We start from the raw sequence: 57,671 nt of genomic DNA, 5'->3' as shown, positions 1-57,671 counted from the left end.
TAGGATCAAAACACGAACCGTCATGAACGGCTAAAAATGAAATTCCTGCTTTTGAATCGCGGCGTGTACGGATCCAGCCTTTAATTGTTACTTGGCTGTCTACCGCAACCTTGCCTTTTAATAGCTCTGAAATCGCTAAGTGGCTCATCTTCACTCCAATGATATAAGTTGCCTACATTAATATGTGCGCTATTGCACTTGAACGGTGTATCTTACCTTTGAATGTAAAATAAAAAAACATTCAAAAGTAACTCTTTGCTTATTCTTTTGCATTTTTGTGGTTTTTTGTCGTTTAAAACCTAGAACTTTAATTTTTTGTGATAAGAAACAACTTAGATCAAAATTTAAAGGCGATTTTCACTGCGATAAAAACGGGTTTTGTGGCATTATATGCAATTACGATATTTAAACTAACTTGCTAAACATATAGGTATTATGAAACAAGTCTTTATTTTACGTGGTTTACCAGGGTGTGGTAAGTCTTATTATGCGCAAAACCTAGCCGATGAAATGGTAGCGGGCGATCAAAGCCAATACTTAATCTGTTCGACCGATGATTATTTTTATAATGAGCAAGGGGAGTATCAGTTTGATAAGTTCAAACTGTCGCAATACCACAATTTAAATTTAGCTCGTTTTATAAATGCGTTAGCGCAAGAAATCCCACTTATTATTGTTGATAATACTAACATCAAGAAATGGGAATTTATTGCTTATAGCCAAGCCGCTGTTGCACTAGGCTACCAAGTTAAAGAAGTGATTGTGGGTGAAGTAAAAGACAAATCAATGCAACACCTGTACGCCAAACGTAATAGCCATAACATTCCACTGAAAATGATCAGCAAAATGGCTTACATGTTTGAGTGGTAATAATTACCCAAATTACGATTAGATTGGGTAATTATTTAGGGTCTTGATGATATGCTAATAATGTTTTCCGGCAATTGCGGCGTAAATAGCGTCAGCTAATGTGGTGATATCGCCTGAACAACTAATATACGGTGGCATTAAATAGATAAGCTTACCAAAAGGGCGGATCCATACATTTTTACTAACAAAGAAAGCTTGTATCTTTGCTACATCGATAACAGTATCGAGTTCAACCACACCAATTGCTCCTAACGTTCTTACATCAACAACATGCTCAAGATCATTACAACGGTGTAATGCTTGCAGCGCATCGTTTAGGTGGGCTATTTGTGTTTGCCAGTCTTGCTCAAGTAATAAATCAATACTCGCACAAGCCACAGCGCAGGCCAATGGATTGCCCATAAATGTTGGGCCATGCATTAATACTCCAGCTTCACCTTCGCTGATACCAATGGCAATTTTATCTGTGGTTAATGTGGCAGATAACGTCATCATGCCACCTGTGAGTGCTTTACCTATGCATAAAATATCTGGCTCAATATCAGCATGTTCTACGGCAAATAGCTTACCTGTGCGGCCAAACCCTGTGGCTATTTCATCACAAATTAATAATACACCGTAACGATCGCATAGTTCACGCACGGTTCTTAAATACTCAGGATGATAGAAGTTCATTCCCCCTGCATTTTGTACAATTGGCTCGATGATAAAAGCTGCAACATGCTGATGATGTTCTTCGAAATACTGTGCAAGGTGGTGTGCTTCTTGTTTATCGAACTGTTGTCCAAACTGAGTCTTTGGTGCAGGCACAAATACATGCTCTGGTAAAAAGCCTTGGTATAAAGAGTGCATTGAATTAATAGGATCACATACGCTCATCGCAGCGAAGGTATCGCCATGATAGCCTTTATAAGGCGTCATCAGTTTTTGTTTGCTGGTTACTCCTTGGCTAAGCCAATATTGCAAAGCCATTTTTATCGCCACTTCAACACTTACCGAGCCGCTGTCGGCTAAAAATACTTTTTGCAACTTACTCGGGGTTATTGCAACCAGCTTTTTACAGAGCTCTACTGCTGGCTGGTGGGTTATGCCACCAAACATTACATGGCTCATTTTATCTACTTGCTCAACCACTGCATTTTTCAATACCGGATGACCATAACCATGAATAGCACTCCACCAAGAGGCCATTCCATCTATTAGCACTTCGCCAGTGGCAAGGAAAATTCGATTATCGCGAGTGTGGCTAACAGGGTATACAGGCAACGGCTGGATCATTGATGTGTATGGATGCCAAATATGTTGACGATCAAAATCAAGGTCAATCGATTGTTTTTCGTTCATTCGTAAACTCAAATCTATTTAGGTTCGTTGACAATGGTACGGCAATACGTATTCTAAGCCAATAACACCAAGAGCAAAAAATAAAAGAGAGTATTATGGAGCTTGCAACTGTTCGACACGATTGGACCCACAGTGAGGTGAAAGCCTTATTTGAAATGCCATTTAACGATTTATTGTTTAAAGCCGCCTCTGTGCATCGCGCTAATTTTAATCCAAACGAAGTACAAATTTCTACGTTGTTATCTATTAAAACCGGTGCCTGCCCAGAAGACTGTAAATATTGCCCGCAATCGGGTCATTACAAAACTGATTTAGAACGCGAACGCCTGCTAGAAGTAGAAAAAGTGGTAGAGCAAGCTCGCCTTGCAAAACAAAAAGGCGCCACCCGTTTTTGTATGGGGGCTGCATGGTCAGATCCAAAAGACAGAGACATGCCATACATTTCGCAAATGGTAAAAGAAGTAAAAGCCCTTGGCCTTGAAACCTGTATGACTTTAGGCATGTTAAATAACGAAAAAGCCCATGAACTGCGCAGTGCAGGGCTTGATTACTATAACCACAACCTAGACACCTCACCTGAATACTATGAGCAAATTATATCAACTCGCACCTTTCAAGACCGTCTTGATACTATAGGTAATGTACGAGACGCTGGTATGAAAGTCTGCTCGGGCGGTATTGTGGGTATGGGGGAGCAAGCAAGCGATCGTTATGGCTTATTAATGCAGTTAGCTAATTTACCCCAGCAGCCCGAAAGCGTGCCAATTAATATGCTAGTAAAGGTAAAAGGGACACCGCTTGAAAATGTTGATGACTTAGATCAGTTTGAGTTTATTCGTACCATTGCCACAGCACGTATTATGATGCCACACAGTTATGTACGTTTATCAGCAGGACGTAATGCGATGAATGAGCAAATGCAATCAATGTGCTTTTTTGCAGGCGCAAACTCTATATTTTATGGCGATAAACTATTAACAACAGAAAATCCAGAAGCCGATGCCGACATGCAATTAATTAAAAAGCTTGGGATGAACCCAGAAACACGCCACGATTATTCAGATGAAGCCGTTGCTGCGTCTTTGTCATCGCAAGTGGCCGATAAAGCAACCGCAGAATTGTTTTACGAAGCGTAAAGTGCTCAGTACTATGGTAATGGTTTAAAGTATCGCGTTGAAGGTTAAAGCATTTATGTCATTTGAATTTATAAACACCCATTTAGATGAACGCAAAGCGCAGCAGCTCTTGCGTAAACGCTATGTAGTACAAAGCGCAACGGCGCGTACTATTACGGTTAATGATAAAACCTACCTTAACTTTGCGAGTAACGATTATTTAGGGTTTGGCGATTCGCCGGTGGAGTTAACCAGCGCGCCATTACTAGGTAGCCACAGCTCAGCATTAGTAACGGGTTATCAACAACCACAGCAAGCGCTTGAGCAAGCTTTATGTAGTGCTTTGGGTTATGAGGCAGGCATGTTGTTTAATTCGGGCTTTAGCGCAAATAGCAGTGTTATTAAAGCCTTGTTTCAAGATAAAGCGACAGCGCAACACAGTGCGATTTTTCAAGATAAACTCAATCATGCCAGTTTAATTGATGGCGCATTACACGCTAACGCCGCGTTAGTACGCTTTAACCATAACGATATAAACCATTTACGCTCACGGCTAGAAAAATCAAAAGCGCGCAACAAGCTCATCGTGTCTGAAGGTGTGTTCTCAATGGATGGTGATACCGCGCCAATTAAAGCGCTATTTACCTTAGCAAAGCAGCATAACGCCTGGTTAATGATAGACGACGCCCATGGTTTTGGTGTTTTAGGAAAATCGGGGCTTGGCAGTTGTGAAGCCTTAATTGCAGCCGACACCTTGCCCGATATTTTAGTGATCACCTTTGGTAAAGCGGTTGCGAGTAGTGGGGCGTGCGTATTAGGTTCGCAGCATTTTATAGATTACATGCTGCAGTTTAATCGTGATTATACCTACTCAACCGCTATGTCACCGTTTATTGCCTCACATACTTTGGCACGTATTAAAAGCATAAGAGACGCCAACGACAGGCGAGCCAAATTAAACGCTAATATTGCGCTATTTAAACGCCTAGCAAAAGAGCAGCACATTCCGCTAATGGACTCCAACACCGCGATTCAACCGATTGTTTTAGGCTGCGCCGAGCAAACGTTAAAAGCCAGTGAGCAACTAAAGCAGCAGGGCATTTGGCTAACGGCTATTCGCCCGCCAACTGTTTTACACAATACCTCGCGTTTGCGTATTACCTTAAGTGCAGCCCACACCCATGACGATATAAAACAACTCGTTGGTAGCTTACAAAAGGTCATTTCATGATAAGCCCGCAGGTAATTAAAACTAAGCCACTTAGCCCCACTACAGTGTATTTAGCTACTCAGGCTTTAAAAAAAACCACAGCGCATAACTTTTCAAAGGCAGCAAACAGTTACAGCCAGCATGCTAATGTGCAAAAACAAGCGGCGAATGATTTATTTAAACTTATTACAGCGAACCCTAAAAAGCTCTGTGTTGACCTAGGCGCAGGGCCGCTTGTTAATACTCAGGCTTTAAAGACATTATTTGGCCAAGTTGTTGCCATAGATTTAAGTTTTAACATGCTAAAAAGCAGTGCCTTAAACACCCCTAAACTGTGCGCCGATATGGATAACTTACCGCTGCAAGCTAATAGTATTGATGTGCTATTTAGTAATTTTGCGCTGCAGTGGTCTGCTAATTTTGAAACCTTAATGCACTCGCTTTACCAAGCATTAAAACCAGGCGGGCAAGCTTACATTAGTACGGTTGTTGCAGGGTCATTAAACGAGATAAAAACCGCCTTTGCAGCGCTTGATTCACATAATCATATTAATCAGTTTGCAAGCCATAATAATATAAACCAATCGGTCGAAAAGGCAGGGTTTAAGATCAACGCCTCAAAAAAAGTCATTTATACCGATCAACACAGCAGTGCATTAGCGGCTATAAAATCGATTAAAGCCATTGGTGCCACCACACAAAATCATGCAACAAGTCGTCGTGGTTTATTAACTAAATCAGCACTAAAAAAAGTCTGTGATGCCTATCCGCTTGTAAACAATAAAGCCCATGTATCTTACCATGTAGTATTGTTATCATTAGAAAAAGCCCAGTAAAAATAATAAGGCCATGCCATGAACCAGTTTTTTATTACCGGTACCGATACCGACGCCGGTAAAACTCATGTAACCAGTTTGCTTTTAAAGTTACTCGCACAACATAAAAAGCGCGCAATAGGTTTTAAGCCGATTGCCTCTGGGTGTGAAATGGCGTTTGAGCAGCTCGTAAACGCCGATGCGCTAATGCTAATGGAAAGTGCCACAGTCAGCGCTAAATACGACATAATTAACCCATTTGCATTTGCGCCGCCAATAGCTCCCCACATAGCTGCAGAGCAAGCGGGTATAAACATAACAGTAGAAAAGCTGAGCATGGCTTATCAACATGTTAAGCAACAAGGCGCAGATTACCTGTTAACAGAAGGCGCGGGTGGTTGGGCTTTACCTATTAATAATAACGAGTATTTATACGACTGGGTAAAAGCAGAGCAACTGCCAGTAATATTAGTGGTCGGGATGAAACTAGGCTGTATAAATCATGCATTACTCACGGCAGCACATATGCAAAGTATGGGTGTTAATTGCATTGGCTGGATTGCTAACCAAGTTGATGCCACTATGGATGAATACCAAGCAAACCTAGATTCACTGAAAACACGTTTACCATTTCCACTGCTTGCCATTAGCCCATACACAGAGCAAACCCCTAAATTACAAATTTATAAAACCCTGCTTGAAAAATTATCCATAAATCCATAAATAACCCTTGTGTTGTGACATAGTTTGTCACAGAATAGCGCTGACGTTATGACATAGTGTGTCATAACGCAGTGATTGCTCAAAGCCGATCAAACATAGTAAATCGCTCAGCAATAAATGTTATTTTTGGAGAACTCGTATGAAACGTGTATTTTTGTTTTTATTAACTAACCTCGCGGTTATGTTGGTATTAGGTGTGGTGCTTTCAATCATAATGAGTGCGCTGGGCTTAAGCCATCGTAGCCTTGGCGGAATTTTACTAATTGCGACTGTATTTGGTTTTGGTGGATCGTTTATTTCGTTATTTATGTCGAAATGGATCGCCAAAAAATCAACCGGTGCGCAAGTGATCACCCAACCTCGTACCGAAACCGAACAATGGCTGGTAAGCACTGTGGCTGCTCAAGCTAAAAAAGCCGGTATTAACATGCCAGAAGTGGCTATTTACGACAGCCCAGAAATGAACGCGTTTGCAACGGGCCCGAGTAAAAATAATTCGCTGGTGGCGGTAAGCACGGGTTTATTACAGCATATGAGCCAAGATCAAGCCGAAGCCGTACTAGCGCACGAAGTATCGCACGTGGCTAATGGCGACATGGTAACGCTAACGCTTATTCAAGGTGTGGTTAATACCTTTGTTATTTTTGCCGCAAAAATACTGGCTGGCATTGTAGATAACTTTATCAATAGCGATGAAGAAGAGGGCGGCAGCAGCTGGACTTACTTCTTATTCGATATGTTATTCCAAGTATTATTTGGCGTATTGGCAAGCATAGTGGTTGCCCATTACAGCCGTAAACGCGAATTTGCAGCCGATAACGGCGCAGCTCAATTGGTTGGCGCTGACAAAATGCGTTCAGCCCTTGAGCGATTAAAGCAAAATCACCCATCGCAATTAGAAGGCTCAATGATGGCCTTTGGTATTGCCAGTGGTAAAGGCATGGCTGAGTTGTTTTCATCTCACCCACCGCTTGATGCACGTATAGACGCACTACGTCGTTAAAAAATTCAAGTTTTTCACAGTACTTGTAAACAAAAAGCCTGCATTTGCAGGCTTTTTTATTTTTAATGTTTTTTATTGCGATTGAATAATCTCAGTAATGCCCTCCGGCGAGAGTATTTCAATCCAGTAACCGTCTGGGTCTTTAATAAAGGCAAGCCCCTTCATTGAGCCGCCATCTGGTTTTTTTACAAACTCAACATCGTATTTAGCAAAGCGCTCACAGGCTGCGTATACATCGGGTACGCTTATACCAATATGGCCAAAGCCTTTTGGTTCTTCATTTCCACTGTGATAACCGCTAAAGCTGTCGTCGTTTTCAGTGCCCCAGTTATGGGTAAGCTCAATCAGCGCAGGGCGGCGAAACACCCACTGTGTTTTTTCTTTATCATCGCCTTTAGGCATGTCTTGTTCGTAGCCTAAAAAGTACAAGGTAAACTCCATACCAGGAAAGTCGTACTTTCCTAACAACTTCATGCCCAATACGTTTTCATAAAATGCCAGCGACGGTTTTGGATCTTTAATACGCAACATAGTTTGCTGCATTACATAGCCCTCGGTGGCCTGTGCAATTTGCTCTGGAGATTCGTTATAGCTAGACATGAGATAATCCTTAATAAAATGACTGAAAAAACCTTAATGGATTTAAAAAGGCAGGTTATACGCTCATCATAATAAACAGCAGCAAAAATTAAAACCACCGAGCTAAATTACCAGGCAGTGAGCTGAATGTTTTATAAGCGAAAAATGGCATATTTAGCGATACTGTTTATTTATACAGTATTTGTGTTTTGTCTAATATTACTGATCACCACCATTTTGGGGTATTTCTGCATTTATGAAGTATGACCTGAAGTTAACTAGCTGTTTACAGGTGTTTATTTGAGGGCTAAGATAAATGCAATGTATATATGGACATTTGTCGGTTTATAAAACGACAAATGTCGTAGACAAAGTTGTTAAATGCCTATGAAGAAAATCATCGCTAATATTTTTACCAGCGCCATTTATTCCTCGTTCTTGGGTAGCGTGGTGGTCTTTATTGGTATGGTTGCATCGTTCTTGGCTGGTGGCTGGGATTTTATAGGTGGCGCAATTGGTGGAGCTATACTGTTTTACTTTATTACAGCTATTTTTTCATGCGTTATAGCAACAGTTGTTGCTGGGCCAATTTACGTTGTACTCACTAAATATAAGCTTGCCAACTATTACACGGCATTTTTGCTAGGTCTTACTGTTACATTCTTTTGCTCTGGGTTTTCCACCTCGCTAGAGAATCTATATTGGAATTTGGCCGGTGGTATTACTGGTTTGCTGTTCCACTACCACTATATTAATAAGCCTAGTTGGGTGGGGAGTCCGCATTTAACAAAGCCATCAAATTGACGTCTTTTCCGTCGCTTTTTTGGTGGTTTAACGCTACGCTACCACAAAAAAAATCAACTACAAAGCCGCAATTTATGGCGGCGTTATGAGCCATATGAATAACTTACTAATTTGTAGCCTGATAATTCTGTTGGTTAGTTGCACAACCATAAAAAATGTTTCAGATAGTTCTCAATTTGAAGGTGACATAGGCATAAAGTATTTAGAAAAGAACGCTTTCATTTGCACTGTTGATAATAATGCAATTTTTACGAAAGGCTTACCCGTTAACGAGCTATATGAAAACCATGGTTTCAAATCCTGTCCTCGCGGAATGGATGTTGCGTCCCTTCTAAAGGGGGCTGAAATTAAAGTTTCAGAGGCTTCTCATAGCTCACACTTCGGTTTAGTGTCTTATACAGATCATTGGTATTTTGTTGGTTCCGCCGACATTGGCGGTAAAATGGTGAGTTTCTATTACTACTTAGGGTTAACTACTGATGGAAAACCTCCTGTGAACTATAAGAATAATTTGTTGTGGCACTAGCAAAAGCTCATAACAAGGCCAGCCAGCATCGCTCCCTACGGTCGCTGGACCTCGTTTCACTCGGCCGCTGCTGGCGGCGTTATATGTATTTTTGAGGTTGTACTATATGTCGTCGATTATAAGTAAAAAACTTCAAGAAGCATTAAAAGCTCAATTCAAAGCTTTTGGATTTAAAAAGAAAGGGGCTTCTTGGGCTTGTGCTGAGGGTGAATTAGCAAAGTGGTTCAACATCCAATGTTCTCGGAACAGCGGTTGTGTTTACTTTAATGTTGGTATCTATTTTCAAGCAACAAAAGAAGTAGACTACCCAAAAGAACTAGATTGCCATTTACGCTTTCGATTTGAGCAGCTGTTAAGTTCTGATGAAGAAATTAGAGATTTTTATAGGCTGTCTGATTTTGAGTCAGGCCTAAATACAGAAGCTAAAATTACAAGATTAACAAATCTTATAGCCTCTAAACTTATTCCATTTTTTAATCAGTATAATAGCGTTACTGATATTTTAAATTCTGACAAAATTAGGCCTCATATGTACTGGAATAACGGTAAAGAGATAGCAATTAAGCTTTGTGCTTAATACATATAACTACAAGGGCTTTAAATTTGACTCCAAAAGCGCTCATATTTTTTGCGGAGCAAAAACCAAAGCCAGCTTTTTACGCAATTTAAGCGGGCGTTATATGCAAAATGAATGAATCTAGCATTTATGCCAAATTAGAGTTTTTAAGAGATCAATTTATCAATGGTAAATTGATGCCTTGCGTTGACATTAAATTAGAAATAGATGGTCAAATATTTACCCAAAATGTTTGGCTAGAGCCACATGAATTAGGTAATGTGGTAGTCGTTATGTTGGCAACTAACAAGCTCTTTATTTCTAATAAATATTGTTTAGGTTTAATCCAAGCAAATGACGGGACAAATGAGCTTTTAAGTAATGAACAACTATGGGAAATTGGCATCCCGTAAATTGCATATAACTATAAGCCAATCAAGCGGGACTAAAAATAGTTTGCTCGGTTTCGCTTCGCTACACATTTTAGCCAACCATTTTTTGCCTGTTAATTAGGTGTTATGTTTACAAGGAAAGTTATGTATAAATTATCTATTTTAGTATTTTGTCTAGCTATGGTCGGATGTGCTTCAACTTCATCCTCATATGATGGGATTGAAGGTAGCTCGTTTGAAAATGCAGTTGTTTTTCCTAATGCTAAAAGTAGCTTTGATGGTATACCAATGGAGAATCAATGGCTGCAAGAGAAGTATCCAAACTTTAAAAAAGTAAGTCAATCTATGCTCTCCAACGGCAATGATGTATACGATGCTATAACCATTGAAACATCAAATGGCGAAACTAAAGTGGTCTATTTCAAAATGACTAGTTGGTTTGGTATGTAAACATAACAATCCAATAAAGTCGGGACTGCTAACAGTTTGCTCGGTTCCACTTCGTTTCACATTTTAGCAAGCTATTATCAGCCCCTTATTGGGGCTTTAGGCATTAAGGAGTTGTCGTTGAATTCGAATATACCCAATTCGATTATTGGTGCAGTGTCTTCAGTTCTAGCTGCACATTATTATAGTCATTCAAAATTAGATGCTTTATTTATGGAGTCAGGTGCCCCTGGCGAAATACCTGAAGTTAATTGCGAAAAAAAATGCAGTTCATGGTTATAAAACCAAAGGGATCAAATCTTGACTTCAGACATCAAATTCATGCGGCAATTTTATAAGCTGTTTTTAAAATAAAATGCTGGTGGTTCACTGGCTAATTAATTACTGAGTTAAATTAAGGAAAAGGATTTTTTATGGAAGGTATTAATTATAAAAGGCATTAAACGTATTTGGTTTTGGTTTACGCTAGTTGTATGTCCATTTTTGATTATTTTAGGCATGGCTACCTTTGTACAGTTATTAGGGCAGTACATGTATTCTCTGCAATTTAGTTTTTCTTCGCTATCTAGCTTTCAAATAGCATTTATGTGTGGCGGAATTTGTGCTTTTTCTGTCTCTGATAAAACGGCTGTAAAATTAAAAATAATGAAATGGACGGAGATAGAGATGGCGAGCCCTGTGAGCGGCAGTTTGGAAATAAGTAGTTTTATATTGGGGTTATTGATAAATCAAAAAGTTAGTTGAAACCTGTTAGGTGGAATACGATTTTTGATAATACAGCTATAAATAGCTGGTGGAAAAAAGGCACGATAAGGTGCTTTAAGTTAAGCTATATTGAATTAACTGTTAAACACCATGGAGGATGTTATGTTTAAAATAATAATTGGTTGTGCTGTCATATTTTCGTTTGTTTGCATGTTACTCGCCGCTGCACCTTTTACGCCTGCGATATCAGGATCATTTATTATGCTGTTGTTTGCAGGAGCTATTGGTTACAAGGGCTACCTGCAATCAAGTTTAATACTGCTGTTAATTAATACGCTGGCGGTTATTGGTAGCCCAGCTACAGATATAGACAACACTGATGCATTACTGTTTTTACCAATATTATTTTTAATCTCATTTGGTGGTGTTTTATTAGGCGTAAGAAAGTTAACTTTAAAACACGTTTTGTAGACGAATGGCTTGCTGAGGTTTGAAGTAAAGCGTTTGTTATTAACCTATAAGGTGTAGCAGCGCTTTGCTCCCTTTGTGAAAAAAGCCTTTAAAGAGCTATTTGCACAAAGAAAAATGAAAGAGGAGCAAACGAGAAGAAAAATAGCCTTTCACATTGTTTGTTTCCTCTAACAGCAAAGCGTCTCTTAGTTCTCCTTGTGAATAAAGCTCTTATGTTTAAACCTAATGTGGTATCAAATAGTTGTTACAAACTTAGAATCAAAGCGCTTCAAAAATGGCTGCAATGCCTTGCCCACCGCCAATACACATTGTGACTAGCCCATATTTGCCATTAATTCGTTTGAGTTCGTACAAGCATTTAGTTGATAAAATTGCGCCCGTTGCGCCAACAGGGTGGCCTAAGGCAATTGCACCGCCATTCGGGTTTACCTTATGCGCTGGGAAATTTAACTCGTTGGCAACGCACAGAGCTTGTACTGCAAAGGCTTCGTTAGACTCAATTACATCCATATCATCAATGGTTAAGCCTGTTTTTTCAAATACGTGTTTTACCGCAGGAATTGGGCCGGTGCCCATTAACGAGGGATCAACGCCCGCTCTGGCATAACCTATTAATCGACCAAGAGGTTTTAAGCCTTGCTCATTCGCTTTTTGCTCAGACATGAGTACCAACATGGCTGCGCCATCGTTTATACCTGATGAGTTTGCTGCGGTAACGGTTCCATCTTTTTTAAAGTAGGGCTTTAAGGTAGCGAGCTTCTCGGTTGTGGTATCGGCTCGCACGTGTTCGTCAGTATCAAAAATATGGCTGCCACTTTTTGATTTGATTTCAATAGGGAGTATTTGCTGTTTAAAATGGCCTGCAGCAATCGCTTTTGCGGCTTTTTGGTGGCTTTTTGCTGCGTAAGCGTCTTGCTGCTCGCGGCTAATAGTGTATTTATCTGCAATGTTTTCAGCGGTTATTCCCATTGGGTTATTATCCCATGGGTCTTGTAATGTGGAGGTGAGTTCATCTTGCATGATGCTATTACCTATTTTTTGCCCCCAGCGATTACTTTCGAGGGTATAAGCTGAGCTACTCATGCTTTCAGCTCCGCCAGCAAGGGCTGCATCTACATCACCTAATTGAATTTGTTGTGCGGCTTGTATAATGGCTTCAAGGCCAGAGCCACATAATCGGTTGAGAGTTACTGCGTGACTACTAATAGGTAACCCCGCATCTAGCCCAATGACTCTTGAAAGGTATGCGTCTTTAGGACCGTTATGAATTACTTTACCAACTACAGTTGAGCCAACTTGGTTGGGTGATAGCTTGGCTCTGGCTAGTGCTTCTTTCGCACATAGAGTGCCTAGCTCGGCGGGCGTGAAATTTTTAAGGCTACCACCAAAGCTGCCGATAGCGGTACGAACTGCGCTTAATATAACTACGCTATTGTTATTAAGTTTTGTCATTATTTTCTCTTCTTATTTTTAAACTTTATTCGCTTTGTTATAAATGAAGCTACTTAAGAACCAAAGGGATCTAAATTTTAGGTAATTCATCAAAACACAATTAAGCAATAAACAAAAGTAACAGCCGTATCCTGTTTGTTAATAAAGCCTATCAATTTATTTGAACATATAGATAAGTAATATGGCTTTTTCTAGATTTTGAAATAATTTATTTAGTTGGGCTCTCATTTTAACGATAACCCAATGTTTAATTTATAAATAATAAATAAGTAAGACAGCCACCTTAATTTTTGCATTTTACAAAGCTAAATACTAAGTTTTAATTAGTGTGAAAAATAATCATGGTGCCGCTACAAAGTATTATCACTGTATTTCACGTTGTGTTCGCCGAGCATTTTTATGTGGTGAAGACTGCTTTACAGGAAAGTCTTATGAACATCGCAGAGGGGGGAAAGGCAAGTTACTTGCTTTAGTCGCAAAGACATTTTGTATTTATATATGTGCTAACGCCGTAATGAATAACCAGCAAAATGTAGCAACGTTAACAACAGCGAAAAACTACTGGCCAGTACTTATACCCAGCTAAAACGTCAAATATTGCCCCAAGGCAAGGGCTTGCATGTCAGTAATTTTGGATTTGTAGAATAAAAGCTTCCCAAGATAATTGTAAATGTAATTTTGAATGAGTTTTAGGCGGTAAATTGATTTGATCTGAACTTATTTGATGCTATTTTTAGGTGATTTTAAAATGGGTGTGTCATTTTTACTTGTTACACCGCTTCGCGGCATCAAAATTGTCGTAAAACTCAGCGTTAGTTCTCAAGGATGAAAATTTTGAAAATAATTGTAGTTTGCATTTTACTCGTATTGTTCGTGTTCTATTGGATTCGTCCACTGGCTAACCCTGACATTACAGAATATTATCCTCCAATCATATATTCTGATGAGACCTATTTTTCAATTACGATCCCTGTGGAAATTGATTTAAAGGATGATAAGCGATCATTCACAGAGTTGTTTAATGCCTACGGTTTTAGCGGCAATGGCCCATCTATATAGCAAGTTGTGAGAGCCAATACACATTTTGCATCTGTTCAATTTGATAGCGAAGGTGATGCATTTGTTATGTATACGTCAAATGAAGAGCAGTATTTGTCGGTTTTAAATGAACTACGCTGTATGGAAGAAATTGCCTGTTTAAAAAAGTGGGTTAAAACCGCGCGATGGGTGTTGATTAAAGAGTGAGAGCAAATCGGATAGCCGGGGGTCTCTAACATCAAGCCCCAGACCGCTCATCATGCGCTTTTTATTAATAGCAAGTGCAATGGGCGGATCATCTCCCATCATGAATATTGATCCAAATATCTCTCAATGACACTAAACCTTGTGACGCTAAATAGTCATTGCCTAGCGCAATGTTAATGCCTTTTGTTTTTGAGCTTTGACAAGAGCTTTCGCTTCCAAGCGCCTACTTTTGGTACTGGTGATACCACACTATATGGATATGGCGAGTCGATCACTAACCTTCAACTTGATTAAACTGCGTATCTAATTAGTGCGTACTATTTTTATAAAAAGCACCACTGTCGCCTGTAACACATTATTAATAAACGGGGGATCTTGTGTTCTAAACCCACGGTTAGTCGATAAGCGTTGGAAGACTGCAAGTAAGTTACATCGACAAAATGAAGCTCAAAAAGACAGCTCAATAGGGCTATGACAGCTTTTTATTTAAGAAATGGTAAAAGGTTAGGCTGTATTGAGCCTGTTTGCTTGTAAGTAAACTGTGCAATATTACAGTTTAAAATGCATGAATAAATTGACCTTACACGGAAAAACGAAAGTAATGCTTTCATTGCATTATGAGGCAACTTTATTGTCTTGCTCATAATATAGAAAAGCTACTTGCTTAAAACGTCAACCAAACAAAAAGCTGCGCATTGCAATAATGCACTTTTTAGTGTGTTTGTTATTTAGGTTTTTTATCATGAGTTGTTTATTTGCATGATAAATTGAGAGCATGTTAGGGGACACAGTAAAATTACCAGATAAAAATCATGTTTAGTCTGAGATTATTAAAAGTGGGTGTCTATTTTATTGTTATGGTGGGTATTGCTAGTGGTTAATACTAGTCGTGTTAAGTTACTGACCATTTATAGCGACAGATAAATACAGTGATAACAAGGCAGGAATTTTGACATGTAGTTGTTCTCGGCAATTGCTCCTGCATTGCTCTACCTCCTGCATCCATGCAGTCGTACATAAAAAATCACTAACGCAGTCAGCACTTTATTTAGCCCGCTAGAATGGTTAAATATTTAAGTCGATTGGTATAAGGTATGGCTGAGTTATTCTCTTCACCCCCACCACTTTATGGTCGAATTAACGCGTTACGTTAATTTTCAATTTACCCCACAAAAAAAGCCAGCGATGCTGGCTTTTTTTGTGGGGTAAATTTGATAATGATAAACAGGAAAGTTATGAATTACCTGAACCTTGGGTAAGGGATTTATTATCCTAAGTTCAGATTAATTACAGCCTTTTTGAATTGGTTGTGTTGTGACATTTACGACGAAGTCATTGTAGTCTCTGTCGTTTTGATCTTCCCAATATTGCTTAGTACCACTGGCTTTATAGGCTGTTTTAAGATTGTTTGCATTACCGTTCACGGAAAGTACGTAAACGATTGAATCACTGGCTTTAACGTCGTAATAACCTGATGCTCCATGCTCATCTAACAATTTAATATATTGGTTATTAACCTTAATACCCCAATCATTATTATAACCAGAATTTTCAGAGATAAAAGAGTAACTGATCCGTGTGTAATTCTCGGCAATACACTGAGCATCATCATTTAAGATAGACGCTGGTAGAGAACTTGAACCAGTTACATTAAGCTGAGCAACGGCATTGACGGTAAAGGTTTTAGTTTCACTATAGTCATCGTTATCAATTGTTGGGATTGTAAATGAAGCAGTTGTTTCACCTGCCGCAATAGTAATGACTTGATCAGAGAAACTGTAGTCGCTACTTGTTGCTGTTCCTGCTGAAGTCGATACATAAATATCACTATCTTGTTCATAACTATTGCTTAGCTCTAGTTTATAAGATAACGCGCTACCTTCGTCTACTGAATCAACAATCGGTACAATAGTAAAGCTTGGAATATCTGACACGGTGCAAACTGGTGCATCGTAGCATGCAACTGATTCGTTAAAATTAGTTGCTAAATCATTTAAACGTACTGGAAAATCTGCAACATGGCAGGTATTACCAGTGTTTTTATTTACTTTGTACAACTCAGATTTATTAGAATGGCCTAGATCAGTTAAAATAGTTCGGCTTAATACAATATCACCTTGCTGGTTAAGTGCAGCGCCTGTGACAGTCGTTAAGTTGTGAGCAGATAATTTTGTTGCCGTAAGTTCCTGCACATTCACAGTATATAAACTTGTACTGGTGACTAAGATTAATTCACCATTTTTAAATACCATGTCACCACGCCAGATACCTTGGTCATTTTCAAGGCCTGTAATATTTCCAAGTAAAGTTGTTTCGCTAGTTTCAGGATCAATCGCGTATAGCTTATCTTTATATGATCCAAGTAAGCGATTATTCTGTTGGTCATACACTAAACGATACATGTTACTTGTTCTGCCAACTTCAACATGTTCGTTTGTATCTAAATCAACATAGGCCAATTTGATGTACTTAAACTTACTGCCACTAATAGGTAGAGATTTGAGCTCTGTTGAATTAAAACCTAAGTGCTCAACATCTACTTGATATTCAATAGGGCGAGGTGCTGAGATGTAATACAAGCGATTTGTTTCCGGAATATGAGCAAGCGCTGAAGAGCTGTATTTAGCTCTAGAATGTGCTTGAGTTTGTTGTGTATATTCGTCTAGTTTAAATATAATACCGGTGTCACCTCGTCCAGCATTAATACCATAAAGTTGACCGTTACATTGGTTTGCATGCGCAACTTGCAAAGATGAAAGGATAGCAACAGACAGGGTTGTAATTTTTAGTGTTGTTTTCATTTAGAGTAGGCCTTTTAACGAGGATCCATTGTTACAGCTATAGTTAGTCTGAGGTAATTACAATTTGGTTTATAGCTGCCTATCCTTGTTCCCAAAATTGTATTGCTTAATTCCTATAAGCCGAGCGCATCCGTTATTAACCTCAAAATATTGTACAATTATCCTAATGGTTGATTACAAAAGCAACATATCTTAACGAACGGTTGGCATTTATACACGAAATGCTGGCTAAATTGAGGTGTTTTATAATACTAAAGGCTTTATTTTGTATCTTTAACGGGGAATTTTAAGTTGTGGCTATTTTTGTTCACGAGCAAGCTGGTTAGGTAATAACTGTTCAATGATTTCACGTGCAGGTAACGTATAACGCACACCATCAAACATAACCGATGTAAATTCATTAATGCTAGTAATACCTGTAAGGGTCCAACCTTCACCGCGCTTTGGGCAATAAACTGTGGTTGTAGGTTGTATTACTTTAAATTCGTCATTCATAATTAGCTCAGTTATTAACTTGTATGGCAGGTATCTTAAGGGAATAATAGCGGGCTTTAAAGCCGTAATTTAATTTTATTTATGAACAATGAGTTTGCACTAAGTCGAATCACATTAAAGCCAATTAAGCATAGGGACTGTAGCGCGTTGTGGGCTATTTTGTCTGAGCCGCTAGTTGCTCAGTTTAATGACTATGCAGTGCCACTAACACGTGATGACGTAAAACAACTGATCCAAGATGATATTACTGGCATGTATGAAGGAAATACGCTGCGCTTTGGAATGTACTTATTAAATACGTCGACCTTGATTGGCTGTATTGGTTTATATGATATTGAAGAAGATACTGCTTGGTTAGGTTTTGAGTTGTCTCCAAATTATTGGGGGAATGGGTATATGTCTGAAGCATTAGCATTCTTGCTAACAAATATAAAAGCCGTTGTTAAGCTGTTAGGCAATGAGTTGAACATTACTAATTTAAAGGCTAAAGTGGCGGTAGAAAACACCCAAAGCCAGCAATTACTTCGCCGTTTTAAATTCACTCATGTAGCGAGTGAACAATGGGCGTATCAACTGTAAATCATACTTTGTTACATAACGGTAGTTTAATTAAAATACAGAAAGGGTATTGTTTTTAAAACAATCTTTACCTGAAAGCTATGCTTCTATTAAAAAAACTTAATCGCACTGCAATCATAATTCTATTGAGTATAGCCGCCTTCATTGCATGCACTATTGTCATTTATAAATACAACGCGCATTACACGTCAAATTTTAAAGACATCACAATTTATTCGCAGGTATTGGATGAAAATAGGAAAGTGTTTATTCGTTTACCTAGCAATTTTGAGCCAAATAAACGCTACTCCTTGATCATTAGAACCGACGGTAACTTCAATCTTACGCAGTGGGATTCAGTGATGGCTGAGCTACCAGCGCAGCAGGATACAATTTTGGTATCGATCCCCAATCAATTTTGGACCTTTACTAGAAATCGTGATTTAGTCCCACCGTATGCACGCCAAGATGTGAATACCCAAGCAAGACCAGCAAGTGAAAATTCACCAGAATTATTTGGTCAAGCAGATCAATTTTTGGCTTTTATTGAAGGTGAGTTATTACCGTATTTAGAATCACATTATAAGCTAGATAATAATCGTGTTTTGTCGGGCTATTCAGCAGGAGGGAGTTTTGTTTTATACACTATGAGTACAAAGCCTTGGCTGTTTAACGGTTATTTTGCATTTAGTCCGGCTGCTTGGTACGACGATATGACCGTTGTAAAAGAGTTTGATCGATTCTTATCGCAACGATGCCTCAATACAGACGATAACATACCGCTGTCGCTCTATATAACAGTAGGAGGCGCCGAGCATCCTTTAATGTTAAGTGCCTTTGCTGGTCTTAATAATAGCCTTAACATATATGCTAATGATATTATTTGGAATAGCAGAATTAATGAAGGTTTAGAGCACAGGGAAAACCCGGTGCATAGTGTTAAGCAGGCACTCGATTTCTATAATTCATCAATAAACTAATATGCTTAACTAAATAATAAGACAGTAATAAACCACAAAAGAACACATCATACTATATTTGTTAATTAAGATAACTCTGCATAAAAAGTTATTTTCAACTAAAAGCTATCAAGAAGAATCATGAGCTTGATAAATCAAAGTTAGTAATTCGATTAAACGTATCACAAGAGTTATGCTTATTTGGCTATGGAGGGATCTTCATTGATACAACGACAACGTCTTAAATCAAAAAATATCAGTAAACAGTCGGTAATTGCAGCGAATTAGTAGGGGTTCAGAAGGTGAGTTTTATTTACACACTAACGACGTTTAATTTATCAATAGATAAGTTACAGAGTTTGCACTTAACCATAGAAAATCGCTATTACTTTAAGTTAAAAGCTTAAATTTAATGCCCAAAGTGAAACACACCATGAAATAAGTTGTCGCTAAAGAATAGATATTTTGCTGGTGAGTTGGCGTAGCATTTTTTCAGGTTCTGGCGCAGGTTCATTTAACCCTGAAATAATGGTCATAAAATAACAATCTAACATCACATTTGCTTTTATATCGTCAAACTCTTGCTGTTCATCGAACAGCCGTTTTTTAAACTCACTCATTTGCTGTTCAAAAAAATCGGCTTGCCAAATCATATCGCTTATCAATATTTTACTAAATTCAATGTTATTACAATAAAATTCAAATAACGGTAGGGCATAGTGACGTAACTTAAGCCTTGGTGCATGTTGGCGATCAGTTAAACTAGCCTGATGAATGATCGTATCTATTTGTTGCTGCATTCCTGCTTTTAGTAAGTCGATTTTATTTTCGAAATGACTAAACACTGTACCAACGGCCACATTAGCCGCTTTTGCGATTTCTCGTGTAGATGTATGAGCATAACCTTGCTCTAAGAATAACAGCCAAGCCGAGGTAAGAATTTTATTATAGGTTTGCGTTTTTTTATTCATTGTATATCAATTGATTATATTTAACTTGTGATAGTAAAGATGAAGCCACTTGAAAAAGTGACTGCGCTCAATTATATTTATGAGCGCGCTCATTTAAACAAGGAACTTATATGAACTTTATCAAACAAGTTATTGGTTACGGACTATTTATCCCATTTATTATTTTTTATTCTTACATGCTAGGACCATTACTTAAAGCTATTTTATTACCAGGGGGAATTTTAATGTTATGGATAATTTTAGGACCTAAGGAAGGCTATTTAGCTTTGACAAAAGCGTTTGCAACTAAAGGTAAAGCAAAAAAAGTGTGATCGCAGCGGGTGGTTAATATTAGCAAAACAGGCTGATTAAATAATCAGCCTGTAAGTGTTCTAGTTATAATGTGTAATGAAAACCAAATGCAATGCCATCATCTTCTGATAGACCCATTTGATATTCTTGCTCTTTATCGGCACTTGAAAAATCACTAAAGTCTTTACGTGCTTCAATGTAAAAAATCGTATCTTCGTCGAATAGATAGTGAAATCCAAGTACTGTAAATTGACGTTTAAAGTTGTCATTAGGATCGGCGTTAAAATTTGGTTGGATCACGTAATCTGTTCCAGCATCATAGAGGTTATATGCAATGAAGGTACGAATGTCATTATCAAACTTATAAGATAATAATGACTCTACCCCAATCGCGTCTTTGATCAGACGGCCTAAGTTATCGGTATCATGATTTTCATTTTTGTTGATATTTGCGGCAAAATAAAGGCCATCATTGTTGAAATTACCCCAAGTAACACCTGCGCCATAAATAAAATCATTAACAGACTGAATACGTCCTGCTGCGTAATTTACGGTCAGTTCTCCGCGGTTAAACCCGGCAGTAAGTTTTAAGTCGTCGCTTACAGAATAGGTAACGGCTGCCCCATAGGTTGAATTAAATTCTACTTGTTGAGCAAGATCACTGCCACTTTCCCACAATGTCTGGCAAGCAGCTTCTGAAATGGCTTCAATATCGCAGGTATAAAAATCATTATTTTTAAATTGCACTTGAGTTGCAATACTAAAATCACCAAACGTATTACGATACTGCAATAACTTATCACCGCGCCCGGTGCCATTAATTGCACCATCGTCTTTGTTGTAGGTGTAAACACCGGCTGCATTACCATCCCAAACTAGGCTATAGTTAGTACTATAAACTACGTCGTACCAAGCCCCCCATTGTTTACCTATTGTCACTTGGCCATATTTTTCATGCGCTATACCTATATAACCAAGTCGGTTATATAAAAATTCATCTTGAATAGATTCAAAGCGGTTGTTATAGATGATATCGCTACTGCCAACAGGGTTTACACCCCATTCTAATAAGGCTAAAGCTGACCACTGATCTTTTAGTTTGCGGCTAAAATCAAAGCTAATCCGTGATGCACCATTAACTATTTCAGTTTGCCCTTGTGTGTGGATTATTCTGGCGTCAATAAAACCACCGATGGTTAAATTGTTTTTTCCGTCATCATAAACTTCAACAGCGTTTACGCTCGGTGCCATCAAAGCGCTTGCGATAATGACCCCAATTAATTTTCTATTCATTTGATATTGCCTTGTGTGCTATCTATCATTGTCCTTTGGTCGCGCAGACTAACAAAGCTAAATTAATGGCTAAAGTGAAAAAATATCATTAAAAAATGATAGAGGAAATTTGAATTGTTAATTTATGTTCTTTTTGTGTGCAGCTACACAATACTAGCATAATAAATTGACCTAAATTAGCTTATTTCGATGGACAGCAGCTATAGCCCACGAAGCTAATAATTCATGGAAAAATAAGCCTATTTGGTTTACACTCCAGCCAATTTTATTTCTTTGATTTTCCCCGTTGGAGGGTAGCGCTATCATCAGTACAGCTAACATCACCATGCAATTTGGTGCTAAACCGTTATTTGAGAATATTTCAGCTAAATTTGGCGAAGGTAACCGTTATGGTTTAATTGGCGCAAATGGCTGTGGTAAATCAACATTTATGAAAATCTTAAGTGGGGAATTGGAACCGTCAGCTGGTAATGTAAGTACTGATCCAAATGAACGTGTTGCTAAACTAAACCAAGACCAGTTCGCTTACGAAGAATATTCAGTTATTGACACTGTGATAATGGGCCACAAAGAGCTGTGGGCGATTAAACAAGAGCGTGATCGTATCTATAGCTTGCCTGAAATGAGTGAAGAGGATGGCATGAAGGTTGCCGATCTTGAAACTGAGTTTGCTGAAATGGATGGCTATTCTGCAGAATCTAAAGCCGGCGAGCTACTAATGGGCGTAGGTATTGCAACTGATCAGCATTACGGTCCGATGTCAGAGATTGCTCCTGGTTTTAAACTGCGAGTGCTTCTTGCGCAAGTGTTATTTTCAGATCCAGATATCATGCTACTCGATGAGCCAACTAATAACTTGGATATTTATACTATCAAGTGGCTTGAAGATGTACTGAATCAACGTGATTGCACAATGATCATCATTTCCCATGACCGTCATTTCTTAAACTCTGTATGTACGCATATGGCTGATATTGACTATGGTGAATTGCGTATTTACCCAGGTAACTATGACGAATATATGTTTGCAGCAACGCAAGCTCGTGAACGCTTATTAAGTGAAAATGCCAAGAAGAAAAATCAAATTGCCGAGCTACAACAGTTTGTTTCGCGCTTTTCAGCTAATGCATCTAAAGCAAAGCAAGCAACATCTCGTGCCAAGCGAATTGACAAGATTCAATTAGATGAAGTTAAAGCATCGTCACGTCAAACACCGTTCATTCGTTTTGAGCAAGAAAAACAGTTATTCCGTAATGCCCTTGAATTAACAAACTTAGGCCAAGGTTTTGACGATATGCTGTTCACTGGCCTTGAAGGCTTAGTTGAAGTAGGCGAGCGTATCGCTATCATCGGTGAAAATGGGGTTGGTAAAACAACACTGTTAAATACTTTAGCAGGTCGTTTGGCACCGAAGCAAGGCGAGTTTAAATGGTCTGAAAACCATAATATCGGTTATTATGCGCAAGATCATGCTGATGAATTTGCCACCGATATGAACTTATTCCATTGGATGGAGCAATGGCAGCAAGAAGGCGATGATGAACAAGTTGTTCGCAGTTTCTTAGGCCGTATGTTGTTCTCACAAAATGATATTAAAAAGTCTGTAAAAGTAATATCTGGTGGTGAGCAAGGCCGCATGTTATTTGGTAAGATTATGATGCATAAACCAAATATCCTATTAATGGATGAGCCAACGAACCACATGGATATGGAGTCAATAGAAGCATTAAACCTTGCGCTAGAAGCATATGAAGGTACGTTGATGTTTGTATCTCACGACCGTCAATTTGTATCCTCAGTTGCAACCCGTATTTGGGAAATCAAAGACGGCAAAATAATTGATTTCAGAGGTACTTACTCTGAATATTTAGCCAGTAAAGAAGGCTAAAGCTCAATTTACATACTGATCAAAAAGCCATGCTAGTCATGGCTTTTTTGTTACTCGATATTCGCAATTTAACAATTAATACGTGTATAATGACCGCCTTTAATGCGGACATAAGTCCGCTATAGGTATTAAAACCATTACTGAGGAGTATTTATGACTGTTGGCATTATTATGGGTTCCAAGTCAGATTGGCCAACTATGGAACATGCGGCGATCATGCTGGATAAATTTGGCATCGCTTACGAAACTAAAGTTGTATCGGCTCATCGTACTCCTCAACTACTCGCTGATTACGCAAGTTCAGCAGCAGAACGTGGTATTAAAGTAATTATTGCCGGTGCCGGTGGTGCAGCGCATTTACCAGGTATGGCCGCTGCTTTCACATCGTTACCAGTATTAGGTGTGCCGGTTAAGTCTAAAACGTTAAATGGCATTGATTCATTGCTGTCGATTTGCCAAATGCCAAAAGGTGTTGCAGTAGGTACATTAGCAATTGGTGAAGCTGGTGCTGCAAATGCAGGATTATTAGCTGCACAGATTTTAGGTTGTCAGCAACCGGAGATATTTGCCAAAGTTGAAGCGTTCCGTAAAGAACAAACCGAAACTATTTTAGCTAACCCAAATCCAGCAGAGTAATATGACTATTTTAATTTTAGGAGCCGGCCAATTAGCACGTATGATGTGTTTAGCTGGTGCGCCATTGAATTTAAATGTGGTTGCGTATGATGTTGGTAGTAAAAAAATTGTTCACCCATTAACTGGGCAAATCTATACTACAACGTTAGAGCAAGCAATTGTAGACGCTCATGCGATCACCGCTGAGTTTGAGCATATTCCTGATGATGTGCTAACGCTATGCTGTGCAAGCAAGAAGTTTTATCCGGGTAAAGCCGCGATTAAAACGGGTGGCGATCGCGCCCTAGAAAAAGCATTACTAAGTAAAACCGCGGTTAAGTGCGCACCATATCAGTTGATCACTGAAAAAGCCCATTTAGAACAAGCCGTTGCTAGCTTGGGTAAGCCATTAGTTATCAAAACCTGTCAAGCCGGTTACGATGGGAAAGGCCAGTGGCGTTTAAAATCAGATGATCAAATTGAGCAGATATGGTCACAAATGGCTGATTTTATTGCCTCCGGTACTGAATCCGCGCCACACACTATTATTGCCGAACAAATGATCCCATTTGATCGTGAAGTATCAATCATTGGTGTTCGCGATAAAAGTGGTAATACCGCTATTTATCCACTTACTGAAAACCAGCATACCAATGGTGTTTTAACCTTATCTATCGCCGGTAAAGAAAAAACTGTGATTCAACAACAAGCTGAAGATGCATTTAATAAATTGGCTAATGAGCTTGATTACGTTGGTGTATTGGCGATTGAGTTTTTCGATGTGGCAGGGCAGTTATTGGTCAATGAAATTGCTCCTCGGGTTCATAATTCTGGTCATTGGACCCAACAAGGCGCGCATTGCAGTCAATTTGAAAATCATATGCGTGCAGTCTCTGGGCTGCCATTAGGTAGCACACAATTGCAGCGTGTTACGGCAATGGTGAATGTGCTCGGACAAGCCGCGATTCCTCAGCAAGTACTAAGCATTGCTGAGGTTACGAGTCATTGGTATGGTAAAACAGCAAAGCCTGGTCGTAAAATGGGCCATATTAATGTATCTGCTGCGAACCTTCATGAGTTAGGTGAACGCTTAGCACAATTGTCGGAGTATCTTCCGGAGGAAGATTATCCCGGCGTATTAGCGGCCAGCACCGCGTTGATTTTAAATTAACTAAAAAAGCCGAGTTTATCTCGGCTTTTTACTTGAGGAATGGTTTTATGATTAGCGCTAAATACAGAACCGTGGTATTCGCTTTTTTCATGGCATTATTTATGTCTGGTTTTATGTCATTGGTAATTTCAATTTTTAATGTTGGTTTAATTGATAACATAGTTTCTATTTGGCTAGCGGCGTGGGCTTTTGCATTTTGTGTCGCATTTCCTACCGTAATTCTTGTAGCGCCAGTTGTGCATAAGCTCACTACAAAGATTGTGCGCTCGTAACGAAGGGATTATTTTGTCTGTGTCTGATCGGATTAAAAAGCCTCTATACTTGCTTTTTTTTGGCCTGTGTATCACCCCTTGGATTGGTGGTGGTAGTGCCCTAATTTGTGGCGCGATGTTTGCTTTTTTGCTCGGTAATCCATTTGCAGAGCTATCCCAAAAGGCGAGTAAATGGATGCTCAAAGCCGCGGTGGTTGGCTTAGGTTTTGCTGTTGATTTTAATCAGGTGATTGAAGTTGGTCGCAGTTCACTGGTACTGACCATAGTCAGTATTACAGCGATCATTGGTCTTGGTGAAATTTTAACGCAAGTCTTTAAATTAAATCGTAACACAGGTGTATTAATATCATTCGGTACGGCCATTTGTGGAGGCAGTGCGATTGCAGCGATGGCGCCTGTAATTAAAGCTAAAGATCACGAAGTAGCGGTTGCACTTGGTGTAGTGTTTTTATTAAACGGTGTCGGTTTGCTACTATTTCCAACCATTGGTCATTACTTTAGTTTAAGCCAACACCAATTTGGTTTATGGGCAGCGTTAGCTATTCATGATACCAGCAGTGTAGTAGGGGCCTCAGCAGCTTATGGAGCTGTGGCACTAAGTATTGCTACAACAGTTAAGCTCACACGTGCGATGTGGATCATTCCCTACACTACGATTGCAGGTGTCTTTTGGCGCTCAGAAGAAAAGGCCAGCATTCCTTTATTTATTGTTGGTTTTTTAGCTGCTGCATTGATCAATACGTATTTGCCTCAATTTACGGATCTCTGGCAGCTGATCAACACCGTAGCAAAACAACTATTGGTAATGACTTTATTCTTAATTGGCAGTGGCTTATCACTGGCTGTATTAAAACAAGCAGGACTAAAGCCCTTTATAATGGCAATTATTTTATGGATAGTCGTAAGTAGTGTCATTTTGTTATTAATTTTAGATGGATATATCGTATGAAGAAGCAGTTTTCTATCGCCACATTAGCGTGCCTATTAATCAGTGGTTTTTCTAACTCAGCATTGGCCGCATCATCTTTACGTGTAGCCACGTTTAATGTGAGCATGGATGCAACAAATTATGCTGAAAATGATAAGGACGTTGATCCTAATGGCCTGGTAAATGCGTTACAAACAAATCATCCACAAATCAAAAATATTGCCGAGATCATTCAACGCATTCGCCCTGACATTTTATTATTAAATGAATTTGATTATGTCAGCAAAGCGCAAGGCATTGATTATTTTAAAACGCACTACCTTGCTAAAAGCCAAAATAAACAGCCCGCTATAGATTATCCGTACAGCTATGTTGGCCCAGTAAACACAGGTTTGAAAACGCCATTTGATCTAGATAATGACGGCCAAGCAACTGGTATTAAAGGGGATGCATTTGGTTTTGGCTTTTTTGAAGGCCATTATGGTATGGCCGTCTTATCTCGCTACCCAATTGATTTTGATAAAATTCGTACCTTACAAACCTTTAAATACAAAGATATGCCAAATGCTAAAATCCCAATTGATCCAACTACAGGTGAAAATTGGTATAACAACGAAGAGTGGCAAGCTTTGAGGCTCAGCTCAAAATCGTTTTGGGATATTCCTGTTACTGTAAAAGGTAAAACGCTGCACGTTATTGCATCGCACCCAACGCCTCCTGTATTTGATGGTGCTGAAGATAGAAACGGCTTACGTAATCATGATGAAGTACGTTTGATTAAAGATTATATCGCCAGCGCAGATTACCTCTATGACGATCATGGTGTCAAAGGCGGGTTAGCTGAAAAATCACGATTTGTTATAGTCGGAGATTTAAATGCGGCTCCTGAAGGAGATAAAAAACGCCCAGATACAACGGATCAACTTTTAAAAAACTCATTAATAAATAGTCAATTTACACCAACTAGTAAGGGCGCTAAAACCACTTACAGTGAAAAATATGCTGCGGCTTACACAGCTTACTGGCAAGCTCGTGCAGATTATGTTTTGCCTTCAACTTATGGCATTGAAGTCCATGACGGTGGGGTATTTTGGCCAACTAAAAGTAGCGAGTTATACCGGTTAATTAAAGATCGTAATGCATCGTCAGATCATCGCATGGTGTGGTTAGATATTTCTATAAAGTAACTTGGTTATTAAACAGCAAAGTTTGGCTGTTTGTCTGAAATAATTGCTATTACATAGGCGCTTCTGCTTAAATTGGGGGAATTACAATAACCTTACAGAAGCCCTATGATTTTTAAATCTTCTACTCAAAAAACCTTAATTGCACTTGCCGTAGCATCCAGCGTTATGTTGTCCGGTTGTCAATCAACCGCATCTACCCCTAAAGAGCAACCACAATCAACTGTTGCCAGCGTTGTTGTAACGCCTGCTGATACAGGCAGCAGCGCGATCACACTTGAGCAAGCAATGGCTCATCCTGATTGGTTAGGCCGCCAAGCAGAGCGTGCGTTTTGGGCTGCTGATTCAAAAACAGTTGTCTATGCGCAAAAACAACAAGGTAATGAGCTTCGAGACTTATTTACACAAGTTGTTGATAGCCAAGCTGCAAGCCAAGTAGCGTTAAATAAGTTGCATACATTAGGGGCTGATGATGCTGTTTATTCAGCGGATCGTACACAGCAAGCCTATGTATTTGAAGGTAATATATTTGTAAAGAACATCAATACAGGTGCAATTACACAAATTACTCACGACAGTGCTAAACAATCTAAACCACAATTTTTAACTGATGGTAATTTAGCTTATCGTCAAGGAAACACTTTTTATAAAGTAGATTTGGCAACGGGACTGCAAGCTGAGCTTGTAAATCTTCATTTGAGCGATGCACCAAAAGGAGTTACAGAGCCTGAAACTTACATCGCTAAAGAACAGCATAAACTGATTGATTACATTGCGCTGACTCATAAAAATAAAAAAGATAAACAAGCGCGCAAAGAGCAACTCAACCAGCAAAATAGTTCAATTGCCGATGCTCAGTTTTACTTAGGTAAAGGCAATGAGTTAGCCGATGTGCAGTTATCACCAAATGGTAAAGCATTAATTGCTGTTGTCACTGAGGCCAAACCTTGGCGAGATGAAGCCGACATCATGCCAAACTATATTGCTGATGATGCACGGGTAAAAGCTGAAAAAGTACGTCGTCGTGTTGCTGATGAAAAACCACAAACCTCGCAAGTTATCTACATAGATTTAACTGAGCAAACGCAAACAGCACTCGCATTTGATACCTTACCTGGTTTTGATGAAGATGTATTAGCGGCAGTTAAAAAAGAAAACTATGCCCGTGACGGCAAAACATATGAATCTAAAAAAGAACTTCGTGCTATCAACCTAATGATGGATTGGGGATGGGATCAAAGTGCTATCGTCTGGAACAAAGCCGGCACGCAAGTCGCGATTATGCTTGAAGCATGGGATAACAAAGACCGTTGGTTAGCTACTGTTGATGCTGAAAATTCCAAACTTGTTTCACAACACCGTTTACACGATGATGCATGGGTTAACTATGCTTATAACGATTTTGGCTGGTTAAATAATTCAGATACCTTGTATTATTTATCTGAAGAAACTGGCTATAGCCACCTATATAAAAAACCACTCAATGGTAAAGCAACACAACTTACCAAAGGTCAGTTTGTCGTATCGAACCTCACACTAACAGATGACGACAGTGCAATTTATTACAAAGCCAATGTTGAGCATCCTGGTCTATATGAAATCTACCGCGTTGATCCACAAACGGCAAAATCAGAGCAAGTAACCAACTTAGACGGTATGACCGACTATAAATTAAGCCCTGATCAAAGCAAATTATTGTTAACACATTCCAAAATCATGGCTCCACCAGAGTTATATGTTGCTGATGCAAAAGCGAATACAACTGCAACGCAGCTAACTCATACAGTATCGAGTGAATTTTTAGCAAAACAATTAATTGCGCCTAAAATTGTTGCGGTACCGTCAAGTCATACTGAACAACCGGTATACGCTAAAGTATATTACCCAGCAGACTATGTAGAAGGTGAGAGCGGCAAAAACCGCAAAGCGATCATTTTTAACCATGGTGCAGGTTATCTACAAAACTCACACATGGGTTGGTCAGGTTACTTCCGCGAATTTATGTTTCATTCATTACTAGCCTCTGAAGGTTATGTAGTGATGGACATGGATTATCGCGCATCAAAAGGTTATGGACGTGATTGGCGTACGGCGATTTACCGTCAAATGGGTACCCCAGAAATTGAAGATTTAGCCGATGGTGTTAAATGGATGGCTGAAAATGCCAATGTTGATACCGGTGCTGTGGGTACATATGGCGGCTCTTATGGTGGCTTTATGACCTTTATGGCGTTATTTACTCAGCCTGATTTATTTCAAGCCGGGGCTGCGCTTCGTCCAGTTACCGATTGGGCACACTATAATGGTCCATACACATCAAACATTTTAAATCACCCAGATGTTGATCCAATTGCGTATGAAAAAAGTTCGCCTATATATTATGCGCAGGGACTTAAAAACCGCTTATTGATCAACGCCCCTATGGTTGATAATAATGTGTTTTTCCAAGACTCAGTACGCTTAGTACAGCGTTTAATTGAGCTTGAAAAAGAAAACTTTGAAACGGCTATATTTCCAGTCGAACCACATGGTTTTGTACAGCCTTCTAGTTGGTTAGATGAATACCGTCGTATTCATAAACTATTTAAAGAAAGTTTATAAGCACTAAATTTTTAGACAACGCCAAGCTTATGCTTGGCGTTTTTTTATATAATTTATCAGCAATGGCGTTGCGAGTACTATTCCGCCAATTGCACCTATTAAGTGAGCATCAACAGCAACCCGAGAGGCAATTAATTTACTCACTTCAGCACTGGGGCCATGAAATTGTTCATAAGCAATTTTAAGCCAAATACCGATAAACAATAAACCGCCGCTTTTCATGCCAACTTCAATATCTTTGATTGCCCCCCACACAATTACACCATGCAGTAGTGCACTCAATCCGGTGTAAATGTGAATGTCAGGACAAAAAAAGTAAACCCCAATACCGCACCAAGCAGCCAAAAATAAGGTGTGCAATGCATATTGCGTCGGTTTTGTATGCTCAGCATGTAACGCCCATATCAGTACGATACCGGCACAATTTAATGCTAAGTGCGCCCAGTTAGCATGCACATATTGGCTCGTGATCAAACGCCAAACTTGGCCTTGGTCAATGAGCTGGCGATTAAACTCTAAAACATCATTTAAATTAAACGCTGCAAATAGGGCGCTTAATGCCATTAAACACAGCGGGGGTAAAATATATCGGGGTTGAAGTGGTAAATTGACCATTTTATTCTTATTTTTACAGCAAAATTTTGCATATTGTGCCCGTTTAACTTTAAGATGCCAAACATCTCAATGCAATTAAGGTCTTTTTATGTTTTTACCTTTTAAAACCAGCGTCGTCTTTAGTTTAACTCTTCTCACTTTACCTGTTTTAGCCACTCAAACACCACGAGAAGTACGCGAGCCAGAAGCCGCTACAGGCCATCAACTTAAGCAACATGTAACTGGTCAGCAGTATATGGTTGCTGCGGCAAACCCCTATGCTGCTAAAGCAGGACAAACCATACTCGCTAAGGGCGGCAGTGCAGTCGATGCTGCCATTGCAACGCAATTAGTCTTGACCTTGGTCGAGCCGCAATCATCAGGAATTGGTGGTGGGACTTTTATGCTGCATTTTGACAAAGGTCATAATAAGCTAACCAGCTTTGATGGCCGCGAAACAGCGCCAAGTAATGCTGACGAAACATTGTTTTTAGATGAAAAAGGTAACGCGGCACCTTGGATTGAAGCAGTGGTTGGCGGCCGTTCAGTGGGTGTACCTGGTTTATTGCATGCCTTTGCTAAAGCGCATCAACAATATGGCAAACTTGCATGGGCGGAACTGTTTAAACCGGCCATAGAACTTGCTGAACAAGGATTTGTAGTATCACCGCGTTTACATGCTTTGTTAGCCAAACAAATAAACCCTGGGGTGACAACACTTCCAGTGATCCGTGATTATTTTTTTCCAGATGGTAAACCGCTTGCTGTTGGCACTGTTAAAACGAACCAACCACTTGCTGAAGTTTACAAAAAAATCGCCAGTAAAGGCATTGATGCTTTTTATAAAGGCGATAACGCTAAGCAAATGGTTGCTGCAGTCACTCATTCTATTGTGGCACCAGGTACTTTAGCATTAACCGATTTAGCTAATTATAAAAGTAAACAACGTGACGCAGTTTGCACCCCTTACCACAGTTATAAAGTATGTTCCATGGCACCACCGAGCAGTGGCGGAGTCGCGGTGTTACAAATTCTCGCTTTGCTTGAAGATAAGAACATGGGTCAATTTAAAGCTAATTCTGCACAAGCCCTGCATTATTTTAGCCAAGCATCGCGACTCGCTTTTGCGGATCGTAATGTGTATATGGGCGACCCCGATTTTGCAGATATTCCTACTAATGAGCTACTCGATAAACGCTATATCGAGCAACGGACAAAATTAATAAGTGAGCGAGACGAAAAAGCCTATGCAGGGCAACCTCGTCCATTACTGAGTTACGCACAAGATGATGCGTATGAATTGCCATCTACTACTCATGTATCTATTGTTGACAGTGAAGGGAACGCGGTATCAATGACCAGCTCAATAGAAATGGCGTTTGGTTCAACGGTTATGGTGAACGGTTATATATTAAACAACCAATTAACCGACTTTGCCTTGTCGCCGCGCAAAAACGGCAAATTATTAGCCAACCGCGTTGAAGCAGGTAAACGCCCGCGCAGCTCAATGTCACCGGTGATGGTGTTTAATAACGATGGCAGTTTACGCTTAGTGGTCGGCTCACCTGGCGGTAGCCGAATTATCGACTATGTCGCGCAAGTAGTTATTGGCGTATTAGATTGGCAACTAACTGCTCAACAAGCCATTGACTTACCAAGAATTACTAATCGTAATAATTATACAAGTGTTGAAAAAGGCACCGCTATAGAGGCGATTATTCCTGATTTACAAAAACGGGGTCATACAGTAAAAGTCGTCGATTTAAACTCTGGCTTGCATGCGGTTGAAGTCGTCAATGGCACTTTATTTGGTGCCGCAGATCCTCGCCGCGAAGGGATCGCTTTAAGTGAGCAAAGTATTGTTCTTAAAGAGCACGAAATGCCAGTGAATAAGCCTTAATTGACATCGTGATTTAATGTACAATCTACTTTTACGTGTGTGTTAAGCGCACACGTCTTATTTTCTCCTAATGGTCTGACAAGATTGAATATCATTGCTTTTTAATATTCAACAGTAATAATGACAGATCGTAACTTAAAGACTTCGTTAAGCTTGGACTTATGACTACAAATACTGACCCAAATTATCTTTATATTCATCACTCAGGCCCAGGTCTGATCGAAACGCCACTCTTAAATAAAGGCAGTGCATTTACTCAAAAAGAGCGTGAAAGTTTCAACCTTGCGGGATTACTGCCTCCTCGCTATGAAACGATTGAAGAGCAGGTTGAACGTTGTTATCAACAATATTCAAGTTTTAAAGACAACCTAAATAAACACATTTATTTACGCGCCATCCAAGATAACAACGAAACACTTTACTATCGTTTAGTGCGTGACCATCTTGAAGAAATGTTGCCTATTATCTACACCCCAACCGTGGGTGATGCCTGTGAAAAATTCTCAGATATTTATCGCAGCGCGCGCGGTTTATTTATCTCTTATGAAGACCGTTATCAAATCGATGATATTTTACGTAATGCGACCAAAGGCAAAGTAAAGGTTATCGTTGTTACCGATGGTGAACGTATTCTTGGTTTAGGCGACCAAGGTATTGGTGGCATGGGCATTCCAATTGGTAAGCTATCACTTTATACCGCCTGTGGTGGCATAAGCCCAGCTTATACGCTACCGGTTATGCTTGATGTAGGAACGAATAACGAAAAGTTATTAAACGATCCTATGTATATGGGCGCTCGCCATAAACGTATTGCACAAGATGAATACGATGAATTTTTAGATCTATTTATTAAAGCCGTTAAGCGTCGTTGGCCAAATGTATTATTACAATTTGAAGACTTTGCACAACCTAATGCAATGCCTTTATTAAAACGCTACCGTGATGAAATTTGTAGTTTTAATGATGATATTCAAGGCACAGCGGCGGTTACAGTTGGTTCGTTACTTGCTGCATGTCGTGTGAAGAGTGCACAGTTATCAGAACAAAAGGTAGTGTTCGTAGGTGCAGGCTCCGCAGGCTGTGGTATTGCCGAGCAAATCATTACACAAATGGTGTCGGAAGGTATTTCTGACGAGCAAGCCCGCAGCCAAGTTTTCATGGTTGATCGTTTTGGTTTGTTAACACAAGGCATGGAAGGGCTGCGCGACTTCCAGCAAGCACTTGCCCAACCTACAGATAAATTAGCTGATTGGACATACAGCGGTGAATACGCGTCATTGCTAGATGTGATGCACTGCACAGCTCCTGATATTCTCATTGGTGTATCAGGGCAACCTGGTTTATTTACTGAGCAAGTTATTCGCGCCATGCATAATGGATGCGAACAGCCCGTTATTTTCCCGTTAAGTAATCCATCTAAGCAAGTTGAAGCACTGCCGGAAGATGTGATCAATTGGACACAAGGCAAAGCGATTGTTGCAACTGGCAGTCCTTTTGCACCGGTTGTTTATGACGGTGAAACATTTGTAATTCCACAGTGTAATAACAGCTATATTTTCCCTGGTATTGGTTTAGGTGTCATTGCGGCGAAGGCCACCCGTATTACTGATGCAATGCTCATGGTGTCGAGTGAAATATTGGCAGAATCATCACCTCGAGCTAATACCGGTAAAGGGAGTTTATTACCTGCACTAACAGAAATTGAAACACTGAGTAAACGCATTGCTTTTGGTGTGGCTAAAAAAGCCATCGAAGAGGGGGCTGCACTTGAGATCAGCGATGATATGTTATGGGCGGCAATTGACAGAAATTACTGGTTACCAAAATACCGTAATTACAAACGTTGTAGTATCTAAGTGATCACTGCTGATTAACTAGTAAATTATCTAGAAACAGGCTTCGGCCTGTTTTTTTATGCTTGTTCATTTTAAATTAACCGCGTACGGTATCTAATAACGTTATTAAAACTATTAAGGATATGTATGCGTTATTTACCATTGTTAGCCGCGACTCTAAGTTTCAATGTATTTGCAGCCAGTACACCAGATGCCCCACACATTTACATTCAAGGCCAAGCGCAAATCTCCACTATTGCCGATAATGTAAAGTTAGGCGTTGCAATTGTTGAAGTTGATAAGGACTTGATGAGCGCTAAACAAAAAGCTGATCAAACTATGGCTAAAGCGATTAAATTAGCAAAGCAGCAGGGGATTGATGAAAAAAGTATTTATGGTTCACAAATCTCAATTAACCGAGAAAATCAATACAACCGTGAAACAGGTAAGCAAGACTTTATTGGTTACCGGGTTAGTCGCACACTTTCACTCACACTGACGGATGTAACAAAATATCCATTACTGCTGCAAAGTTTAGTGAACGCAGGCATTAATGAAATAAACCAAACTGAGTTCACATCGAGTCGTTTTGAGTCATTGCAAAAGAAAGTGCAAAAAATGGCAATTGCAGATGCTAAATCAGCGGCAAAAGAATTTGCTGCTGATTATGACGTAGAACTCAAAGGTTTGTATAGTGCTTCAAATGCCCCTATGAACGTATCAGCTCAACCTTATATGCGTGCTGAAAAAACCATGTTGTCAGACAGTAATTCTGGCAGTTTCGTCCCTGATGCCTATCATGCCGGCGAAATCACAATTTCGGCAGACAGTTACGCTATTTATCTAATTAAAAATTAACAGCCAACTCATTGGTGGCGAAATTTCGCCACCAATTTATCTCCCATTTCAGGGGAGATTCTCGCGATAGCATTAAGCATATTAATTATTTGGTCGCGATCATACTGATTACTAATATTCTCATTTACATCATCGATAATAGCATCTAAATAAGTAAATAGACTCTGCGCTGCTTTACTGTTCTGGTGGGTTCTGAACAAAATGTTTTTGAACGCTTCGAGTACATTATTCATCACATAACCATCACTTTTTGCATAGTTGCGGATTGGCGTGAAGTTATCATGCAATAATTCATCAAATGATGTTTCATGGAAATATAACAGTGGCTGTTTATCATCACTATGTTTTAAAGAGTAATTAACGTTATAAATGCTTAATCGATCAATGAGTAAAATACTGAGCATATCGATCGCCTTTACCGCAGTACCTGGATCGTTAATACCCGGGCTCATCGCTTTCACTGCAATCTCTGAGATCTGTGTCATTCCAAATCGATAATTGTCACTTACATATTCTTCGATATAAAAAATAAAGCAATTAAGTAAATCTTCAAGGAGTTGCTCGTTATCAGATAAATCATGATTACATTTTAAAAACGGATAGCCTTCAACAGTAAAAAAACCCTGCTTAACTACAACATAAATTTTTATATCATGTTGTTGGCAAAGGGCACATAGTTTATCGCTATTCACGCCTTTAAAGTAACCTTCAGTTTTACTTGAAATACTAGACCAATCGTCAAAGTTAGGAAATACATCGATAGGGTTATCTTTTTGCATGCGAATAATCGATTTCAATTCATTTTTAGTATTCTTATATAAGTCGTTTAATACGTTATCGACTTGAATAGCCCTTGAAATTGAATGGATGAAAAATACAAAAAAGCCTAACGATATCAGGCCAAAAACAAGTGAAAAAAGTATGCCCAATGAAGGAATTCCTATTTCACCATTATCCATAGTCCGGATGTTGATCAGCATAACGATTGAAAAAATAATACTGCCGAGATAAAAGCCCAAAACAAGTTGATGTGATTTACGCGTTATAAGCCCCGGTAATACTCTTGGTGATAGACTTGCGCTGGCACTATTAAGTACCACCATAACCATAGAAAAACTAAAAACAGTTAGCGAAATAATACTACCCGTTAATGTACTTAGAATCGTTCGTGCATTTTCTTCGCTATCAACCAATAGTACCTCAAGCAGCGATTTAAGCTCCATAACAAAAGACGTATACTCTGTAGTTGTTACAAGTACAGCAAACAATAAAAATATCACTGATAATAACGATGGATAGAAACCGATACTACTGACTAATTCTCGGTAATTATCGGCAATTTTTCGCGGAGTGAACATATATGAAACCCTAAGATGACTTAGTTGTTGTACCAACAACAGCTAATTTATGCAGTAAGCTTAACAACAAACTTTGTTTTACGTCTAATTATTAATAATAACGTTTCCAATATATGCATGTTTTATTAGCTGGAGGCTTAAAACTTACTTAGTATATGGACTCCTAATAGCAAGCAGCAAGATGTTGTAACTTTAATTTTACGGACCGCATTGAGCGTCTTGACTACAATATTAGCTTATTGCTTGATATGCGACGAAATCGTCTAAATAATAGACGTCATTGAGAGGGCATTTTATAAGGTCATTCTATTAATCTCAGTAGCAAGACCATACAAAGGTTAAAATAAGTGATGTTGTTTTCTGAGGTTGATTATCATTTGTTATTTAAATAACAATAGTTGTATAGTAATACGAATTATTAGGGGGACTTGGCAATACACAAGTTCTTATAAACTATTAGATAAAAATTAGGTTTATTGTGATCATATCTTTCTACGCAGCCATATTAGCTTTTATGTATATTTATTTAAGTATAAATGTTGTAAAAGTGCGAAAAGCAAATCAAATATCATTAGGTACTAACGATAACCAACAACTACTAAGAGCAACGCGAGCTCATGGTAATTTTATTGAATACGTACCTTTCGCGCTGATCCTTATTTTTTTAGCAGAGTACCAAGGTTTAAGCAGTCATTATTGCCATCTTTTAGGGACTTTATTAGTATTTGGTCGCGTATGCCACAGCATTGCGATTAATGATAATACCTTAAAACTTAGAGTTATAGGCATGCTATCAACCTTTGCAACCCTCGCGTTAAGTGCAATTGCGTTACTGCTCGGTCGTTTTTTCTAAATGTTTTGTACATGGCTTGCACTTTCTACATCATTGATAGTAAACCCTGTTAGTGCAGCTGTTGATCATAATGATCCGCGTCAAACACTGAATGTTATTTATCCTAAGCCAGAGCGTGAATACGTACTAGATAATTGGTATCCGCTAGAGTTACTCAAACTTGCACTAAAATATAGTGGCCAAGCGTATACCTTACAATCATCGATAAAAATGGTACAAAGCCGTTCTTTAAAAGAGCTAGAACACGGTGAGCTGGTTAATGTAGTATGGTCAATGACAAGTATAGAAAGAGAGCAGTTGTTTAAGCCTATTAGAATTCCAATTTATAAAGGTTTATATGGTTGGCGTTTACTACTTACTACTGAAGACAAACTTTCATTATTTACAGCCGTAAAAATGCCATCTGAACTTAAAAAGCTTTATTTTATTCAAGGACATGACTGGCCAGACACGGTAATTCTGAGCGATAACGGTTTTCAAGTTTCAACATCAACAAGTTATGACTCCTTATTTAATATGCTTGTTAAAGGACGTGGGGATGCATTTCCTCGCTCAATTTTAGAAGTTGATTGGGAATTAAAGCAGCTTGATGCAAGCGATCACATTACTACGGTGCCTAATGTCGTTTTTAATTATCCAGCAGCGATCTACTTTTTTGTTAACTCGCAGCGCGATGATTTACATAATGCAATTAAAATTGGTCTAGAAAAAGCACATCAAAATGGTGAGTTTGATAAATTATTTAATCGCCACTTCGCTGAAATTATTGCAAGCGCAAAATTACAAGAAAAAATGATTATAAAATTAGAAAATACACATCTTCCTCACTTAACTCCTATTAACAACAGTGCATTATGGTTTACTCCAGAAAAAAGCATTCAGTTCCACAAGTCATTATGAATCCAATAACTAAAATCTTTATAATTGGCCTACCTCGTACGGGCACAACCAGTGTATGCCATGCATTTTTACAACTTGGTTTTAGTTGTGCCCATACAGCCTATACCAAGCAATGTTTTAACCAAGCGCAAGTGATTGCTGACACACCAATTTTTAATGATTACGAATATTTAGATTCACTTTATCCAGGTGCTAAATTTATCTATTTAGAGCGGGAAGCAGAAAAGTGGCTGCCTTCAATTCGCCAATTATTACTGAGAATGCACACCAACTTAATGCGAGAGGATGGGGGTTTTAACCCACATATTAAGCGTTGTTATCTGCATACCTTTGGTAGTTTTTCTATTAATGAGTTACACAATGATGCCTATTTACAACAATGCTATGAGCAACACAAAAGTGCTGCACATAACTATTTTGCTAAGCGAGCAGCTGACTTTTTATCAATAGATATAGCCCATCCAAACAGTTTTAATCAGCTTTGTGATTTTTTGCAATTACAAACTGAACTGACAAAGTTTGAAAAAATGAATATTGGCGGCAAGGTAACAGCTTGGAATGCAATAAAACATCCACTAAAAGTTGCATCAACAGCAAATGGTAAAATCGATAAATATCTATACCCAACATCTTGATAAGAAGTAACTACTCAAGGTGATTAAAAATTATTGCTGTAACAAGATTTTGTAGTTCAATTGCGTTAAAATCTCGCCATTAGTTTTTAGGTAAAATATTTATGTTCGAATTAAAATACCACACTCCATTTGCATGGACCGAAGCTGTGATGGCAGACTTTGACACCTTTTTACAAGATCATGCCGCTGCAGAAAAAAAAGCGTCCGGTATGGCTATGTCGATGTTGTCGCATTATCCAGATCGCCGCAAGCTTGTAAAAGCAATGACCGATTTAGCACTGGAAGAAATGATCCACTTTAAACAAGTATTAAAGCTATTGCTTGATCGTGATGTTAACTTAGGTAACGACCAAAAAGATCCGTACGTAAAAAAAATTCGCGCGATTTTTAGAAATGGCCGCGACGAGTTTTTAATGGATAGATTATTAGTAGGTGCCGTAATTGAGGCGAGGGGACACGAGCGTTTCTCTTTAGTTGCACAAGCATTACCAATCGGCAAAGAAAAAGATTTTTATGTGGCAATAGCTAAATCAGAAGAAAAACATAAAAACTTATTTGTCGAGCTGGCTTATGAATATTTTGATAAAAATGAGGTCGATTCGCGATTAGAAGAAATTTTAATAGCGGAAGCCGAAATATGTAAAAACATCCCATTTACTGCGGCGCTGCATTAATCAGATCAGCGCTTGATAGTGCACGTTGAAGTGTATAACCGCTGAGCAGCAACAGCTGCCATATGTTCAGCCATTAATTTGGCTGATATTTGCTTGTATGTAACTCACTTTTTTGAATTTTTTTTGGTTGTAAGATCACTGGAAATTGGGCTACTACCTTAGTCCCTTTGCTGCTAGAGCTTCGCTTAATAGGCAGTTTATATTCTTTTGCAATACTATTCATCACGTAATAACCTAGGCCAAAATTTATAGAGCGGGTAAACATTGATAGGCCTTTACCGTTATCTAGTACCTGCAATATTAACTTGTTACCGATCTTATTTAAGTGAACTGTTATTTTAGTTGCACTTGCATGTTTAAATATATTCTCAACAGCATGGTATAACACCGCATAAATATCACACTGTAATTGTTTAGTAAGAACTTCATTACCAAGCGTGATATTGAATTCCGACTCAATACCATCCCTTGATAAACATTTAATATGTAGCATATCAATCGCTGTAGCCAAGTCGTTCTGCCCAAGGCTTGCATGGCTATTAGCAATAGGGCTTAAAATTTCATGTGCTTTTTTAAGTTTATCAAGGCCTTTACATACCATTATTTGATCTCCGCCACATAAATCTATGCCGTTTGCTAAGTTTATAGCAGCAACACTTAGCCCTTCACGCTGTAATTGCTTTTGATGTGACTTAAAAACACGGTGAAAACTCTGCAACCAAAAGAATACAAAGCTAGCAACACCTAAAAATAAGCTAATTAGTATTAAAGCATAAAACCACAAAGCACTATTTGAGCTATACCAAGGCCCACTTACAAAAAAATTGAAAGACTGTGGCTTACTCCACATACCTCCATTAACTTTGCTTCTATATTCTAATGTGTAATTATCAGGGTTTAGCTTATTTAATTGTATTAATGGGGTAGGGATATCATGCCATTCACTCATATTTAAGCGGTATTGATAATTAATGTGATCGCTAAGCGTGTAGCTATAATTAGTCAAAGCTATATCAAGCCAGCCAGAGTTATTCACTTTTAACGTTTCTGGATTTAAGTACGTTTTAGTGTTTGTTCTTATATAACTAATACGACTATTTGGTATAGTTTCTTGCTTTTTTCTTTCAACTCTTATTACGCCTTGGTTGCTAACCGCAACAATTTTATCACTAATACTTAATATTCCATTTGGTGTAAAAGAATGATCTCCTGTACCTTCTAAAAGATTAGTGTAAGCATCATCCATACTAAACTTGTGAATACCATGGTTAGTAGATAAATAGAGCTCTTGGCTCAATGAATGTAGCTCATTAATATATAGCGGGCTTACAATAGATTCCCACTGACCGTTAATTTTTCTAAATAAACCGCTGCCGTAAGTTGCAGCATAAAGTGTATTACCTAACAATTGAATATCTGCGATAGGTGCATATTTTTCAAGTTCAATCGAGGCATTACCCCGTTGATTAAAAGATATCAACCCCTTTTCATTAGCAATATAGAGTATACCTCCAAGGTTTTTAGTTGCCCAAGCAGTCTTATGCGATAGAAATTTATTGATATACCCTGAATCGAGTTGCGAAAGGGCTAAATCAAATATTTGAACTCCCTCATCATTTGTTGATAAGTAAATCTGTTTATTAATAACTGCTAAGTTAATTACATAACCTTTAAAGAACTGAGTAACAAGCTGTGTAGTCAAGTTAATAGCATATGCACCTAAATTAGTAGTAACGAACAGCGTGTCACCTTCTTGCTGTAATGCAGTGACAGAAAAACCAAGTTTTGAGATTTGCTGATTCAAATTGTTAAGAGCAGAATAGTGACCGTCAGAGTAAATATAAAGCCCGTTATCAGAGCCTATCCAGGTTTTACCATTTACTGTTGCGATCACATTGTAAATCGAAGCAATTGAAAGACGATCGAGTCTGACCTTAGATGAAACGACCTCAAAGCTATTAACATCTAATGCCCATAAATTTTGTTCATCATCAACAAACAAGTCTTTATATGCTTGAGGATGGGAGTTTATGCCTTTTTGTAACACTGATAGTTGTGTTATTTCAGCTTGGTTTATAGAGCCACGGTCTACATAATACAAAAAATATGGAGGTGAAAAGCGCAGATGTCTTGCACTTGTAATGTCGTCATTAACAATTTTTATGTCATTCAAGTATGAATATGATGTCATATGATCATTTAAAAAATAAATCACTCCGTAAGGTGTAGCAACTAGCTCTCCGTCACTAACATGTGTGTCATCAATTAATCGTACACTCCTATTATTAATCACGTAGACACCGTCATTTGCCATAATGTACCCATGGTTGGCAGAGGCAGATACATCAAACATCTTATCTTTTTTACCAAGCGGCTCAGTAACTTCAAATGTTTCTAGATCAAGTAACGTTAATTGCTCTCTAGCTAACATAAATAAATATGTATTATTTACTGCCAGCTTTCTAGCTGCGATATCACTAAGTTTAACGGCTTCAAGCGTATTTAGATTAAATTGCCACACCTCTTTATCTTTATAGGCTATATACAAATAACCTGGTGATTGAAAGATAACATCACTTGTCCAACGCTTAGGTAAAATAGAGATACTCGAAAGGTTTAGGTAATGACTACCATCGAAACGATAGACACCATCATGTGAAGAAAAATAAATATTCTTGTTATTATCTTGGGTAGCGGCATTCAAATGCTGCATGTTAAATGCAAAACAATAAGTGCTACTCAACATAAAGAAGATTAAAAATAGTAACTTGTTCATAATGGTGTCCATTTTATTATTATTACCAATCAAATTGGCTTACACATTTCCTAGTGACCATTATTGTGCCGATGTTGGCCTGTGATCTCTAGAACCACAATATGGCTTTACAATTGGTAACTCTACGTTTAAATCATCAGAACGTTCAGATGTTAATGATTCCGCTTGATAATTTAACGTTTTTTTAACCCCTTTTGATATAGTACTTTTATACCAATTTTCATGAGCATTTTCAGGAGGAGTTACAACTAGAAATGTAGGCTTTCGAGGGTCAGCTTCATTTACTTTAGTGTTCCAACTATGCAAAACCTGATCACCTGCTGCGTTGCCGTACATACTTGCAAATGCAGTAGCAAGTAAATGCGCACCTGCATCACTGGTTATAATCATCGCCGTTTTAGAAAAGTCACTACCACAATCAAAGCTCATATCAACATTAAGCAATGAATTATCTGGTAGTAAAATATCTGCACTCATATATTGAATAACTGCACGATCTGCTTGAGGAGCAAGGGCTGCAACATTACAAATCGTTAATGTTGCACACAGTAAAGTTGCAATTTTAAATGTATTTTTAAGCATATTAATATCCTTTTTTACGCCATAGACAAAGATCCATCTGCAACAGTATCAACAAATACCTCACTCATGACAGTCAAAAGCTTTTGAGTCAGTATTGTTGTAACTTTTGCACATCAGAAGTTCACGTCTTGTAGGCAATTTTTTATAAAGTAATTTCTCTAAAACTTTTTCAACCAAAGTGTTAGCTACTAATCACTAATATTAGTTGGAGAAGTTCTGAGCTAGTTTTATTAACTTCATCTATTTCAACTGCCAAAATGCATAAATAAAGTTCCAGTGAATATTTTTTAAGGTACATACTAACAATTGTCCACAACACGGAGTGTTCTTATGTATGTGAATACAATAGCTACATGTAGTAAACCTTTATCATTATTTACTGCTAACTTTTCTTTTTACTTTTTCTAAAATACCGAAGTCAACATCATCGATATTATCGATAATGTTATTTAGCAAAAAATTTTGCATAGATTTAATTTAGCATGACTTCTGAAAAAATGATATTTGAAGAAATAAAGACCATTATTAGTCACTCTATGTAAATAACTATCACGAATATTGAATTCTGCAGGTTATTCTATTGGTATTTAGTTAATGCAGAAACAATCCAATAGTGGCCGGAGTAGGGGGTTACCGTTAATATTTTTATTCTTTATTGTGCATTGTAACGGTTTGTTTAATAAGCTCAGATGTTAATTGTAGAGTTGTAGATTCAGATATTGATTTATTTGCAGATAGTTGGCAAATATAAAATAATCCCATGTTCAAAAAAGCAGTTCGTTCAGTAGTTGTTGTTAAAATATTTGCAGTTTGCTTAATTGAACCAGATAACTCAGCCAGCGCAAGCGCTTTTTCAGAACTAGTGCCTTGACTAGTTGAGACACTTGCGGCAGTTTTGGACAAGTTCAAAATAGCTTCTGAAATAGTTGCTTCACCTTTGCTATCGGTTGTTTTAATAGCTAATGCAGTTTGCATGCAAGCTCTAATTGTTCCATCTGGATCGTTTAAGATAACTGCAGCACTGGTATCTGGCTCCCAAACAAAGAGCGTACCAACAGTTTGTTCATTTTTATCGGCAATAGATATATAGGATTTTTTAAAGTATGTACTGCAACCACAAAGTATAGATGTAACAGCAATAATAGAAATAAGTTTCATATCGTACTCCTTTACATTAGTAACTAATATAAACATGGTTTACAAATATAATTATGTAAAGTTAAAAATGATTAGTAAGTAAATATGGTTGAAATTTAAGTAACAGCAGCAAAGTTAGCGCTTAAAAAGTCGATACCAGATAGCTAGCAATTAACGCTAGGGCACTTGCCTGTGAATATACTAAACGGAATGTCACGTAAAAACGCACCTATATATAGTAGCGCTGTTACAGTTAGCAGCACTCAAGTTGAAAAGTTCTTAACTGGCCAACTGGCAATTGAGCAAGTACACGAACTAATGAACGCTGTTCAAAAACCAAATACGTTTGCTTATATAGGCAACCAAGTAAAAATATCGTACCAAGATTTTATGATCACGGCAGAGCTAGGCCAGGGTTAAATACCATCATAGCTGCCGGTAAAGTTTAAACATCGGCAGCTCATTATAGTTGTGTGTAAATGAGCAGTGCTCAAAGTCAGCTAATATAAAACAGCTTTTAAAGTGCGTTTAGAGTCAAAGTTAAACAACCAGCCATTAACAATTAGTTATGTGTGAGTTAGGTGTTTGAAATTGGTGTAACTGATTTAATCTAAATTTGCATGCAAATAGGGAAAATAGCGTTTATTAATCACGGTAATTAGGTTGTTACTTATAAAACTCACTACATTTAACATAATATAAATTATAGGTTATTAAATATCTTAATGCGAACCTCTGCAAACGCCCCCCAGAAGCGCCCACTAAGTCCAATACTAGACGGTATCGGACTTAGTGGTGATTTATTTCAATAATACAGTTTAAATCGAGTATCTTTCTTGAGCTTCATTATCGCTTAGCATAGTATTAAAAATACAATTTAAGCTGTATCACAAGAAGTAAACAATATGGAATTTGTGCGCCCGTTAGAACCAATCCTAATAATTGATGATGTTCAAGATATACGTGACTACTTAAATCAGATCTTAACTGAGTTAGGCTTTGAAGATATTCTTGAAAGCAGAGATTTTGAATCGGCTAAAACGTTGATTGATGAAAAGTCTCCGAATGTAATCTTTCTCGATATTGAACTTCCCGATACCGATGGTACAGAAATTCTTGAATACTTAAATGACAATTACCCACATACACATGTTGTCATGTGCTCTGGCCATAACAGCCTTGAAAATGTTCAAAATACTTGGGAACTAGGTGCTAAAGGTTTTATTGCAAAGCCATTTAATGCTAAAAAAGTTGATACTGTGATGAAACGCCTCGAACTTATTTAATGTAATTTATCAACCTACAAGGTTACTATGCAACAGACCGTACAAGCGATCATTGATGATTTATCTCAGGTTATTTTTGGCAAACAGCAACAAATAAAACTCGCGTTAACCTGCTTATTTAGCCAAGGTCATTTATTAATTGAAGATTTGCCAGGTATGGGTAAAACCACTTTATCGCATGCACTTGCTGCGGTATTAGGTTTATCATATCAACGAGTTCAATTTACCAGTGATTTATTACCCTCAGACATACTGGGCTCAAGTATTTTTAATGCCAATGAGCATAAATTTACTTTTCATAAAGGACCTATCTTCAGTCAAGTTGTTTTAGCGGACGAAATAAATCGCGCAGGTCCAAAAACACAAAGCGCTTTATTAGAGGCAATGGAAGAAAACCAAGTTACTATGGATGGTGATAAGCATGCCCTACCAACACCATTTTTTGTTATAGCAACTCAAAACCCTTTATATCAATCAGGTACTTATCCTTTACCTGAATCTCAATTAGACCGTTTTTTTATGCGTATTAGTTTGGGTTTTCCACCTAAAGAAGCTGAACGTAAACTCATTTTAGGCCAACATAATCGTGATTATGCACACTTACCTGTACGTATCGATACACAACAATTAATTGAAATACAAAATAAAGTAAGTGCTGTTATGTTAAGTGAACCGGTTGTTGATTATATTTTGGCGCTTGTATCTGCTACCCGAAATAACAGCCAATTTGCTAATGCGTTATCTCCACGGGCCAGTATTGCAGTTGGCAAAGCCGCGAAAGCATGGGCGTTTATTGATGGTCGTGACTTTGTTACCCCTGATGATGTCCAAACTATTTTTGCTAGTGTTAGCGAACATCGTTTAGGTCTGCAGCATGATGTTAGCTCACAACAGATCAAACAATTAATAAATACTGTTGATGTGCCACTTTAAGGTATGAACAATAAAACAGGAAAGCGCCCTACTTTTTGGTTTCATTTTAAAGCTAAGGTTTTCAAGCTATTAGTAAGAAATAAACATAATACCGAACATCTTACCTTAACGCATAACACAATATATGTTTTGCCATCAAAATTGGGCGTGAGCTTTTTAGTGGTTACTATGCTTAATTTTATATTAGGCATTAATTATCAGAATAATCTGATTTTAGCGATGGCTTATTTAATGCTTGTAGTAATGATATTTTCGCTACTTATGGGTTATAGCAATCTTAAAGGATTAAAAATTGATTATAAAAATCATATAGCTAGCTATGCTCCCTGCTCTGCATTATTAGAGCTGCAACTAAAAACCGAAAAAAAATGTCAATCATTGCAGTTTAATTATGAAAATAAAACCCTCACAACCGTTGATGAAATAACCAGTCAAAAGCAAATAGTTAATTTAGATTTAGGATTAAAAGAACGTGGTGAATACCCCTTGCGCCGATTAAAAATAATCAGCAAGTACCCGTTTGGATTAGTATCAGTATGGAGCTACATGCAATTAGCACATACGGTATTTGTCTACCCGCAACAACTCAAACCATTGCATGAAGCTAGTTTGCAAAATAACCACAACACTGATGATGGCCTGCATAAAAACAGCCATGGTAGTGATGAATTTGATGGTTTAAATATTCATCAACCTGGTATGAATATGAAACGAATATCATGGAAACATTACGCAAAAACTCAGCAATTAATGGTAAAAGAGTTTGTAAATTATTCAGCCCAAAGTGTTGTTTTTGATTTTAATCAGTTACAAGGAAATACTGAATCCCGCCTACAACAATTAAGCTATTTAGTCACTCAGGCTTACTCACAAGGCGTTAGTTATGGCCTACAATTAGAAGCAGGACTATACGCGATCAGTGATACCAAAGAACATTGTAAACAGTGTTTAGAAGCACTAAGCCGTTTTGCAAAGGATGAAAATGAGAGTCACTGATAATCTAACCGCGATCAATTTGTCGTTATCTATTGTTTATATTTTAGTGCTGAGTTTTATTTTTACTGAGTTACCTCCTCTATTTAATACATTATTAGCTAGTTTGTGTATTTGGAATCTAGCCGTTACCTTATTGAAAAGAAATAAACCCAATGCCATATTAGCAAATACTTTGGCCGGTTTGAGTCTATTGATCTTGTTTTATGACGTAGGTTTTAGCGATACGGTGACTTTATTTGTTGCGATGCTGATCCTCTCTAGCTTATTTAAATTACTGCAAGCCAATACAAAAAAGCATTATCAAACTATCATTTTGTTAAGTTTTTTTAGTCTCTCAACAGTATATCTATTTTCTCAGAGCTTATTTGCTACGCTAGTAATTAGCATGCTATATATTTTAAATTTTGCGCTTTTAGCGCTGATTGAATCTAAACATAGTTTAAAAATTGCAGCTAAAGACAGCTGCAAACTTTTGTTGCTAGCACTACCTTTAGCGATATTTTTATTATTATTGTTACCGAAACTTCCCGCATTTTGGCAATTACCTGGGCCAAAACTCGCTAAAACCGGTTTGTCAGAAAGTGTTGATCCATTTGATATAGCCAAACTGTCTAATTCAGATGAGTTAGTATTTCGAGCTAAATTTGATCAACAAAAGCCATCTGCCCCCTATTACTGGCGAGCGATTATACATGATGAGTTTGATGGTAAACGCTGGTTAATATCGGACATTTTAAAAAGCCAACAAGTAATTGACCAAATCACCTCAGCTGAACGTGGTGAACCATTATATAGTTATCAAATTTTTGCAGAGCCTGGCGCTAAGCCTTGGCTTTATGGTTTACAGTTTGCCGACTCGGCCCATCAAGATGTAAAAACAACCAGCAATGGATTACTACTGCGGAAACGTTTTTTAGCTAATAGTATCAGCTATACAGCCCAGAGTTATGCTTTTAGCTTGGCTGAACTCTCTCGCTCTGCACACTATCAAAACGTGCAGCTTAGTTTAGCTAAAGAGACTAATTTGCAGTCACAGTCTTTAGCTAAACGTCTATATGAACAACATAATAACAAAGATCAGGCTTTTTATTCAGCACTGTATGACTACTTTGCCAATAATAACTTTAGCTATACCTTAACGCCGGATCCAATTACCGGTAACAACACCCTTGACCAGTTTTTATTTGCTAATAAACGTGGTTTTTGTGGCCATTATGCCAGCACAGCTGCATTTATGTTTAGAAGTGTTGGTATTCCTGCCCGCGTTGTTTCGGGGTACTTAGGTGGTGAGTATAATCAACAAAATAGTTATATGAGCGTCTATCAATATGATGCCCATGCATGGGTTGAAGTATTTATAAAAAATAAAGGTTGGCAAATTTTTGATGCAACTGCGGTTGTTTCACCTGAACGATTAAACGGATCTTTATCACAGCACTTGCAGCTGAATAGCGAATTTACTAGCAACTTGAGTTTTGGCTTATTACGATTGAGTAATATTGCTGGTATTAACTGGTTAAGGCTTAAGCTTGAAAATCTTGATTACCAATGGACAAATTGGGTGTTAGGTTTTGACCAGCAAAAGCAATCTTCCCTACTAAAAGAATTATTCGGTAATAAACAGCTTTGGCAAATTTCACTGATGGTGATAGCAACCGTATGTTTAGCCTTTATTTGTTACTTTGTGTATTTGTCTTGGCCTAAAAAGCCAGAATCGCCAGCGCATTCACTCGCAAAAGACTACCTTACTGTTGTGCGTTGGTGTAATAAGCAAGGTATTTCTGCACCGTCAAATCAAACGCCGCTGCAATTTTTAGCATATGCAGCTCAACAGCTGCCTAACAAGCGGACATATATCATGCAATTTGCGCAATTATACTCCGATGTGCGTTATCGCCAGCTAATATTTAGCGCTTATCGTAAAAAACACAGTAAAAATCTGGTAAAATTAATTAAAACAACAACTAAGAGAACTCTATGAATGCAGTCGTGATTGGCGTTATTTTAATGCTTGGCCTTACTTTAGCCCGCGTTAATGTAATTGTTGCTATGACTTTAAGTGCTTTAGTCGCCGGTTTAACCGCCGGACTTAGCTTAAACGATACCCTAAACGCATTTAACGCAGGCCTCTCTGGCGGAGCTGAGATCGCTCTAAGCTATGCAATGCTAGGCGCATTCGCTGTTGCGATTTCAAAATCAGGCTTAACGCGCATTTTAGCTGCAAAACTACTCGCTAAAGTAAATAACAATAGTAGTAATAGCGAAACAAATTTAAGCTATTTTATTTTACTGATAATTTTAGTGTGTGCAATTTCATCGCAGAACCTAGTCCCAGTTCATATAGCTTTTATACCAATTTTGATCCCCCCGCTACTGGTTATATTTAATAAACTAAGGTTAGACCGACGTGCTATTGCCTGTATTTTAACGTTTGGTCTAGCAACCTCATATATGGTTTTACCCTATGGCTTTGGTGGAATTTATTTATACTCGATTTTACATAAAAACTTAGTGGAAAATGGCTTAGATATCATTAATACCCAAGTACCTATGGCTATGATCATTCCTGCCTGTGGCATGTTAGTTGGGTTAATTGTAGCGGTGTTTATCAGTTATAGAAAACATCGGGATTATCAGCATGATGAACATCAAGAGCACGCAACTAATGTGGTTGTAGAACAACCTAAAAAAGTATTGTTAGTCGGTATTACAGCGGTATTAGCCTCTTTAGCAGCACAAAATGTCAGTGGTTCAATGATTTTAGGTGGCTTAGTTGGGGTGATGATTTTTAGTTTGTTTGGCGTAGTTAAGTGGGAGCAAAATAGCGACGTATTTAGTAAAGGCGTAGCAATGATGGCAATGATTGGATTTATAATGATCTCAGCTCAAGGGTTTGCCTCTGTAATGAAAGCGACAGGCGATGTGACTAGCTTAGTACAAAGCGCCGCATTGATTATTGATGGCAACAAACCTTTGGCAGCTGCACTAATTTTATTAGTTGGTTTAATGATCACCATGGGGATTGGCAGCTCATTTTCCACAGTGCCAATAATAGCAACCTTGTTTGTGCCACTGTGCTTAGAGCTTAACTTTTCAATGATGGCAACCGCAGCTTTAGTGGGAACCGCAGGTGCTTTAGGCGATGCTGGCTCCCCTGCTTCCGATTCAACCTTAGGACCAACTTCCGGCTTAAACGCTGACGGTCAGCATGATCATATCTGGGATTCAGTTGTGCCTACTTTTATCCACTTTAATATTCCATTGCTAATATTTGGCTGGATAGCCGCTATGGTGCTTTAATACCTTAAATGTGAGTAACCAAGTAGAGAATAGATTAAGCCCCCTACTTGGTTACTAAATTATTGTTTTAACGCAGATGCTAAAGATATATAACAGTGCAATATAGTATGATGTGTTCTTTTTATAAAGCAAAGAAAGCACCATAAAAGTGCTTTCTTAACTTAACAACTCGGTTTAAAAACCATAAATCATCTTATCGCATACAACCGGCGTAGGTCTGTGATTATCATCGACCGCAACGAATGTAAAACTCCCAGTAATTGCCGAGTGTTTATCATCCCTGTGCATTGTTTCTAAGAATATTTCAACGTCTACTCTTAAACTTGTATTGCCTACATGCACAACTTTTGAGATCAATTCAGCGAAGGTTCCAGCTGGAATAGCTTCTTTAAAATCAACTCTATCTGATGAAATGGTTACCAATGGTTTACGGCAAAAGCGCGTTGCAGCAATAAATGCAACTTCGTCCATCCATGCCAATGCATCACCACCAAACAAGGTATTGTGGTGATTAGTGCGCCCAGGAAATACTGTTTTTGTGACCGAAGTCGTTGAGTCTTTAATACGCTGAGCAATTATTTCTTCACGGTTTACTTGAGTTGTCATGTTCTCTACTTTTGGTTTGCTAATTTATCTAACATCATAAGTGCAGGATCAAGGCGTTCGCCTTTCCAATTAAAACGCCAATCCAGATGAGGGCCAGTTACACGACCAGTCGCACCAATTTCAGCTATTTTATCACCGCGTTTAATGGTATCCCCTACTTTTACATCAAGCTTACTTAAGTGTATGTAGGTAGACGTGACACTGTGGCCATGATCTAAAATTAAAGTTCCGCCAGAGTAATAAAGGTCGTTATCAGCAAAAACAACGGTACCACTGACAGGCGCATAAACAGGGCTGCCTGTTTTGTTGGCTATATCTAAACCAAAATGTGGCCGACGAGGCTCACCATTAAAATAGCGTTGGCTACCATACACACCCGAAATACGTCCTTGTGCAGGTTTGTAAACTGGATCTAAAAAATACCTAAGCTCAGAGTCAACTTTTCGGGCATTTCTTACTGCCACAGCTTCGCGGCTGATACGTTCACTTACCGCTTTTGGCGGTGACACATATTTACTTGCCACTCCAGTAATTTTATCAATTTTATAATCACGTTTAGTGATCTCAATCGCTTGCTGATGTTTGACACCGTCTGCATCAACCCAGGCTAATTGATGGGTTAATTCAGCATCACGGCCAAAGCCAATTACAAACTCACCTTGTGCGGTGGTTTTTAATGCTTGGCCATTAAAAATAACTGACTTAACCCCATCAATTTGACCCGTCACTAACCCGCCTTGGGTTAAGTGACCTTTTAGCTCAACTGCATCAGCAAAAAAGCTCACAGTAGCAAATAACGAAACGGCTAATAATTTACGCATAACAAATGGACCCTTTGGCCACACCTTCGTATGCTGTGACTTTTACGTCATTGTCAGGATGCTGCGCTTTAACTTGCTCAGCAAGGTAACCTGCAATACATTCAACCGTAGTATCAATAGGTAAAATATCACACCGTTCTTTACTTATTGCCATTTCAAAATAGCCTTGTGCGGCGGTATAGGCAAAACAGAGGTCATTTTCTTTGGCGCTGATGTGCTTTAGCTGTGGCGCTTGAATTTGATCTTCTGCTGTCGCTAAATAAATATCTTGCCATTTATCAGCCCATTGCTTTTGTAATCGTGGCATTGCCATTCCATCAAGGGCAATACCAATTTGCGAACGGTGACCATGAATAATACGCTGGCAATTACCGTCGTGCTTTTTAAGGCCATGACTATAGTGATAATAAAAGCTCTTACTATGCTCTGGCTTTAACTCAATTTCGATTTTATCGATATTGCTTGGTAACTGCGGCATGATTGTAGCAATTAAAAATTCAATAACTGACTGCTCATTAATAACATCAGCATCAATTAAACAAAACGCTTGGTTTGGCGCGCTCATTGCTAAGTGGTGATCATCACCAAAAGTACAATCAAGTGTTGTGTAGTCACCATGGTTTTCAACTTGGCCGTTAATTTGGTTGCCAATGGCCAGCTTGTGATCAATACATTGGTCGATAATGCCTTTGATTTGCTTTTTAACTAAGCCAAAATCAAGCACCATAGACTCTTCATTTAACTTGCCATGCAAGGTTAAATCAACAATCCAGCTCTCGCCAACTGCGCCTCGTTTATTACACAAGTAAGAAAAATCAATTACGGTAAGTGCGTTAACAAAAAGGATCATAAACTTCCTTTATACTGGTTAAAAAATCACGGTAATTATAATGATTTTTGCTAGTAATTGCGCGATTTAATCGTGTAATTAGCATGTTCTTCACCTAAGCGGTGGTATTTCGTGCAAATAAATTATTTTTTTAACTGCTCCGAGTTGTTTAGCGTACAAGTGTACGCTAAAGTACGTGGCAATTTCTAAGCGATGAAAAGTGTTATGGAACCTAAAAATAGTTATACAAAAGAAGATTTGATCCTATGTGGTCAAGGTGAAATGTTTGGAGAAGGCAATTGTCGTCTACCAAGTGACAACATGTTAATGATGGATCGTATCATCTCAATCACTGATGACGGTGGAGAGCATGGTAAAGGTGAAATCGTTGCTGAGCTTGATATTAACCCTGATCTTTGGTTTTTTGCTTGTCACTTTAAAGGTGATCCAGTCATGCCAGGTTGTCTTGGTTTAGATGCAATGTGGCAACTGGTTGGCTTTTTCCTTGGTTGGTCTGGTGGTCCTGGTCTTGGCCGTGCGCTAGGTGTAGGTGAAGTTAAATTTACTGGGCAAATTTTACCAACAGCAAAAAAAGTTACCTACCGTTTGACCATGAAGCGCGTTATTAAACGTAAATTATTCATGGGGATGGCTGATGGTACTGTTGAAGTAGATGGCCGCGTTATCTACGAAGCAAAAGATTTAAAAGTTGGTTTATTCCAAGATACTAGCGCGTTTTAATTTTTTATTAAAACCCAGCTACAAAAACGCCGCTGTTTCATAAACAGCGGCGTTTTTGCTTTAATTCAATACTTAAAAATTAGGTTTTATACATATTGCGATTTTCTATCGCTTCGCGCCAACCGCCTAACCACTCTGATTTTGGGTCTACTTGTTGATAAGGGCATAGGTCTTTTGAACGGCCCGCGAGGCCTGCTTTAAAGCCTTGAGAATGAGCTCTTTCTAACCGATCTCTTTTCTGTCTCTTCATAGGTAAATCCTCACCTTTTATATTTATATATTTGTAGTGTTCGTGACATCTACATTTAATGAATAGTTAATAAAACTGTTAAATTCAAATCACAAAAGCAATTAAATAAATTGACTTTAACTAAGCTGCTGATGCAAAAATGAATTAACATATAAAAAAGTAAAGTGGTCGTACCATCTTCTGTGCGACCCATATATGTACAAAAAATTACGACTATCTAATCACTAACACGCAGTTTCCTGCTCTAATTGTGACTGCGGTTTATGGATGAAGTTCCTATAAAAAATGTAATTATGACAAATTTATTTCAACTCATTAATAGTAAAGAAGTTTAATTTTTGAACTTATTTCAGACCACTTTACTGCGGCTTATTCGCACTTAATTAGCCCACATTTCACGTACACTTTTTTAAATTGTTTAATAATTAATCCTTGCATATATAAATACGATCGGTCTAATATGTGTTTATGCTAAAAAACAGTCAAAATCCACCACGACGTGGTCGCCCACCAAAAGTTGCCCGCAGTAATGCCGACACCAAAGCATTACTTATTGCTACGGGGGTAGAAACACTTACCGAGTTTGGCTTCAGTGCCACAGGACTTGATACTATTTTAAAAAAAGTAGGTGTTCCAAAAGGTTCTTTTTACCACTACTTTAATAATAAAGATGCCTACGGCTTAGCTGTTATAGACGCTTATAACGATTACTTTGTTGCTAAACTTATTCGCTATCTAGGGGCAAGCGATATCCCTCCTTTAGAGCGACTAATCAATTTCACCCAAAGTGCAGCAAGGGGTATGCAAAAGTACGATTTTAGTCGCGGTTGTCTAGTCGGTAATTTAAATCAGGAACTAAACCACCTCAGCGCTGACTTTAAAAATAAACTATTAACCAGTTACGAGATTTGGCAACAACATGTGCAAGTTTGCCTGGCACAAGCTCAGCAGGAGCGTGTTATTGCAGCCAACGTGAATACCACACAAATGAGTGAATTTTTTTGGATTGGCTGGGAAGGTGCTGTAATGCGTGCCAAGCTAACTAAAAATACTCAGCCACTTATTTTATATACTGAAATGTTTTTACGTGCATTGCTTAGGTAACGGCTTAAGTAATTGCTCTTTTTGCATAACAATTAAAAGACGATCGGTCTAAATGGAGTCCAGATGAACAATCAATTTAAAGCCATTGTTATAAATAATACTGACGATAAGTATACCGCGTCAGTACAAACACTAAATAATAGCGAATTACCCAATCTCCCTGTCAAACTAGATGTGCTTTACAGCACCCTAAATTATAAAGATGGTCTAGCTATCACAGGAAAAGGCCCCGTGGTGCGCTCATTTCCTATGGTGCCGGGTATTGATTTAGTGGGTAAAGTAACAGCCAGTGATTCTAGCGAGTTCGCTATTGATCAGTTGGTATTACTAAATGGCTTTGGTGTTGGCGAAAAATACTGGGGGGGGCTGGCTCAACAAGCCGCTGTTAATGGCGATTGGTTGATCCCACTCCCAACGTCGTTAACACCTAAACAGGCCATGCAAATTGGTACTGCCGGTTACACCGCGATGCTCAGTATTATTGCGCTTGAAAAGCAAGGCATCACTCCCGACTCTGGTGATATTTTAGTAACGGGTGCAAACGGTGGTGTAGGTAGTTTTGCCGTCTATTTACTTAATCTACTAGGTTTTACCGTAGTTGCAGCAACAGGTCGTGTAGATCAAAGCGAACATTTAAAACAACTTGGCGCCTCTGAAGTGATCGACCGAAATGAGCTATCAAATCCAGGTAAGCCATTAGCAAAAGAACGTTTTGCTGCAGCCATTGATTCAGTTGGCAGTCACACCCTTGCTAATATTTGTGCTTCTTTAAAGTATGGCGGTGTTGTTACTGCTTGCGGTTTAGCACAAGGCATGGATTTTCCTGCATCCGTTGCGCCGTTTATTTTGCGTGGTATTTCATTAATCGGCATAGACAGTGTAATGCGTCCTAAGGTCGACCGCATCCAAGCATGGCAACGTCTAGGTGAGCTTGTTGAGCAGAGCTACTTAGATAAAATATCGACTGAAATTAATTTAGAGCAGGTTATTAACGCGGCTGATGAGCTGATGGCCGGAAATATCCGAGGCCGTGTAGTAGTAAATTGCCAACAGTAAAAATAAGTTATACCAATCGTGTTAAGTTACTAAGTATTTATAGCGACATAGAAATGCAGTAATAACAAGACAGGAATTTTGACATGCCGTTGTTCTACTTGAAAAATTACTGACGTAGTTAGCGCTTCATTTAGCCCGCTAGAATGGTTAAATATTTAACTCAATTGGTATTATTAAAGCTTCTTGTAAAAGAAGCTTTAATTTCTTCGTCATTACACGCCTAAAGCAGCAAGCTTTTCGTTTAATTCGTCTTTTGAAATTAAACTCATTTCATACTGTTTTTTAACTTTACGAATAGTGTCGAAATTATCAAGTTTTAATCGTGCTTTAGCTAATTTCTGTTCTTTTTCTGCTACAGAGATCACATCAAGTTTAACGGCTTTTTCAAGCTTCTCTTTTTCTTGATCGTATTCTTTTTGAAAAATTGCTTTTTCTTGAATGATGATTTGATCTTTTAGCTTTTTCTCAATTTCAATAGCTTCATCTTCAAGCTCAATTTTTTTCTCAAGTAACGGTTCAACACGGTTTAATGCTTCTTGCAAAGCACTTTCGATATTTTGTCCTTGGTTTTCTAGTAAATTTTCGACGTATTTTTTACCAATATCTTGATAACCAATATTTAGCTGCCCTTCTATTGAAGTGATCTCAGAGCGGATCGCCGATAACTTTGAGTTCTCTTTCATTGAGGTGCTCATATCAGAGCTTAGTTTAGACGTTGATTCGCTGATATTTGAACCAATAGTGGTAGCTTGTGTTTTAATTTTATTAAAAAGACCCATGTATATTATTCCTTAAATCTATCATCCAATGTTGTGGCGTCATGCCGATGCTTATTAAAGCGCGCTAATATTACCGATAAAGTAAACAAATGTAAATTACACAAGCAAACTGACTTGATATTCTTGTATCAAATTATCGTGATAAAAATTATAATTCTGGGATTAGATTTTAGAAAAGAGTGTAAAACATGAGTAATGAAGATTTATTCGGCAATAACCCGCTACAAGGCGTTAAACTTGAGCAAGTTGTATCAGAGTTAGTTGATCAATATGGGTGGGAGCTTTTACATGCTTATCTACTGCTAAATTGTTTTAAAAACAACCCTGACATCAAATCTGCAGTTAAATTTTTGCGTAAAACCCAGTGGGCACAAGATAAAGTTGAAAACTTTTATCTTTATAGATTAAAAAATCTACCTAAACCCGATGATGTTCAATATGAACTACCACCACGTGACCGCGTTATTCCTGAAGATCATAAACCGGGTGAACCATGTGAGTTAAGTTTTAGCGACGCAAAACGTATTCAAGCGAAAAAAGAAGCCAAAGATCGTGCACGGACGCGTAAACAACGCTCAAATGCC

59 protein-coding genes and 1 pseudogene (1 of these 60 running past the window's edge) are annotated in these 57,671 nt (G+C 38.4%); 42 read left to right on the top strand and 18 right to left on the bottom strand.

Going from position 1 to position 57,671, the window contains the following annotated elements:
* Positions 1-148 carry the 5' end (the start) of an asparagine--tRNA ligase gene (gene asnS / locus H5183_RS15305; protein ID WP_064666209.1) on the bottom strand. Its footprint begins 1,250 nt before the window's first position, so the window shows 148 of its 1,398 coding nt (coding positions 1-148); its start codon is at positions 146-148; its stop codon lies beyond the left edge, outside the window.
* Between the two features lie 287 nt (positions 149-435).
* Between asnS and H5183_RS15300 the strand changes: the two genes are divergently transcribed.
* Positions 436-870 (top strand): AAA family ATPase, encoded by a 435-nt coding sequence (locus tag H5183_RS15300; RefSeq protein WP_145233300.1) that lies wholly within the window; start codon positions 436-438, stop codon positions 868-870.
* Positions 871-924: 54 nt separating this feature from the next.
* On the opposite strand, the gene bioA is transcribed toward H5183_RS15300, so the two are convergent.
* A complete protein-coding gene (bioA, locus tag H5183_RS15295; RefSeq protein WP_182732095.1) occupies positions 925-2,214 on the bottom strand; it encodes an adenosylmethionine--8-amino-7-oxononanoate transaminase in 1,290 nt (429 codons plus the stop codon).
* Positions 2,215-2,309: 95 nt separating this feature from the next.
* Between bioA and bioB the strand changes: the two genes are divergently transcribed.
* The 5 genes from bioB (at position 2,310) to htpX (ending at position 7,080) form a co-directional block, all read left to right on the top strand.
* Complete coding sequence (gene bioB, locus H5183_RS15290; protein ID WP_182732094.1) at positions 2,310-3,350, top strand: biotin synthase BioB; 1,041 nt, start codon at positions 2,310-2,312, stop codon at positions 3,348-3,350.
* Between the two features lie 55 nt (positions 3,351-3,405).
* Positions 3,406-4,560 (top strand): 8-amino-7-oxononanoate synthase, encoded by a 1,155-nt coding sequence (locus H5183_RS15285; RefSeq protein WP_182732093.1) that lies wholly within the window; start codon positions 3,406-3,408, stop codon positions 4,558-4,560.
* Positions 4,557-5,375, top strand: a complete 819-nt coding sequence (locus H5183_RS15280) for a methyltransferase domain-containing protein (protein ID WP_182732092.1) — start codon at positions 4,557-4,559, stop codon at positions 5,373-5,375. The genes H5183_RS15285 and H5183_RS15280 overlap by 4 nt, the downstream gene beginning before the upstream one ends.
* An 18-nt stretch (positions 5,376-5,393) precedes the next feature.
* Positions 5,394-6,077: a dethiobiotin synthase gene (gene bioD / locus H5183_RS15275; RefSeq protein ID WP_064666215.1), complete on the top strand. Its 684-nt coding sequence runs from the start codon at positions 5,394-5,396 to the stop codon at positions 6,075-6,077.
* A 139-nt stretch (positions 6,078-6,216) separates the two neighbouring features.
* The gene (gene htpX / locus H5183_RS15270) at positions 6,217-7,080 is read left to right on the top strand and encodes a protease HtpX (protein ID WP_182732091.1); all 864 of its coding nucleotides are present in this window, start codon (positions 6,217-6,219) and stop codon (positions 7,078-7,080) included.
* A 72-nt stretch (positions 7,081-7,152) separates the two neighbouring features.
* Here the strand turns inward: htpX and gloA are convergent, their stop codons facing one another.
* Entirely contained in the window at positions 7,153-7,680 is a 528-nt protein-coding gene (gloA, locus tag H5183_RS15265) for a lactoylglutathione lyase (protein WP_182732090.1), read from the bottom strand.
* Positions 7,681-8,040: 360 nt separating this feature from the next.
* Between gloA and H5183_RS15260 the strand changes: the two genes are divergently transcribed.
* The 7 genes from H5183_RS15260 to H5183_RS15230 all read left to right on the top strand — a co-directional run bounded on the left by H5183_RS15260 (position 8,041) and on the right by H5183_RS15230 (position 11,560).
* The gene (locus H5183_RS15260) at positions 8,041-8,463 is read left to right on the top strand and encodes a hypothetical protein (protein ID WP_220496339.1); all 423 of its coding nucleotides are present in this window, start codon (positions 8,041-8,043) and stop codon (positions 8,461-8,463) included.
* Between the two features lie 85 nt (positions 8,464-8,548).
* Positions 8,549-8,989 carry a hypothetical protein gene (locus H5183_RS15255; protein ID WP_182732088.1) on the top strand — a complete coding sequence of 147 codons (441 nt, stop codon included), beginning with the start codon at positions 8,549-8,551 and terminating at the stop codon, positions 8,987-8,989.
* A 106-nt stretch (positions 8,990-9,095) separates the two neighbouring features.
* Positions 9,096-9,566 carry a DUF4304 domain-containing protein gene (locus tag H5183_RS15250; RefSeq protein WP_182732087.1) on the top strand — a complete coding sequence of 157 codons (471 nt, stop codon included), beginning with the start codon at positions 9,096-9,098 and terminating at the stop codon, positions 9,564-9,566.
* 110 nt (positions 9,567-9,676) lie between these two features.
* On the top strand, positions 9,677-9,958 hold the full coding sequence (locus H5183_RS15245) for a hypothetical protein (RefSeq protein ID WP_145233317.1): 282 nt from the start codon (positions 9,677-9,679) through the stop codon (positions 9,956-9,958).
* Positions 9,959-10,081: 123 nt separating this feature from the next.
* A complete protein-coding gene (locus tag H5183_RS15240; protein WP_182732086.1) occupies positions 10,082-10,387 on the top strand; it encodes a hypothetical protein in 306 nt (101 codons plus the stop codon).
* Between the two features lie 117 nt (positions 10,388-10,504).
* The gene (locus H5183_RS15235; protein ID WP_182732099.1) at positions 10,505-10,666 is read left to right on the top strand and encodes a hypothetical protein; all 162 of its coding nucleotides are present in this window, start codon (positions 10,505-10,507) and stop codon (positions 10,664-10,666) included.
* A 585-nt stretch (positions 10,667-11,251) separates the two neighbouring features.
* The gene (locus H5183_RS15230) at positions 11,252-11,560 is read left to right on the top strand and encodes a DUF6419 family natural product biosynthesis protein (RefSeq protein WP_182732085.1); all 309 of its coding nucleotides are present in this window, start codon (positions 11,252-11,254) and stop codon (positions 11,558-11,560) included.
* A gap of 258 nt (positions 11,561-11,818) precedes the next feature.
* On the opposite strand, the gene bktB is transcribed toward H5183_RS15230, so the two are convergent.
* On the bottom strand, positions 11,819-13,012 hold the full coding sequence (gene bktB, locus H5183_RS15225) for a beta-ketothiolase BktB (protein WP_182732084.1): 1,194 nt from the start codon (positions 13,010-13,012) through the stop codon (positions 11,819-11,821).
* Between the two features lie 322 nt (positions 13,013-13,334).
* On the opposite strand from bktB, the pseudogene H5183_RS15220 reads away from it, so the two are divergent.
* Together H5183_RS15220 and H5183_RS15215 are read left to right on the top strand one after the other, a co-directional pair.
* Positions 13,335-13,547: pseudogene (locus H5183_RS15220) on the top strand (hypothetical protein); the annotation flags it as partial.
* A 530-nt stretch (positions 13,548-14,077) separates the two neighbouring features.
* On the top strand, positions 14,078-14,257 hold the full coding sequence (locus H5183_RS15215; RefSeq protein ID WP_182732083.1) for a hypothetical protein: 180 nt from the start codon (positions 14,078-14,080) through the stop codon (positions 14,255-14,257).
* A 1,283-nt stretch (positions 14,258-15,540) separates the two neighbouring features.
* Here the strand turns inward: H5183_RS15215 and H5183_RS15210 are convergent.
* Together H5183_RS15210 and H5183_RS15205 are read right to left on the bottom strand one after the other, a co-directional pair.
* Positions 15,541-17,058, bottom strand: coding sequence for a Calx-beta domain-containing protein (locus H5183_RS15210; protein WP_182732082.1), 1,518 nt, complete (start codon positions 17,056-17,058; stop codon positions 15,541-15,543).
* A 297-nt stretch (positions 17,059-17,355) separates the two neighbouring features.
* Positions 17,356-17,553 carry a hypothetical protein gene (locus tag H5183_RS15205; RefSeq protein WP_145233335.1) on the bottom strand — a complete coding sequence of 66 codons (198 nt, stop codon included), beginning with the start codon at positions 17,551-17,553 and terminating at the stop codon, positions 17,356-17,358.
* An 81-nt stretch (positions 17,554-17,634) separates the two neighbouring features.
* Between H5183_RS15205 and H5183_RS15200 the strand changes: the two genes are divergently transcribed.
* The gene (locus H5183_RS15200) at positions 17,635-18,132 is read left to right on the top strand and encodes a GNAT family N-acetyltransferase (RefSeq protein ID WP_182732081.1); all 498 of its coding nucleotides are present in this window, start codon (positions 17,635-17,637) and stop codon (positions 18,130-18,132) included.
* Between the two features lie 80 nt (positions 18,133-18,212).
* The gene (locus H5183_RS15195; protein ID WP_182732080.1) at positions 18,213-19,091 is read left to right on the top strand and encodes an alpha/beta hydrolase; all 879 of its coding nucleotides are present in this window, start codon (positions 18,213-18,215) and stop codon (positions 19,089-19,091) included.
* 428 nt (positions 19,092-19,519) lie between these two features.
* Here H5183_RS15195 and H5183_RS15190 read toward each other — a convergent pair whose 3' ends face one another.
* The gene (locus H5183_RS15190) at positions 19,520-20,041 is read right to left on the bottom strand and encodes a TetR/AcrR family transcriptional regulator (RefSeq protein ID WP_145233339.1); all 522 of its coding nucleotides are present in this window, start codon (positions 20,039-20,041) and stop codon (positions 19,520-19,522) included.
* Positions 20,042-20,151: 110 nt separating this feature from the next.
* On the opposite strand from H5183_RS15190, the gene H5183_RS15185 reads away from it, so the two are divergent.
* Entirely contained in the window at positions 20,152-20,352 is a 201-nt protein-coding gene (locus tag H5183_RS15185) for a hypothetical protein (RefSeq protein ID WP_182732079.1), read from the top strand.
* Between the two features lie 64 nt (positions 20,353-20,416).
* Here H5183_RS15185 and H5183_RS15180 read toward each other — a convergent pair whose 3' ends face one another.
* The gene (locus H5183_RS15180) at positions 20,417-21,625 is read right to left on the bottom strand and encodes a porin (protein ID WP_182732078.1); all 1,209 of its coding nucleotides are present in this window, start codon (positions 21,623-21,625) and stop codon (positions 20,417-20,419) included.
* Positions 21,626-21,926: 301 nt separating this feature from the next.
* On the opposite strand from H5183_RS15180, the gene H5183_RS15175 reads away from it, so the two are divergent.
* From H5183_RS15175 to H5183_RS15145, 7 genes are all read left to right on the top strand, one after another.
* Entirely contained in the window at positions 21,927-23,513 is a 1,587-nt protein-coding gene (locus H5183_RS15175; protein ID WP_182732098.1) for an ABC-F family ATPase, read from the top strand.
* Positions 23,514-23,666: 153 nt separating this feature from the next.
* A complete protein-coding gene (gene purE / locus H5183_RS15170; RefSeq protein WP_145233343.1) occupies positions 23,667-24,149 on the top strand; it encodes a 5-(carboxyamino)imidazole ribonucleotide mutase in 483 nt (160 codons plus the stop codon).
* 1 nt (position 24,150) lies between these two features.
* Positions 24,151-25,299 carry a 5-(carboxyamino)imidazole ribonucleotide synthase gene (locus H5183_RS15165; protein ID WP_145233346.1) on the top strand — a complete coding sequence of 383 codons (1,149 nt, stop codon included), beginning with the start codon at positions 24,151-24,153 and terminating at the stop codon, positions 25,297-25,299.
* 47 nt (positions 25,300-25,346) lie between these two features.
* Positions 25,347-25,571, top strand: coding sequence for a DUF2798 domain-containing protein (locus H5183_RS15160; protein WP_145233348.1), 225 nt, complete (start codon positions 25,347-25,349; stop codon positions 25,569-25,571).
* Between the two features lie 13 nt (positions 25,572-25,584).
* Positions 25,585-26,520 carry a putative sulfate exporter family transporter gene (locus tag H5183_RS15155; RefSeq protein WP_182732077.1) on the top strand — a complete coding sequence of 312 codons (936 nt, stop codon included), beginning with the start codon at positions 25,585-25,587 and terminating at the stop codon, positions 26,518-26,520.
* A complete protein-coding gene (locus tag H5183_RS15150) occupies positions 26,517-27,686 on the top strand; it encodes an endonuclease/exonuclease/phosphatase family protein (RefSeq protein ID WP_182732076.1) in 1,170 nt (389 codons plus the stop codon). Before H5183_RS15155 ends, H5183_RS15150 begins: the two co-directional genes overlap by 4 nt.
* Positions 27,687-27,791: 105 nt before the next feature.
* Positions 27,792-30,284, top strand: coding sequence for a prolyl oligopeptidase family serine peptidase (locus tag H5183_RS15145; protein WP_182732075.1), 2,493 nt, complete (start codon positions 27,792-27,794; stop codon positions 30,282-30,284).
* Between the two features lie 27 nt (positions 30,285-30,311).
* Here H5183_RS15145 and rrtA read toward each other — a convergent pair whose 3' ends face one another.
* On the bottom strand, positions 30,312-30,899 hold the full coding sequence (rrtA, locus tag H5183_RS15140; protein ID WP_149981163.1) for a rhombosortase: 588 nt from the start codon (positions 30,897-30,899) through the stop codon (positions 30,312-30,314).
* An 88-nt stretch (positions 30,900-30,987) separates the two neighbouring features.
* Between rrtA and ggt the strand changes: the two genes are divergently transcribed.
* The 3 genes from ggt to H5183_RS15125 all read left to right on the top strand — a co-directional run bounded on the left by ggt (position 30,988) and on the right by H5183_RS15125 (position 35,471).
* Positions 30,988-32,778 carry a gamma-glutamyltransferase gene (gene ggt, locus H5183_RS15135; protein ID WP_182732074.1) on the top strand — a complete coding sequence of 597 codons (1,791 nt, stop codon included), beginning with the start codon at positions 30,988-30,990 and terminating at the stop codon, positions 32,776-32,778.
* 161 nt (positions 32,779-32,939) lie between these two features.
* Complete coding sequence (locus H5183_RS15130) at positions 32,940-34,634, top strand: NAD-dependent malic enzyme (RefSeq protein WP_145233359.1); 1,695 nt, start codon at positions 32,940-32,942, stop codon at positions 34,632-34,634.
* Between the two features lie 126 nt (positions 34,635-34,760).
* Complete coding sequence (locus H5183_RS15125) at positions 34,761-35,471, top strand: SIMPL domain-containing protein (RefSeq protein WP_182732073.1); 711 nt, start codon at positions 34,761-34,763, stop codon at positions 35,469-35,471.
* 8 nt (positions 35,472-35,479) lie between these two features.
* Here the strand turns inward: H5183_RS15125 and H5183_RS15120 are convergent, their stop codons facing one another.
* Complete coding sequence (locus H5183_RS15120) at positions 35,480-36,829, bottom strand: DUF2254 domain-containing protein (protein ID WP_182732072.1); 1,350 nt, start codon at positions 36,827-36,829, stop codon at positions 35,480-35,482.
* Positions 36,830-37,307: 478 nt separating this feature from the next.
* Here H5183_RS15120 and H5183_RS15115 point away from each other — a divergent pair, with 478 nt between their 5' ends.
* The 4 genes from H5183_RS15115 to H5183_RS15100 all read left to right on the top strand — a co-directional run bounded on the left by H5183_RS15115 (position 37,308) and on the right by H5183_RS15100 (position 39,891).
* Positions 37,308-37,682 (top strand): MAPEG family protein, encoded by a 375-nt coding sequence (locus H5183_RS15115; protein ID WP_145233364.1) that lies wholly within the window; start codon positions 37,308-37,310, stop codon positions 37,680-37,682.
* Positions 37,683-38,582, top strand: a complete 900-nt coding sequence (locus tag H5183_RS15110; protein ID WP_182732071.1) for a transporter substrate-binding domain-containing protein — start codon at positions 37,683-37,685, stop codon at positions 38,580-38,582.
* A gap of 5 nt (positions 38,583-38,587) precedes the next feature.
* Positions 38,588-39,217: a sulfotransferase family protein gene (locus H5183_RS15105; RefSeq protein WP_182732097.1), complete on the top strand. Its 630-nt coding sequence runs from the start codon at positions 38,588-38,590 to the stop codon at positions 39,215-39,217.
* A 101-nt stretch (positions 39,218-39,318) separates the two neighbouring features.
* On the top strand, positions 39,319-39,891 hold the full coding sequence (locus tag H5183_RS15100; RefSeq protein WP_145233370.1) for a tRNA-(ms[2]io[6]A)-hydroxylase: 573 nt from the start codon (positions 39,319-39,321) through the stop codon (positions 39,889-39,891).
* A gap of 73 nt (positions 39,892-39,964) precedes the next feature.
* On the opposite strand, the gene H5183_RS15095 is transcribed toward H5183_RS15100, so the two are convergent.
* The 3 genes from H5183_RS15095 to H5183_RS15085 form a co-directional block, all read right to left on the bottom strand.
* Positions 39,965-42,667: an ATP-binding protein gene (locus H5183_RS15095; RefSeq protein ID WP_182732070.1), complete on the bottom strand. Its 2,703-nt coding sequence runs from the start codon at positions 42,665-42,667 to the stop codon at positions 39,965-39,967.
* A 60-nt stretch (positions 42,668-42,727) separates the two neighbouring features.
* On the bottom strand, positions 42,728-43,249 hold the full coding sequence (locus tag H5183_RS15090; RefSeq protein ID WP_182732069.1) for a hypothetical protein: 522 nt from the start codon (positions 43,247-43,249) through the stop codon (positions 42,728-42,730).
* Positions 43,250-43,894: 645 nt separating this feature from the next.
* A complete protein-coding gene (locus H5183_RS15085; protein ID WP_182732068.1) occupies positions 43,895-44,407 on the bottom strand; it encodes a hypothetical protein in 513 nt (170 codons plus the stop codon).
* A gap of 171 nt (positions 44,408-44,578) precedes the next feature.
* Here H5183_RS15085 and H5183_RS15080 point away from each other — a divergent pair, with 171 nt between their 5' ends.
* The 6 genes from H5183_RS15080 (at position 44,579) to H5183_RS15055 (ending at position 50,901) form a co-directional block, all read left to right on the top strand.
* The gene (locus H5183_RS15080; RefSeq protein WP_259397336.1) at positions 44,579-44,806 is read left to right on the top strand and encodes a hypothetical protein; all 228 of its coding nucleotides are present in this window, start codon (positions 44,579-44,581) and stop codon (positions 44,804-44,806) included.
* A 485-nt stretch (positions 44,807-45,291) separates the two neighbouring features.
* Positions 45,292-45,672: a response regulator gene (locus tag H5183_RS15075; protein WP_145233960.1), complete on the top strand. Its 381-nt coding sequence runs from the start codon at positions 45,292-45,294 to the stop codon at positions 45,670-45,672.
* A gap of 27 nt (positions 45,673-45,699) precedes the next feature.
* A complete protein-coding gene (locus H5183_RS15070; RefSeq protein ID WP_182732067.1) occupies positions 45,700-46,605 on the top strand; it encodes a MoxR family ATPase in 906 nt (301 codons plus the stop codon).
* 168 nt (positions 46,606-46,773) lie between these two features.
* Positions 46,774-47,601, top strand: a complete 828-nt coding sequence (locus tag H5183_RS15065; protein WP_182732066.1) for a DUF58 domain-containing protein — start codon at positions 46,774-46,776, stop codon at positions 47,599-47,601.
* Complete coding sequence (locus H5183_RS15060; protein ID WP_182732065.1) at positions 47,588-49,582, top strand: DUF3488 and transglutaminase-like domain-containing protein; 1,995 nt, start codon at positions 47,588-47,590, stop codon at positions 49,580-49,582. The genes H5183_RS15065 and H5183_RS15060 overlap by 14 nt, the downstream gene beginning before the upstream one ends.
* Complete coding sequence (locus tag H5183_RS15055; protein WP_182732064.1) at positions 49,579-50,901, top strand: Na+/H+ antiporter family protein; 1,323 nt, start codon at positions 49,579-49,581, stop codon at positions 50,899-50,901. Before H5183_RS15060 ends, H5183_RS15055 begins: the two co-directional genes overlap by 4 nt.
* A 174-nt stretch (positions 50,902-51,075) precedes the next feature.
* Here the strand turns inward: H5183_RS15055 and H5183_RS15050 are convergent, their stop codons facing one another.
* From H5183_RS15050 to H5183_RS15040, 3 genes are read right to left on the bottom strand one after another with little or no spacing between them, the layout of a single operon-like run.
* Positions 51,076-51,507, bottom strand: a complete 432-nt coding sequence (locus tag H5183_RS15050; protein WP_064666260.1) for an acyl-CoA thioesterase — start codon at positions 51,505-51,507, stop codon at positions 51,076-51,078.
* Positions 51,508-51,512: 5 nt separating this feature from the next.
* Complete coding sequence (locus H5183_RS15045) at positions 51,513-52,328, bottom strand: M23 family metallopeptidase (protein WP_182732063.1); 816 nt, start codon at positions 52,326-52,328, stop codon at positions 51,513-51,515.
* Positions 52,321-53,178 (bottom strand): 6-carboxytetrahydropterin synthase, encoded by an 858-nt coding sequence (locus H5183_RS15040; RefSeq protein WP_182732062.1) that lies wholly within the window; start codon positions 53,176-53,178, stop codon positions 52,321-52,323. The genes H5183_RS15045 and H5183_RS15040 overlap by 8 nt, the downstream gene beginning before the upstream one ends.
* 204 nt (positions 53,179-53,382) lie before the next feature.
* Here H5183_RS15040 and fabA point away from each other — a divergent pair, with 204 nt between their 5' ends.
* Positions 53,383-53,898, top strand: coding sequence for a bifunctional 3-hydroxydecanoyl-ACP dehydratase/trans-2-decenoyl-ACP isomerase (gene fabA, locus H5183_RS15035; protein WP_145233946.1), 516 nt, complete (start codon positions 53,383-53,385; stop codon positions 53,896-53,898).
* A 79-nt stretch (positions 53,899-53,977) separates the two neighbouring features.
* Here the strand turns inward: fabA and rmf are convergent, their stop codons facing one another.
* Positions 53,978-54,148, bottom strand: coding sequence for a ribosome modulation factor (gene rmf / locus H5183_RS15030; RefSeq protein ID WP_016707188.1), 171 nt, complete (start codon positions 54,146-54,148; stop codon positions 53,978-53,980).
* Between the two features lie 468 nt (positions 54,149-54,616).
* On the opposite strand from rmf, the gene H5183_RS15025 reads away from it, so the two are divergent.
* Together H5183_RS15025 and H5183_RS15020 are read left to right on the top strand one after the other, a co-directional pair.
* Positions 54,617-55,252, top strand: a complete 636-nt coding sequence (locus tag H5183_RS15025; RefSeq protein ID WP_145233944.1) for a TetR/AcrR family transcriptional regulator — start codon at positions 54,617-54,619, stop codon at positions 55,250-55,252.
* Positions 55,253-55,315: 63 nt separating this feature from the next.
* Positions 55,316-56,308 carry an MDR family oxidoreductase gene (locus H5183_RS15020; protein WP_182718836.1) on the top strand — a complete coding sequence of 331 codons (993 nt, stop codon included), beginning with the start codon at positions 55,316-55,318 and terminating at the stop codon, positions 56,306-56,308.
* 212 nt (positions 56,309-56,520) lie between these two features.
* Here H5183_RS15020 and H5183_RS15015 read toward each other — a convergent pair whose 3' ends face one another.
* Positions 56,521-57,087 carry a hypothetical protein gene (locus H5183_RS15015; protein WP_149981103.1) on the bottom strand — a complete coding sequence of 189 codons (567 nt, stop codon included), beginning with the start codon at positions 57,085-57,087 and terminating at the stop codon, positions 56,521-56,523.
* Between the two features lie 188 nt (positions 57,088-57,275).
* On the opposite strand from H5183_RS15015, the gene H5183_RS15010 reads away from it, so the two are divergent.
* The coding region (locus tag H5183_RS15010; protein ID WP_182732061.1) for a VF530 family DNA-binding protein at positions 57,276-57,671 on the top strand (396 nt) is incomplete at its 3' end.

Origin of the sequence: Pseudoalteromonas sp. SR44-8, from assembly GCF_014163635.1 — a bacterium.
GTDB lineage: Bacteria > Pseudomonadota > Gammaproteobacteria > Enterobacterales > Alteromonadaceae > Pseudoalteromonas > Pseudoalteromonas rhizosphaerae.
This window is presented reverse-complemented; position numbering and strand designations above follow the sequence as displayed.

Bases quoted from the DNA above. Each gene is read 5' to 3' on its own strand.
- H5183_RS15065 (WP_182732066.1), top strand. From the start codon at position 46,774: ATGCTTAATTTTATATTAGGCATTAATTATCAGAATAATCTGATTTTA.
- H5183_RS15205 (WP_145233335.1), bottom strand. From the start codon at position 17,553: ATGAATGACGAATTTAAAGTAATACAACCTACAACCACAGTTTATTGC.
- H5183_RS15190 (WP_145233339.1), bottom strand. From the start codon at position 20,041: ATGAATAAAAAAACGCAAACCTATAATAAAATTCTTACCTCGGCTTGG.
- bioA (WP_182732095.1), bottom strand. From the start codon at position 2,214: ATGAACGAAAAACAATCGATTGACCTTGATTTTGATCGTCAACATATT.
- H5183_RS15210 (WP_182732082.1), bottom strand. From the start codon at position 17,058: ATGAAAACAACACTAAAAATTACAACCCTGTCTGTTGCTATCCTTTCA.
- H5183_RS15130 (WP_145233359.1), top strand. From the start codon at position 32,940: ATGACTACAAATACTGACCCAAATTATCTTTATATTCATCACTCAGGC.
- H5183_RS15200 (WP_182732081.1), top strand. From the start codon at position 17,635: ATGAACAATGAGTTTGCACTAAGTCGAATCACATTAAAGCCAATTAAG.
- H5183_RS15020 (WP_182718836.1), top strand. From the start codon at position 55,316: ATGAACAATCAATTTAAAGCCATTGTTATAAATAATACTGACGATAAG.
- H5183_RS15015 (WP_149981103.1), bottom strand. From the start codon at position 57,087: ATGGGTCTTTTTAATAAAATTAAAACACAAGCTACCACTATTGGTTCA.
- H5183_RS15230 (WP_182732085.1), top strand. From the start codon at position 11,252: ATGTTTAAAATAATAATTGGTTGTGCTGTCATATTTTCGTTTGTTTGC.
- bioD (WP_064666215.1), top strand. From the start codon at position 5,394: ATGAACCAGTTTTTTATTACCGGTACCGATACCGACGCCGGTAAAACT.
- H5183_RS15250 (WP_182732087.1), top strand. From the start codon at position 9,096: ATGTCGTCGATTATAAGTAAAAAACTTCAAGAAGCATTAAAAGCTCAA.
- H5183_RS15240 (WP_182732086.1), top strand. From the start codon at position 10,082: ATGTATAAATTATCTATTTTAGTATTTTGTCTAGCTATGGTCGGATGT.
- H5183_RS15185 (WP_182732079.1), top strand. From the start codon at position 20,152: ATGAACTTTATCAAACAAGTTATTGGTTACGGACTATTTATCCCATTT.
- H5183_RS15040 (WP_182732062.1), bottom strand. From the start codon at position 53,178: ATGATCCTTTTTGTTAACGCACTTACCGTAATTGATTTTTCTTACTTG.
- H5183_RS15090 (WP_182732069.1), bottom strand. From the start codon at position 43,249: ATGCTTAAAAATACATTTAAAATTGCAACTTTACTGTGTGCAACATTA.
- bioB (WP_182732094.1), top strand. From the start codon at position 2,310: ATGGAGCTTGCAACTGTTCGACACGATTGGACCCACAGTGAGGTGAAA.
- H5183_RS15025 (WP_145233944.1), top strand. From the start codon at position 54,617: ATGCTAAAAAACAGTCAAAATCCACCACGACGTGGTCGCCCACCAAAA.
- H5183_RS15120 (WP_182732072.1), bottom strand. From the start codon at position 36,829: ATGTTCACTCCGCGAAAAATTGCCGATAATTACCGAGAATTAGTCAGT.
- purE (WP_145233343.1), top strand. From the start codon at position 23,667: ATGACTGTTGGCATTATTATGGGTTCCAAGTCAGATTGGCCAACTATG.
- rmf (WP_016707188.1), bottom strand. From the start codon at position 54,148: ATGAAGAGACAGAAAAGAGATCGGTTAGAAAGAGCTCATTCTCAAGGC.
- H5183_RS15285 (WP_182732093.1), top strand. From the start codon at position 3,406: ATGTCATTTGAATTTATAAACACCCATTTAGATGAACGCAAAGCGCAG.
- H5183_RS15150 (WP_182732076.1), top strand. From the start codon at position 26,517: ATGAAGAAGCAGTTTTCTATCGCCACATTAGCGTGCCTATTAATCAGT.
- rrtA (WP_149981163.1), bottom strand. From the start codon at position 30,899: ATGGTCAATTTACCACTTCAACCCCGATATATTTTACCCCCGCTGTGT.
- H5183_RS15095 (WP_182732070.1), bottom strand. From the start codon at position 42,667: ATGAACAAGTTACTATTTTTAATCTTCTTTATGTTGAGTAGCACTTAT.
- H5183_RS15245 (WP_145233317.1), top strand. From the start codon at position 9,677: ATGAATGAATCTAGCATTTATGCCAAATTAGAGTTTTTAAGAGATCAA.
- H5183_RS15180 (WP_182732078.1), bottom strand. From the start codon at position 21,625: ATGAATAGAAAATTAATTGGGGTCATTATCGCAAGCGCTTTGATGGCA.
- H5183_RS15280 (WP_182732092.1), top strand. From the start codon at position 4,557: ATGATAAGCCCGCAGGTAATTAAAACTAAGCCACTTAGCCCCACTACA.
- H5183_RS15070 (WP_182732067.1), top strand. From the start codon at position 45,700: ATGCAACAGACCGTACAAGCGATCATTGATGATTTATCTCAGGTTATT.
- bktB (WP_182732084.1), bottom strand. From the start codon at position 13,012: ATGACAAAACTTAATAACAATAGCGTAGTTATATTAAGCGCAGTTCGT.
- H5183_RS15160 (WP_145233348.1), top strand. From the start codon at position 25,347: ATGATTAGCGCTAAATACAGAACCGTGGTATTCGCTTTTTTCATGGCA.
- H5183_RS15085 (WP_182732068.1), bottom strand. From the start codon at position 44,407: ATGAAACTTATTTCTATTATTGCTGTTACATCTATACTTTGTGGTTGC.
- H5183_RS15050 (WP_064666260.1), bottom strand. From the start codon at position 51,507: ATGACAACTCAAGTAAACCGTGAAGAAATAATTGCTCAGCGTATTAAA.
- fabA (WP_145233946.1), top strand. From the start codon at position 53,383: ATGGAACCTAAAAATAGTTATACAAAAGAAGATTTGATCCTATGTGGT.
- H5183_RS15100 (WP_145233370.1), top strand. From the start codon at position 39,319: ATGTTCGAATTAAAATACCACACTCCATTTGCATGGACCGAAGCTGTG.
- H5183_RS15110 (WP_182732071.1), top strand. From the start codon at position 37,683: ATGTTTTGTACATGGCTTGCACTTTCTACATCATTGATAGTAAACCCT.
- H5183_RS15145 (WP_182732075.1), top strand. From the start codon at position 27,792: ATGATTTTTAAATCTTCTACTCAAAAAACCTTAATTGCACTTGCCGTA.
- H5183_RS15195 (WP_182732080.1), top strand. From the start codon at position 18,213: ATGCTTCTATTAAAAAAACTTAATCGCACTGCAATCATAATTCTATTG.
- ggt (WP_182732074.1), top strand. From the start codon at position 30,988: ATGTTTTTACCTTTTAAAACCAGCGTCGTCTTTAGTTTAACTCTTCTC.
- H5183_RS15165 (WP_145233346.1), top strand. From the start codon at position 24,151: ATGACTATTTTAATTTTAGGAGCCGGCCAATTAGCACGTATGATGTGT.
- htpX (WP_182732091.1), top strand. From the start codon at position 6,217: ATGAAACGTGTATTTTTGTTTTTATTAACTAACCTCGCGGTTATGTTG.
- H5183_RS15300 (WP_145233300.1), top strand. From the start codon at position 436: ATGAAACAAGTCTTTATTTTACGTGGTTTACCAGGGTGTGGTAAGTCT.
- H5183_RS15125 (WP_182732073.1), top strand. From the start codon at position 34,761: ATGCGTTATTTACCATTGTTAGCCGCGACTCTAAGTTTCAATGTATTT.
- H5183_RS15260 (WP_220496339.1), top strand. From the start codon at position 8,041: ATGCCTATGAAGAAAATCATCGCTAATATTTTTACCAGCGCCATTTAT.
- H5183_RS15255 (WP_182732088.1), top strand. From the start codon at position 8,549: ATGAGCCATATGAATAACTTACTAATTTGTAGCCTGATAATTCTGTTG.
- H5183_RS15055 (WP_182732064.1), top strand. From the start codon at position 49,579: ATGAATGCAGTCGTGATTGGCGTTATTTTAATGCTTGGCCTTACTTTA.
- H5183_RS15075 (WP_145233960.1), top strand. From the start codon at position 45,292: ATGGAATTTGTGCGCCCGTTAGAACCAATCCTAATAATTGATGATGTT.
- H5183_RS15045 (WP_182732063.1), bottom strand. From the start codon at position 52,328: ATGCGTAAATTATTAGCCGTTTCGTTATTTGCTACTGTGAGCTTTTTT.
- gloA (WP_182732090.1), bottom strand. From the start codon at position 7,680: ATGTCTAGCTATAACGAATCTCCAGAGCAAATTGCACAGGCCACCGAG.
- H5183_RS15060 (WP_182732065.1), top strand. From the start codon at position 47,588: ATGAGAGTCACTGATAATCTAACCGCGATCAATTTGTCGTTATCTATT.